A 57,671-nucleotide genomic window follows, 5' to 3' on the forward strand; every position below is an offset into this window, starting at 1 on the left:
GGGATGCCGAGCAGTGCGGCGCCGTGCTGCGTGCGCAGCGAGACGACGCGCGTCGATGCATCGGACCGGGTGAGGGGTGGGGTGGCCGCCATGGCGTCGTTCCTTCCACGGTGCGCATCCTCGCGCACGTCTCAATTCAGAATCGACCGTTGACTCTCGTCGCGGATCGTCGTACCTTACGGGAAGTTGAATGGTTTCAACGCGTCCCATTCAACAGCATGGCGGTCTCGACGTCGAGACCGCAACCACGAGTCAGCTTTTACATGGAGGTAGAAGGATGGACAGCACCCGTACCCGAAGGGTCCTCGTCGCCGCAGCCGGCGTCGCAGCCCTCGCAGTTCCACTCGCCGCCTGCAGCAGCGGAGGCGGTGACAGTGCCGACGGCAAGGTCGAGATCAGCTTCCTCACGCAGAACACCGGCACGAACATCGAGGTCGCCGAGGCGCTCATCGAAGCGTTCGAGGCCGAGAACCCCGACATCACCGTCACGCTCGAGTCCCAGCCGGCCGGCACCGAGGGCGACAACCTGATGAAGACGAAGCTCGCCACCGGCGAGATGGAGGACGTCTTCTACTACAACTCCGGCTCGCTCTTCCAGGCGCTCAACCCGGATCAGAACCTCGTCCCGCTCGACGACCAGCCCTGGGTCGGCGATCTCATCGACACCATGACAGCGGTCGTCTCGACCGAGAACGGCATCTACGGAGCGCCGTTCGGCGCGACGCAGGCCGGAGCCGTCGTCTACAACAAGAAGGTCTACGCGGACCTCGGCCTCGAGGTCCCGACCAGCTGGGACGAGTTCGCCGCGAACAACGAGGCCATCAAGGCCGCCGGCATCGCCCCGGTCATCCAGACCTACGGCGACACGTGGACGAGCCAGCTGTTCATCCTCGGCGACTTCGGCAACGTGCTCGCGCAGGATCCGGACTGGGCCGACGAGTACACCGCCGGTGAGCGGAAGTACGCCGACGAACCGGCGCTGCAGGGCTTCGCGAACCAGCAGGCCGGCTTCGAGGCCGGCTGGTGGAACGAGGACTACGCCTCGGCACTGTACGACGACGGCGCACGCATGGTCGCCACCGGCGAGGGCGCGCACTACCCGATCCTCACCGGCATCGTGTCGACGTTCCAGCAGAACTTCCCCGACGAGCTGGAGAACATCGGCGTCTTCCCGCTGCCCGCGCAGAACGCCGACGACACGAAGCTGACGGTCTGGCTGCCGAACGCGGTCTACATCCCGAAGACCACCGAGGGAGACAAGCTCGAGGCGGCGAAGACCTTCATCGCCTTCATCAACTCCCCCGGCGGCTGCGAGGTCCAGACCACCGTCATGGTGCCGAGCGGGCCGTTCGCCACGAGCGCGTGCGAACTCCCGGACGATGTGCCTGGCCTCCTCAAGGACATGCAGCCCTACTTCGACGAGGGCAACACCAACCCGGCACTCGAGTTCCTGTCTCCGATCAAGGGCCCGAACCTCGAGAACATCACGGTCGAGGTTGGCAGCGGCATCCGCCCGGCCGCCGACGGCGCAGCCCTCTACGACGAGGACGTGAAGAAGCAGGCTCAGCAGCTCGGACTCGACGGCTGGTGATCAGCGCCTGACCCCGGTGCGGGCCCGCTGCGCGGGCCCGCACCGCCACCCCTTCGACGGAGACACCATGACCGCTGCTGTTGCCGCACCCCCCGGGAAGCGGAAGGGCATCAAGAGCTCCTACCCGACGTGGTTCTACATCCCGTCCGCGGTGCTCTACATCGTCCTGTTCGCGATCCCCACTTTCGCCTCGTTCTACTTCAGCCTGACCCGATGGTCGCTCTTCGACATCGAGTTCATCGGCTTCGACAACTACGTGCAGTTCTTCACGGAGCCCATGCTCGTGCAGGGCTTCATCAACACGTTCGTCTACGGGTTCGTGACCAGCGCGCTCAAGGTCGTGCTCGGGCTCGCGCTCGCCCTGCTGCTGACCGGTTCGATCCTCGGCCGCGGCTACCTGCGGTCGACCATCTTCTTTCCCGTGCTCGTGTCGACCGTGGGCATCGGCATCACCTTCAAGGTGCTGATGGACCCGTTCGACGGGCTCATCAACCAGACGCTGGCGCTCATCGGCATCGAGGGGCCCGGATGGCTCACCGACCCCGCATGGGCGCTGATCTCGGTCGCGCTCGTGGACGTCTGGAAAGGCGTCGGCATCGCGACCCTCATCTTCATCGCCGGTCTCGTCGCTATCCCGCAGGAGTACTTCGAAGCCGCCAAGGTCGACGGGGCGAGCGCCTGGCAGCGGTTCAGGAACATCACGCTGCCGCTCGTGCAGCCGGCCACGGCGACCGTCATCCTGCTCTCGCTCATCGGCGGGCTGCGATCGTTCGAGCTCATCTGGGCGATGACGCGCGGCGGCCCCGGCTTCACCAGTGACGTGATCGCGTCCGTCATCTACAAGCAGTACCAGGCCGGCTTCTACGGCTTGTCGACCGCGGGCAACGTCGTGCTGTTCATCGTCGTGACCGCGATCATCGTGCCCATCCAGTACATCCTCAACAAGAGGCAGGTGGAGTCATGACCCTCACCCGCGCCATCACGACGGCCGGGTCGTCCAAGGCGAAGATCGCCCGCTCCGACCGGCGCCCGATGACCCCTCGGCTGTTCTTCACCCGCTACGTGATCGGCATCATCGCGATCCTCGCGTCGATTGTCGTGTTCATCGTGCCCTTCGCGTTCATCTTCCTGACGGCCGTGAAGAATCCGCAGGAGGCGTCGCTGTTCGAGTTCTCGCTTCCGGCACAGGGCTGGTTCCTGTGGGAGAACATCGTCACGGTGCTGCAGGCACGCGATTGGATGCTGGTGACGGCGTTCATCAACTCCACCGTCCTCACCGTGGCGAGCGTCGCGATCATGGTCGTGTTCGCCGCGATGGTCGGCTACATCCTGCAGCGGCGGAAGTCGAAGTGGAACGCCGTCATCAACATCTTCGTCCTCGCCGGGCTCATCGTCCCGCCGGCTGTGGTCCCGACGATCTGGGTGCTGCAGGGCATCGGCCTGTTCAAGACCATGCCGGGCATGATCCTCATCGAGGCGACGTTCGGGCTGAGCTTCTGCATCCTTCTGTTCCGCGCCTTCGTGTCGACCATCCCGCGCGAGCTGGACGAGGCCGCGGTGATCGACGGGGCAGGACCCCTTCGGCTGTTCTTCCAGGTGGTCATGCCTCTGCTCAAGCCCGTTGCCGTGACGGTGATCGTCGTGCAGTCGGTCGCAGTCTTCAACGACTTCACCGGCCCGTTGTACTTCCTCCCCGGTGATGCGAACGCCACGGTGCAGCTGACGCTGTACAACTTCCAGAGCCAGAGCCTCAGTCAGTGGAATCTGCTGTTCATGAACATCCTGCTGATCACGATCCCTCCGCTCGTGATGTACGTCTTCTTCCAACGCCAGATCGTCGCCGGCATGACCAGCGGCGCCGTCAAGGGCTAGAAGTACTCGGCCGGGATCGTGCCCCGCAACCAGGCGAGCTCGTTGTCGCGGATGAACACCGACAGCGACTCGTCGCGGGTCTGGTCCCGGCCGAGCCACTCGTCGAGGATGCCGATGAGCGCGTTCGCCGTGGCGATCGATGGAGCGGCGACCACGGCATCCCACGCCACGACGAAGCCATCGGGACTCGGGATCTCGCGCACGAGTCCGTGGATGTACTTCGGCCCCGGCATCAGCCGGTGCGCGCTCGCGAGCGCGGCGCGCGCCGCGGCGAGCGAGAGGTGCACCGCGGCGTGCTGCAGCAGGAACGGATCGCCGTGCTCCTCGGCCTGACGCAGGAAGTAGCCGCCGTGCAGATGCGCCTGCGCGATGTGCGATCGGATCCGGCTGGCCCACACCTCGTCGTCGAGGGCGCTGATCCGCTCGACCAGCGCGGCCAGGTCATCGGATCGGCTGAACGCCACCCTGGCACCGGCGAACGACGCGCGCGTCGGATCGTCGGCGCGCTTGACGGCGGTGCGCAGGTAGTCGAGGGACGCGAGCTTCACGTCGATGTACGACCCCGGGTAGTCGAGCCCATGGCGATCGATCCACGCCCAGCGATCCCCCGCCGTCGACCGCGCGAAGGCCTCCGGCGTGACGACGAGATAGACGTCGACGTCAGAATCCTCGCGCTCGGTTCCCCGCGCCACCGATCCGATCACGACGACGCCGACCGTCTCGGGGTCTTCGGCGACCTGCGCGAGGTAGGCGTCCAGCGCCCGTTGCTGATGCTCCATAACGAGACACCGTAGCGGAAGGGCGGATGTTGCGGATCTCGGCCGCTGACCCTATTCTTGAAACGATTCATCAACCGAACCAGGAGCCCGTCGACGATGACCTCCCCCACCCGAGTCTGCTTCCAGTTGCAGGTCCGCCCCGAACTGCTGGACGAGTACCTCGAGCGCCACTCTCCGGTCTGGCCCGAGATGCTCGCCGAGATCGCGGCATCGGGTCGGCGCAACTACTCGCTGTTCCTCGGCGACGGCGGCCGCCTGATCGGCTACTACGAGACCGACGACGACGAGGCCGCACAGGCCTATCTCGCCGCCTCCGAGGTCGCCGGCCGCTGGGAAGCCGAGATGGCGCGCTTCTTCGTCGGCCTGTCCGGACGCCCCGACCAGGCGGCAGCGCCCCTCACCGAAGTCTTCAACCTGGCGGATCAGCTGTCCGCCACAGCATCCTGAACCGCAGAAAGCGAGTGAACATGTCCGTCCTCTCCCCCGAGAACCTGGCCGCGCTGGAGCAGCAGGGGATCGAACTCCCCAGCTGGGCCTTCGGCAACTCCGGCACCCGATTCAAGGTGTTCGGCACCCCTGGGACGCCGCGCGACCCCTACGAGAAGATCGCCGACGCCGCGCAGGTGAACAAGTACACGGCGCTCGCGCCGTCTGTCGCGCTGCACATCCCGTGGGATCTCGTCGACTCCTACGACGACCTGCGCAAGCACGCCGAGGACCTCGGCGTGACGCTGGGCACGATCAACTCGAACACCTTCCAGGACGACGACTACAAGTTCGGCGCGCTGACGCACGAGGATGCCGCGGTGCGCCAGAAGGCGATCGACCACCACCTCGCCTGCATCGACGTCATGGACGCCACCGGCAGCCGCGACCTCAAGATCTGGCTCGCCGAGGGGTCCAACTACCCCGGCCAGGCCGATCTGCGCGGCCGCCAGGACCGCCTGCAGGAGTCGCTGCAGAAGATCTACGCGCGCCTGGGTGACGACCAGCGCCTCGTGCTCGAGTACAAGTTCTTCGAGCCGGCGTTCTACCACACCGATGTTCCCGACTGGGGAACGTCCTACGCGCAGGTCGCAGCGCTCGGCGACAAGGCGATGGTGTGCCTGGACACCGGCCACCACGCACCGGGGACGAACATCGAGTTCATCGTCATGCAGTTGCTGCGTCTCGGCAAGCTCGGCTCGTTCGACTTCAACTCGCGCTTCTACGCGGACGACGACCTCATTGTCGGCGCCGCCGACCCGTTCCAGCTGTTCCGCATCCTGTTCGAGGTCATCCGCGGCGGCGGGCTCAACAACCCGGACGTCGCCTTCATGCTCGACCAGTGCCACAACGTCGAGGACAAGATCCCTGGGCAGATCCGCTCGGTGCTGAACGTCCAGGAGATGACCGCCCGCGCGCTGATCGTCGACCGCGACGCGCTGGCCGCCGCGCAGAAGTCGGGCGACGTGCTCGCCGCGAACGCCGTCTTCATGGACGCGTTCTACACGGACGTGCGTCCGGCTCTGGCCGAGTGGCGCGAGAGCCGCGGCCTGGCCGCCGACCCGATGGCCGCCTACGCCGCATCGGGCTACCAGCAGCAGATCGCCGCCGACCGCGTCGGTGGCGTTCAGGCCGGCTGGGGCGCCTGACCCGATAGACCCGCCGGGATGCGGGAAGCCGATCCCCGCATCCCGGCGTCTTCCTCGAGAGGATCCGAATGACCACGCCCTACGCCGCCGCAGACGGACTCGTGCGCGTGTACCCCGCCGAGGCGCCGAACGGCACCGGACTCGTCTGGGCGCACGGCGGCGGCTTCCTGTTCGGCGACATCGACATGCCGGAGTCGGACTGGGTCGCCAGGCAGCTCGCCGCTCGGGGAACGACCGTCGTCTCGGTCGACTACCGCCTCGCACCGAAGCCTGCGGAGTTCCACGCCGGCGTGGAGGAAGCGCCGGGGCACATCTACCCGGCCGGATCCGACGACATGGTCGCGGCGCTCCAGTGGACGCGCGAGCACGCCGCGGAGCTCGGCATCTCGCTCGACGCTCTCGCGATCGGCGGGACCAGTGCCGGCGGCAACCTCGCCGCGGGCGCTGCGCTCCGCCTCGCCGGCACCGCCGACGCGCCGGTGCTCGCTCTGCTCGCGTACCCGACGCTGCTCGCGGTCCAGCCCGCTCCGGATGCCGAGCTGCGCGCCGCTCTGGATGCCGAGCCGGATGCCGATCGATTCGCGCCGGACGCCGTGCTCCGCATGTACGAGAACTACCTCGGCGGCCCGGTCGACGATGCACCGCTGCCTGCTGTGCCTGGTAACGCCACGGCATCCGATCTCGCCCACTACCCGACGACGTTCATCGTCAACGGCGACGCCGATGAACTGCGCGTCTCTGGCGAGTTCTTCGCCGCGACGCTCGCGGCAGCAGGCCGCGACGTCGAGGTCCTCACCGAGCCCGGCACTCAGCACGGGCATCTCAACCGGCCGGAGGAGCCGGCCGCGACGCGCACGATCGAGCGGTTCGCCGCGCGGCTCTCCCAGCTTTCCCGCACTCACCACGAAGGAATCACGTCATGACCAATCCCGCTGCAGAAGCCCTCATCGCCCGCTCGAACCGACTCGGCGCCGACCCGAAGAACACGAACTACGCCGGTGGCAACACCTCGGCGAAGGGCACGGAGACCGACCCCGTGACCGGACAGCCGGTCGAGCTGCTCTGGGTGAAAGGCTCCGGCGGAGACCTGGGCACGCTGAAGGAGTCCGGCCTCGCCGTCCTCCGCCTGGACCGCATGCGTGCGCTCGTCGATGTCTACCCCGGTCTTGACCGCGAGGACGAGATGGTCGCCGCGTTCGACTACTGCCTGCACGGAAAGGGCGGTGCGGCTCCGTCGATCGACACCGCGATGCACGGTCTCGTCGACGCGGCGCACGTCGATCACCTGCACCCCGACAGCGGCATCGCGATCGCCACCGCGGCGGACGGCGAGGCATTGACCTCGACCATCTTCGGCGACAAGGTCGTGTGGGTGCCCTGGCGTCGCCCCGGCTTCCAGCTGGGCCTGGACATCGCCGAGATCAAGAAGGCGAACCCGCAGGCCATCGGCTGCATCCTCGGCGGCCACGGCATCACCGCCTGGGGCGACACATCCGAGGAGTCCGAGACGAACTCCCTCTGGATCATCGACACCGCGGCCGCGTACATCGCCGAGAACGGCAAGGCCGAGCCCTTCGGCGGCCTGCGCACCGGATACGAGGCACTCGCTGATGCCGAGCGACGCGAGCGCGCGGCATCCCTCGCGGCCACGATCCGCGGCATCGCCTCGCACGACAAGCCCATGGTCGGTCACTTCACCGACGCCGATGTCGTGCTCGACTTCCTCGCCTCGGAGCGCGCGCCCGAGCTGGCGGCGCTCGGCACGAGCTGCCCCGACCACTTCCTGCGCACCAAGGTCAAGCCGCTGATCCTCGACCTGCCGGCGACCGCTCCCCTCGAGGAGCAGATCGCCCGTCTGCACGAGCTGCACGCCGAGTACCGCGCCGACTACCAGGCCTACTACGACGCCCACGCCGATGAGAACAGCCCCGCGATCCGCGGCGCGGACCCCCTCATCGTGCTGATCCCCGGCATCGGCATGTTCTCGTACGGCGCGAACAAGCAGACCGCCCGCGTCGCCGGCGAGTTCTACATCAACGCGATCAACGTCATGCGCGGCGCGGAGTCGCTGTCGACCTACTCCCCCATCTCGGATGCCGAGAAGTTCCGCATCGAGTACTGGGCGCTCGAGGAGGCCAAGCTGCAGCGGATGCCCAAGCCCAAGACGCACCAGGGACGCATCGCGTTCGTCACGGGCGCCGCCAGCGGCATCGGCAAGGCCATCGCCACCCGTCTCGCCGCCGAGGGCGCGTGCGTCATCGTCGCAGACCTCGACCTCGAGAAGGCTCAGGCCGCCGCCGCCGAACTCGGCAGCACGGATGTCGCGATCGGCGTCGCTGCCAACGTGGCGGATGCCGACGCGATCCAGGCCGCGCTGAACGAGGCAGTGCTCGCGTTCGGCGGTGTGGATCTCGTCGTGAACAACGCCGGCCTGTCGCTGTCGAAGCCCCTGCTCGAGACCACCGAGAAGGACTGGGACCTCCAGCACGACGTCATGGCGAAGGGCTCGTTCCTCGTCTCGAAGGCCGCGGCGAAGATCCTCATCGAGCAGAAGCTCGGCGGCGACATCATCTACATCTCGTCGAAGAACTCCGTCTTCGCCGGCCCGAACAACATCGCCTACTCCGCGACCAAGGCCGACCAGGCGCACCAGGTGCGTCTGCTCGCAGTCGAGCTCGGCGAGTTCGGCATCCGCGTCAACGGCATCAACCCCGACGGCGTCGTGCGCGGCTCGGGCATCTTCGCCTCGGGCTGGGGCGCCAACCGCGCCGCGACCTACGGCGTGGCGGAGGAGGACCTCGGCCAGTACTACGCGAACCGCACGATCCTCAAGCGCGAGGTCGTTCCCGAGAACGTCGCGGATGCCGTCTTCGTGCTGACCGGGCCCGAGCTGTCGCGCACCACCGGCCTGCACATCCCGGTCGACTCCGGCGTCGCCGCCGCGTTCCTGCGATGACCCTTCGACGGGCTCAGGGACCGGTGCGTGCGGTCGCGGCCGTCGATCTCGGCGCGACCTCCGGGCGCGTCGTGATCGGTCGGATCGGCCCTGACGCGCTCGAACTCGAACTCGTGACCCGGTTCCCCAACGGACCGATCGAGCGCGAGGACGGGCTGCACTGGGACTTCGACGCGCTCTACGATCACATCGTCGACGGGCTCGCCGAAGCCGTGCGTCGCGAACCCGCGATCGAGAGCATCGGCATCGACTCCTGGGCTGTCGACTACGGCCTGCTGCGCGACGGCGCACTGGTCGTCGAGCCGTTCCACTACCGCGACGAGCGCAATGACCGGGGCGTGGCCGAAGTCCACGAGGTCGTCCCGTTCGCCGAGCTCTACCTGCGCAACGGCCTGCAGTTCCTGCCGTTCAACACGCTGTACCAGTACCGCGTGGACGCCGCCGTCGCGACCGCGGATGCCGCGCTGCTCATCCCCGACCTGGTCGCGTACCTGCTCACCGGGGCCCGGGTCGCGGAACGCACGAACGCCTCGACGACCGGGCTGCTGGGCGTCGAGTCGTCGGAGTGGGACGTGGAGCTGGCCGAGCGGCTCGGCATCCCTTCCCGCGTCCTGCCTGCGCTCGTCGACCCCGGCACGGTGATCGGCACGCTCCGTCCGGAGCTCGCCGAGCGCATCGGTAAGGATCTCCCCGTGGTCGCGGTCGGCTCGCACGACACGGCATCCGCTGTCGTGGCCGTGCCGCTGTCGACCGCCGACTCGGCGTACATCTCGTGCGGCACGTGGGGCCTGGTCGGCGTCGAGCTCGCAGAGCCGGTGCTGACCGATGCCGCGCGCGAGGCGAACTTCACGCACGAACTCGGCGTGGACGGCCGGTTCCGGTTCCTGCACAATGTCACCGGCCTCTGGCTGCTGAGCGAGACGGTGCGGGCCTGGGAGGCGGAGGAAGCCTCCTCGATCGACCTGTCAGAGCTGCTGGATGCCGCGGCGGCGGTCTCCGGAGACATCCCCCTTTTCGATGCGAACGACCCATCGCTGAGCGCACCGGGCGACATGCCGGCGCGCATCGCCGCCGTGCTGACGTCCGGTGGTTCGGCAGTGCCGGCCGACCGCGCGGCCTTCGCGCGCACGATCGTCGAGTCGATCGCGCAGGCCTTCGCGGATGCCGTGCAGACGGCCGGAGATCTCTCCGGCCGTGAGATCGACGCCATCCACCTGGTGGGCGGCGGATCGCTGAACCGGCTGCTGTGTCAGGCGACCGCCGATCGTTCAGGCGTGCCGGTGCTCGCCGGCCCCGTCGAGGCGACCGCGCTCGGCAACGTGCTCGTGCAGGCGCGCGCCCTCGGCGCTGCTCCGGCGACCCTCGAAGAGCTGCGCACGCTGGTCGCGCGCACACATCAACCGGTCCGGTACGACCCGCGCTGAGCACTCCTCTTCTCGTTCGTTGAACGAGCCCCGCCTCCTCGCTCAACGAACGAGGGGAACGGCGCCGTCCTCGCTCAACGAGCGAGGGACACCGGGCGAGCAGAGAGGACGACCTCCGCCGGCGCGAAACTCTCAGCCGACGCCGTGACGCGCACCTCGGCATCCGGATCGCGACGCACGATCGCCAGCAGACGCCCGTCATACGTCGTCGCCGACGGACCGGCGAACGACTCCTCGGTGCGGGCGCGGCCGGATCCGATCCCCGCCAGTTCACCGTCCGAGACCGACACGGTCACGCGTGCGTCCTGGTCGGCGACGACGGTGCCAGCGGCATCCTCGAGAGTGATCGCGATGTAGGCGAGCTCGGCGTCGCCGCCGTCCTCCACGCGTGCGACGAGCGCGGCGGAGCCGGCCGTGACGAGCGCCGACCGGCCGATCTCGGCCCCCGACCGATACGCGACCGCGGACAGTTCTCCCGGTTCGTACGACGTCTCGAATCGCGCGATGAGAGGACGCGGCGCCCCCACCGGGATGCGCGCGACCGGCACGCCGTTGCGGCGCAGTTCGACCTCGTCGGCATCCGCGTAGACGTCGACAGAGACGGGTGATCCGGCCGGGACGCTCCAGCTCCAACTCGAGACCACGTCGTCCCAGGACCAGGGCGTCTTCGTCGTCGGTCGCCCGTGGTGCTGCGGCCGATGCACGGCGATCACCGGTTCGGTGCGCATTCCGAACGCGATCTCGCGGTAGTACGATGCCGGCAGCCTGTACCCGGTGATGTCGATGTCGCCGCACTGGGCGAGCAGATACGGGTAGGGGCCTGCGGTTCCGGTCGGCTCGTACCCGTCGACGTCGGTGTAGTCGACGCGACCGATCCCCGCCTCGCCGATGTAGTCCCAGCCCGTCCACGTGAAGTCGCCGATCACGTGCGGGAGCCGTGTCACGGCTTCCCAGAGCGAGGCGATCCGGTCGGGGAACGTCTCGGACCCGACGATCACCCGGTTCGGGAAGAGCTCGGCATCCAGCTCGTAGCGTGAATCCGCATAGTTGAACCCGACGACATCGAGCACGGCGGCGGATTCCTCGATCGAGTCGGTCACGAGCGCTGACGCGTTCATGCGCGCCATCTGCTCTCCCATGTCGGCCATCATGGTATTCGCATCGGATGCCTCGGCCGACGCCATCGCGGCCTGCAGCTGCTCGAGGTTCGCGATGATCCCGTTGATGCCGTTGGTCACGAAACGACTCGGGTCGAGCCGGCGGAACTCCTCGGCGAGGCGCCTGCTCCAGGTCGCCCCGTGCGGCGTAGCGAGCTCGAGGATCTCGTTGCCGATCGAGTACAGGATGACGCTGGGGTGGCCGATGTCCTTCGCCACCAGAGCCGCGACATCTCTCCGCCAGCGCTCTTCGAACCCGAGCGACGAGTCGAACGCGGTCTTCGACTTCGTCCACACGTCAGTCAGCTCGTCCATCACGAGCATGCCGTGCCGGTCGCACGCCTCGAGCAGCGCGCGACTGGCGGGGTTGTGGGCGCTGCGGATCGCGTTGAACCCTGCTTCCTTGAGGATCCGCACGCGACGGTCCTCCGCCGCTGCGACCGAGACCGCTCCGAGCGGACCGTTGTCGTGGTGGATGCAGGCGCCGCGGAGATCGACGGTCTCGCCGTTGATCCGCAGGCCGTGCGCCGTGTCGAGCTGCATGCGGCGGATGCCGAGCACCGTCTCGTCCTGATCGACGGGATGTCCGTCGAGCGTCGCGAGGATCGTGCGCACCCGGTACAGGTGCGGGGCATCAGGGCTCCACAGCCGAGGGGCGCTGACCGGAACGCGGACGCGGCCCACGGCATCCGTGCCCGGCAGGATCGTCACCGGAGAGGTGCCCGATGCGACCTCGATGTCGCCGTCGTCGACGACCGTCCAGCTCAGGCGCCGGGTCGCCGTGTGCCGGGTGCCGTTCTCGACGCGTGTCGAGATCTCGACGATCGCCCGTTCCACATCGATGTCGGATGCCGCAGCCCTCGTGCCGTCGAGCGCGATGTGCACCGGATCGCCGACGATGAGGTGGACGGGCCGGTAGATGCCGCCGCCGGTGTACCAGCGGCTGTCCCGGTGCACGCGCGCCTCGACGACGATCGTATTCGGCTCGCCGTGCCTCAGGAACGGATCGGCATCCACGACGAAGGCGGCGTAGCCGTTCGCCTCGTGCGCGGCGAAGTCGCCGTTGATGTAGACGGTCGCATCGCGGTAGACGCCCTCGAACTCGATGCGGACGGTCCGGTCGCGCCACTCGTCGGGGACGTCGAACGTCGTGCGGTACTCGAAGACGCCGTCGGGGATGTAGCCGGCGTGCACGCCCTGCACACTGTCGGCGGAGCGCGGCAGGTCCCGGAGCGCGTCATGGGGAATGGTCACGGCGACGGCGGCCGTCGCCGCATCCCGCGATTCGAAGGCGCCCAGCTTGGGGCCGACCGTCCAGCCGTCGACGAAGGGGATGCGGATCATTCTGACTCCTCCTCTTCCGAGGCGAGGGGCACAGGCGCATCCCAGTCGATGTCGACGAATACGGAGAACAGGTCTCGCAGTTCCTGGGCCATGTCCACCACGCTGCGGTCGAGCAGCCACTGCACCTGCAGTCCGTCCATCATCGCGATCATCGTGACAGCGCCGCGGTGCGGCGTCATGCCGGCACGGAGACGACCCTCGGATTCGAGCGCCGTGAAAGCCCGTTCGATGTTGCCCCGGGTGTATTCGTAGCGGCGCACGAAATAGCCATGTGCCGGATGGTCCGGTGAGGTGCCCTCGGCCGAGAGCGTGCAGTACAGCTCGACGACACCGGGGATGGACGCGTTATGGGCGGCGAGTTCCACGAGACCGCGAAGCACGGCCGCACCGTCGTTCGATTCGATCGGGACGAGCAGCCGCGAATTGTCGTCACGGTGCTCGAGGACCGCCTCGAGCAGGGCGACCTTGCTGCGGAAGTGGTGAAGCACCCCGGCCTCGCTCATCCCGACGCGCGCTGCGATCTCCCTCAACGACCCGGATCGGTAGCCCGCCTCGGCGAACACCTCGAGCGCGGCATCGAGGATCGCCTCGCGCTTCTCCCGCGATTTGGCGTACTCGCCACGGCGCCCCCGCGCGGGCGTCGTGGTCGGTCTGGTGTTCGTCATCGTTGTCACCGTATCTCAGCCGGATTCACCTTCGTCGGCGCCGGGCAGTCGGACCCCTCGAGACAGTTCTATAACGAATTCCGAGCAATCGCTAGCTTTTTGATTCAAAAACCTAGTGCCTGCTCGCTTTTCCTGCTAGCTTCACTCCGCAAGAGGTGATCCACAGGGGTATCACCGCATCGAAGGGACCAAGGATGTTCCGTTGGAAGGCCACAGCAGCCACCATCGCCATCGCGGCTCTCGCTCTCACCGGCTGCGCCGCGGGGACCGAGGACACCGGCGACGGCGCACAGGGTGGAGGCACTCTCACCCTCGGCGCGATCACGCCACCCACGACGTTCGACCCCGCAGGGGCCGAGTGGGGCAACCGCGCACCGTTCTACCAAGCCGTGTTCGACACCCTCCTGCTCGCCACTCCCGAGGGAACGATCGAACCGTGGCTCGCGACCGAGTGGTCGTACAACGACGACAGCACCGAACTCACGCTGACACTGCGCGACGACGTCACCTTCACGGACGACTCCGAGCTCACCGCTCAGGTCGTCGTCGACAACCTGCAGCGGTTCAAGGACGGCACGTCTCCCGACGCCAACTACTTCGCCGGCGTCTCGAACCTGGCCGCTCCTGATGACACGACGGTGGTGATCACTCTCGCGGCACCCGACCCCGCGTTCCTGAACTACCTCACCCGTGACCCCGGGCTCGTCGCGAGCGGCGAGTCGCTGGCGAACGACGACCTCGCCACCAACCCGATCGGCTCCGGACCGTACGTCCTCGACACCGCCGCGACGGTCACCGGCACCAGTTACACGTACACGAAGAACCCCGACTACTGGAACCCGGATGTCCAGCACTACGACGGCCTCGTCATCAACGTCCTGGCGGACGCCACGGCATCCGTCAACGCGATCAAGGCCGGCGAGGCGAACGGCGTCAAGCTCGCGAGCAACGACAATCTCACCGAAGTCGAAGCCGCCGGCTGGACGATCAACGCGAACGAGCTCGACTTCCAGGGCCTGCTGCTGCTGGATCGAGCCGGCACGATGAACCCCGCGCTCGCCGACGTGAAGGTGCGCCAGGCGCTGAACTACGCCTTCGATCGCGAGGGTCTGCTGCAGGCGCTGCAGCTGGGCAACGGCACCGTGACTACGCAGGTGTTCCCCGAGGGATCCGAGGCGTACGACGAGTCGCTGGACGACTACTACACCTATGACCCCGAGAAGGCGAAGGAGCTTCTCGCCGAGGCGGGCTACGCGGACGGGTTCACGCTCGAGATGCCGAGCTCCACGCTGCTGGGTGCTGCGACCTACACGCTCATCGAGCAGCAGCTGGCCGACATCGGCGTCACCGCCTCGTACACCGACCCCGGCAACAACTTCATCGCGGACCTCCTCGCGCCGAAGTACCCCGCGTCGTTCATGGCGCTCGAACAGAACCCCGACTGGCAGCTGATCCAGTTCATGATCGCCCCGACCGCGATCTTCAACCCGTTCGGCTACTCCGACCCGCAGGTGGACGAGTACATCCAGCAGATCCAGTTCGGCGACGAGGCGACGCAGGCCTCGGTGGCGAAGGAACTGAACGCGTACCTCGTCGAACAGGCCTGGTTCGCTCCGTTCTACCGGGTACAGGGCAGCTTCGCAACCGACGCGAACACGACGGTCGAGATGCTCCCGACCAACGCGTACCCAGCGATCTACGACTTCGTCCCGAAGCCGTAGCACCGAATTCCGGCCCGCCCGCGTCCGCGGGCGGGCCGGTCCAGACTCCCTCCACGACACAGGAGCGCAGCATGCTCATGTTCATCATCCGGCGGGTCCTCGCCGGCATCGCCCTGCTCTTCGTCATATCCATCGTGACGTTCGGGCTCCTCTTCCTCGACAGCGCGAACATCGCGCGACGCATCCTCGGCCAGAACGCGACCGAGGAGCTGGTCGCCCAGAAGTCGGCCGAGCTGGGTCTCGACCGCCCGCTCATCGTGCAGTACTGGGACTGGCTCACCTCCGCTCTCACCGGCGACCTCGGTCGCTCGTGGTTCAACGGTCAGCTCGTCTCGGTCAGCCTCTCCGGTCGGCTCAGCGTCAGCCTGTCGCTCGTGATCGGCGCCACGGTCATCTCCGCCATCATCGCCGTGGTGCTCGGCGTCCTCGCGGCCCGTCGCGGCGGCTGGGTCGACGCCCTGGTGCAGCTGGTCTCGGTCCTGGGCTTCGCGATCCCCGGGTTCCTGATCGCGCTGTATCTCGTCCTGTTCTTCGCGATCAACCTCGGCTGGTTCAAGGCCACGGGGTACATTCCGATCACGACGTCCTTCACAGGCTGGATGTCCTCGGTGACCCTGCCGATCATCGCACTCTCGGTCGGCGCCATCGCCGCGGTCGCGCAGCAGGTGCGCGGGTCCGTCACCGATGCGATGTCGCGCGACTACGTGCGCACGCTCCGCTCCCGCGGCCTCTCCAGCGGCAGCGTCGTGTACAAGCACGTCCTCCGAAACGCCGGAGGCCCTGCCCTCGCCGTTCTCGCCGTGCAGTTCATCGGGCTCCTCGGCGGCGCCGTCATCGTCGAGCAGGTCTTCGCGCTCCCCGGCATGGGCCAGCTCACCGTCGCCGCCACGACCCAGGGCGACATCCCCGTCGTCATGGGCGTCGTGATCGCGTTCGCCGTGATCGTGATCATCGTGAACCTCGTCATCGACCTCGCCCAGGCAGCCCTCAACCCGAAGGTGCGACTCTCATGACCGCTATCGAAGTGCCCACGGCCGTGCCGACGCCGGCCGTGAAGACCTCACTGTTCCGCCGGCTCGTCCGGCGCCCCGTGGCCGTGTCCGCACTGATCTTCCTCGTGATCGTCGTGATCATCGCGGTCGTCGGTCGGTGGCTGGCCCCGTTCGACCCGAATCTCGCGTCGCTGCAGCTCGTGCTGGCCTCGCCGAGCGCCGAGCACCCGCTCGGCGCTGACAGCGCCGGACGGGATGTGCTGTCCCGCCTGCTCGTGGCGACCCAGATCACGCTCGCCGCGGCTCTCGTCGCGGTCGTCACCGCGCTGGTCATCGGCGTCGTCTCCGGCCTGATCGCCGGCTACTACCGCGGCTGGTTCGACTCGGTGGCGTCCTGGGTGACGTCGTTGGTGATGGCCCTGCCGGGCATGGTCGTGCTGCTCGCGGCACGCGCCGTGCTCGGCCCGAGCGTGTGGCTGGCGATGTTCATCTTCGGCATCCTGCTCGCCCCCGCGTACTACCGCCTGGTGTACGCGGCCGTCACGGGCGTGCGCGGCGAGCTCTACGTCGATGCGGCCAGGGTGGCCGGCCTGTCCGACATGCGCATCATCGGCCGTCACATCCTGTCGGTCGTCCGCGCTCCGATCATCATCCAGTCCGCGATCGTCGCCGGCATCGCCGTGGCGATCCAGTCCGGTCTGGAGTTCCTGGGGCTCGGCGACATGAGCGTGCCGACCTGGGGCGGGATGCTCAACGACGGCTTCGCGAACATCTACAAGCAGCCGCTGCTGATGCTCTGGCCCTCGCTCGCGATCGCGCTCACCTCGATCGCGCTGACGCTGCTCGCCAACGGCATGCGCGACGTGCTGGAGCGCACCGCCGTGGTGCGCCGCCGACGCCGCCGCGCCGTGACCACGGCCACCGGATCGATCGTCGCCGTCACGACGTCGATCAGCACCTCGGGACGCGATCTCGAGGAGCTGGAGGACTCGGCGGCGATCCCGGTCATCGGGGACACGATCACGCACGCCGACGATGCGCGCACGGCCGCGCTGCCTGCGACGCCGATCCTCACGGTCTCGGACCTGCGCGTGGCATACGAGCAGATCGAGGGCGAGGACATCGAGGTGGTGCACGGCGTCTCGCTGCAGATCCGCAAGGGCGAGGTGCACGGGCTGATCGGCGAGTCCGGTTCGGGCAAGACCCAGACCGCGTTCGCCGTGCTCGGCCTGCTGCCCCGCGGTGGTCGGGTCACGGCCGGATCGATCGATTTCGAGGGCACAGAGCTGGCGGATGCCGCGGAGAAGGCGTACGCCGGCATCCGGGGCAGGCGCATCGGCTACATCCCTCAGGAGCCGATGAGCAACCTCGACCCGTCGTTCACGATCGGATCACAGCTCGTGGAGCCGCTGCGCAAGAACCTGGGGATGTCGAAGAAGGACGCCACCGAGAAGGCACTGGCTCTGCTCGATCGCGTCGGCATCCCGAATCCGAAGCGCACGTTCGACGCGTATCCGTTCGAGGTCTCCGGCGGCATGGCGCAGCGCGTCCTGATCGCCGGCGCCGTCTCGACGGACCCGGATCTGATCATCGCCGACGAGCCGACCACCGCGCTGGACGTCACGGTGCAGGCCGAGGTGCTGGACCTGCTGCGCGATCTGCAGCGAGAACGCCAGATGGCGATGCTGCTGGTCACGCACAACTTCGGCGTCGTCGCCGATCTGTGCGACCGCGTCACGGTCATGCAGCAGGGTCTGTTCGTCGAACAGGGCCCCGTCCGCACGATCCTCGGCGCCCCCGCCCACCCCTACACGCAGTCGCTGCTGGACGCGATCCTCGACGAGGGTCCGGCCCGTGGCGCGCTCAAGACCGCCGCAGAAGGAGCACAGTCGTGAACGCACTCCTCGAGGTCGAGAACCTCCACGTCACGTACCCGGGCAAGGGCTTCCGCGCCGAGCCGTTCCACGCGCTCAAGGGCGTCTCGCTCGACATCCGGGCCGGCGAGACGATGGGGCTCGTCGGAGAGTCAGGGTCCGGCAAGACGACGCTCGGCCGTGCCGTGCTGGGCCTCGCTCCGGTCACAGACGGCTCGGTCCGCTACGACGGTCAGGAGATCGCGCACCTGAACCGCCGCGAGCGCCGGGCGCTGTCCAGCGAGATCCAGGTCGTCTTCCAGGACCCCTATTCGTCGCTGAACCCTTCGATGACGATCGCGCAGATCCTCGCCGAGCCGCTCACCGCCCGCGGCGTCTCGTCCAAGGAGGCGAACGCGCGGGTCTCGGACCTGCTCGACCGCGTCGGTCTGCCGGCGGATGCTGCCCGCCGGCTGCCCCGTGAGTTCTCGGGCGGGCAGCGCCAGCGCGTGGCGATCGCCCGCGCGCTGGCGCTGGATCCCAAGCTCATCGTCTGCGACGAGCCGGTCTCGGCTCTCGACCTGTCCACACAGGCGCGCGTGCTCGACCTGTTCATCGAGATCCAGGAGCGCACCGGGGTCGCATATCTGTTCATCTCGCACGACCTCGCCGTCGTCCGCCACATCAGCCACCGCGTCGCGGTGATGTACCGGGGCGAGCTGGTCGAGACGGGCGACGGCGATCAGGTCACGGCTCACCCGTCGCACCCCTACACCCAGCGGCTGTTCCTGGCCGCCCCCGTCCCGAACCCCGACGCGCAGCAGCAGCGACGCGTCGAACGACGCGCACTCATCGACGCGCAGCTCAGCACCGAAGGAGCCGCATGACCGCCGCGAACCCCGAGACGACCACGCATCTCGTCCCGCTGCTCGACCGCCTCACCCTCGAGCAGAAGGCGTCGCTCGTGCAGGGCGCGGACTTCTGGACCACGGTGCCGATCCCCGAGATCGGCCTGCGGGCGATGACGCTCTCCGACGGGCCGGCCGGCGTCCGCGGTCCGCGGTGGGACGAGCGCGACCCGTCGCTCAACCTCCCCTCCGGTTCCGCGCTGGCCGCATCCTGGGATGCGGACCTCGCCTACCGCTTCGCGGCTGCCGCGGCATCCGAAGCGCGCCGCAAGGGCGTAGACGTCGTCCTCGGCCCGACGATCAACCTGCACCGGTCGCCGCTCGGCGGTCGGCACTTCGAGTGCTTCAGCGAGGACCCGGAGCTGACCGCCGAACTGGCGAGCGCGTACGTCCGCGGCCTCCAGGACAACGGGGTCGCCGCGACCCCCAAGCACTACGTCGCGAACGACTCGGAGACCGACCGGTTCACGGTCGACATCGAGGTCGACGATCGGGCGTTGCGCGAGCTGTACCTCGCACCGTTCGAGCGCGCCGTCGAAGCCGGCGCGTGGTCGATCATGAGCGCGTACAACTCGGTCGACGGCGTCACCATGACCGAGAATGCGCTCCTGGAGACTCCGCTCAACAGCGAGTGGTGCTTCGACGGCGTCGTCATCAGCGATTGGACCGCCGTCCGCTCTCTGGATGCCGTCCCCGCCGCCCAGGATCTCGCGATGCCCGGCCCGGCACCGGCGTGGGCGGATCTCGTCGACGCCGTGCGCGACGGCCGCGTGCAGGAGTCGGATCTCGACCGCAAGGTGCTGCGCATCCTGCTGCTCGCCGAGCGCGTCGGCGCGCTGGAGGGGTCACCCGCGATCGCGCCGACCGCCGTCGACGGCCCCGCGTTCGCCCGGGAGGCCGCGATCGAGGGCTCCGTCCTGCTGCAAAATACCGGCATCCTTCCGTTGGCCGCGCAGGCCCTCGGCCAGGTCGCCGTCATCGGGCAGAACGCCCGCGATGCGCGCACGCAGGGCGGCGGGTCCGCCACGGTCATCCCCGAGAACGTCGTGTCCCCGCTCGACGCGATCCGCGCGGCGCTGCCGCGTACGGAGGTGCGCTACGAGCTCGGCGCCGTCGTGCAGGAGGGCGTCGCCGAGATCCCGCTCGCGCACATCGCCAACCCCGCAACCGGCGAGCCCGGCCTGCGCGTCACGTTCCTCGACGCCGACGGGCAGGAGCTGTTCGCCGAGGATCGCCGTGCGACCGGCCTGGTCTGGTTCGGCGGCGATGCCCCGATCGCCGCGAGCCGCACCATCGTACTCACGACGCGGTACACCCCGACCGAATCCGGCGAGATCCAGCTCGGATTCGCCGGAGCGAACCCCGGCAGGCTCTTCGTCGACGGAGAGCTCGTGCTCGACGACTCCCCCGTGATCGAGGGCACCGATCTCGGTGCCGCCTTCCTGAACCCGCCGTCGCTCACCGTCGGCGTCCAGGTCGACGCTGGGCGTGCCATCGAGCTCCGTGCGGAGTTCACGCGCACCGGCACCGGTGCTCTGAGCGGCGCCTTCAGCGCCACCCTCGGAATCGCCCCGGAGCGCACGGATGCGGACCTGCTCATCGCCCGGGCCGTGGAAGCGGCGGCATCCGCCGACGTCGCCATCGTCGTCGTCGGCACGAACTCGAAGGTCGAATCGGAGGGGTACGACCGCGTCGACCTGGATCTGCCCGGTCATCAGGACGACCTCGTGCGCGCCGTCGCCGCCACCGGCACGCCGACCGTCGTCGTCGTCAACGCGGGGTCGCCCGTCGTGCTGCCGTGGGCGGGTGGCGTCGGCGCGATCGTGCAGGGCTACTTCGGCGGCCAGGAGTTCGGCCACGCGATCGCCGACGTACTCACCGGCGCCGCCGAACCAGGCGGACGCCTGCCCACCACCTGGCCGGCCGCGCTCGCGGACGTGCCGGTGACCGAGGTCGCCCCCACCGGCGGACGACTCACCTACGGGGAGGGCCTGCACATCGGGTACCGCGCCTGGTTGAAGGATGCCGCGGAGCCGGCATTCCCGTTCGGTCACGGGCTCGGGTACACGTCATGGTCGTGGGGTTCCGCACGGCGCCACGAGGACGCGGTTGAGGTGGCGCTCACGAACTCCGGCGAGCGCGCCGGCAAGCAGGTCGTCCAGGTCTACGCCGAGCGCAGCGACTCCTCCGTCGATCGGCCGGTGCGCTGGCTCGTCGGGTTCGCGGTCGTCCGCGTCGAGCCGGGCGAGACGGTCACCGCCACCGTACCCGTCCCCGCGCGCCGTCTCGCCCACTGGGCGAGCGACTGGGTCGTGGAGCCGGGCACCTACACGCTCCGGATCGGACCGTCGGTCGCCGATCTGCCCCTCTCGGTCGACTGGGACATCGCGTGAGCCTCAGCACTCCCGACGGACCTCTCCAGGGGCGCGCCGACCCACGGCTCGGCGAGATCGTCGACACGCTCGACGGCTATCTGGCGGCCGACCCGGATCTGTCGTTCCAGGTCGCGGCGTTTCACGAGGGCCTCCCGGTGCTGGACGCCTGGGGAGGTCCCCACCTCGGCGAGGAGTCGATGATCGTGCCGTACTCCGTCACGAAGAACACGATCGGCCTGTCGATCGGCCTGCTCCTCGAGCGCGGCGAGATCGATCTGGACGAGCGCGTGGCGCACTACTGGCCGGAGTTCGCCGTGGCGGGCAAGCACGGCGTCACGGTGCGCCAGTTGCTCTCCCACCAGGCGGGTCTGCCGCAGGCGACGCCGGCGCTGTCCTGGGCGGAGCTCCTCGATCATCACGCCGCAGCGGAGCGCCTCGCCGCGAGCCGTCCTTTCTGGCATCCGGGAAGCGCGTTCGGCTACCACGCCATCACGATCGGCAACCTCGCCTCGGAGCTTGTGTTCCGCGTCACGGGACGCACCCTGCACGAGTACTACGAGCAGGAGATCCGGGCACCGCACGGGATCGACTTCCACCTCGGCCTCCCGGACGAGCACCGGGACCGCCGCGTCGACGTGCTGCCGATGATCCGCCCGGTCTCGGAGGTCACCGCGCCCGCCTTCTCCGCGCTCGGCCCCGTCGTCTTCGCCACCCCCGGACCGGCCGTCGATCTCGCGAACGATGAGGCGAGCTGGAGCTTCGGCCATCCCGCCGGCTCGGGAACCGGATCGGCGCGCGGGATCGCTCGCCTGCTCGCCGCCGCCGTCACCGGCGTCGATGGACAGCAGTCGTTCCTGAGCGCGGACACGGTCGAGCAGATCGGGCAGCAGCAGATCCGCGGCTACGACGAGGTGCTCCATCAGCACGATCGCGCCCACGCGATCGTCTTCCAGAAACCTTCTCAGCAGCTCGCCTTCGGCGGACCGCGCTCGTTCGGCCATGACGGAGCGATGGGCGCTCTCGCGTGCGTCGACCCGGACTCCGGGCTGGCCTTCGCCTGGACGATCGCCCGCGGCCCGTGGCCGGGCGGCGCCGATCCCCGCGCGGTCGCGCTCGCCCGCGAGCTCGGCCGCGTCCTCTCCGCCTGACCCCTCGACCTCAAGGACCGCGCGAATGACCACGCTGTACAATCCACTGATCAACGGCTTCCATCCCGACCCCTCGGTCGTCCGGGTGGAGACCACGGACGGACCCGAGTGGTTCCTCGCCACATCGACTTTCGAGTACCTGCCCGGCATCCCGATCCATCGGTCCCGTGACTTCGAGACGTGGGAGCTCATCGGCCACGTCGCCGTGCGCCCCGGACAGCTCGCCGTCGAGGACGTCGCGACGGCGGGGGGAGCGTGGGCGCCGACGCTCCGGCACCGGGACGGCATCTTCCACCTGGTCATCACGGACGCGATGGGCCGAGGGATGCTGCACTTCACCGCGACGGATGCCGCAGGCCCGTGGAGCGACGGCGACGTGATCCTGAAGCAGGACGGATCGGCATCCCTCGACGGCATCGATCCGGACATCGCCTGGGACCGTGACGGGAACGTCTACGTCACGTTCTCGGGGCTCATCCTCGGCGGCGACGACATCGGTCAGCATCTCGGTATCCAGCAGGTGAAGGTCGACCTGGACCGGCGCATCGCCCTGGAGGCGCCGCGGTCCGTGTGGTCAGGCACCGGAGGGCAGTTCCCCGAGGCCCCGCATCTCTACGAGGTCGACGACCGCTGGTACCTGATGATCGCCGAGGGAGGAACCGAGCGCGGTCACGGCGTCTCGATCGCACGGGGAACGTCGCCGGAGGGGCCGTTCGAGACCGCACCGCAGAATCCGCTCGTGTCCGCACGATCGACGACCCGACCGGTGCAGAACACCGGTCACGGCGACCTCGTGGTCGGCCCGGGCGGCGACTGGCTGTGCGTACTGCTCGGAGTGCGCCCGCGCAGCATGACGCGCGCTTTCTCGGCGCTGGGACGCGAGACGTTCGTGACCCCGGTGCGCTGGGAGGAGGACGGCTGGCCGGCGATCGACCCGGTGCTGCTGAACCCGCGCGCGGGCACCAGAGTAGAGATCTCGTTCGCGGACGCTCCCCAGCTCGATCACGAATGGATCGCGGTCCGTGCCCTGCCGGGCTCGCTCGCGGAGCTGCGCGACGGCGCCCTCGTGCTGCACGGCGACGGCCGTACGCTGGACGATCCGCGCCCGGTCTTCGTCGGCCGTCGCCAGGAGCACCTCACGAACGCCGCCACCGTCCGCATCGACGTCAGTGCCGGGATCGGTGGTCTCGCCGTGCGCTACGACGAGCGGTTCCACGTCGAGATCGAGGCCGGAGACGGTGCGCTCATGGCCCGCGCCGTGGTCGGCGACCTCGTTCAGGAGTGGACCGCCCCTCTGACATCCACGACGCTGGACCTGCATCTCGATTCCCGTCGCCCGGATGGCGATCGCGGCCTGCCGCGCACGAGCGACGTGCTCCACCTCGGCGCGACGGTCGACGGCGAGCGCATCGATCTCGCGCAGGTCGACGGCCGCTTCCTCTCCTCCGAGACGTGCGAGTCGTTCACCGGCAGGGTCATCGGCGTCTATGCTCGCTCCGGCGACGTCGCCGTCCGAAGCTGGGTCGCCGAGGGAGACGACGAATGACGGATGCCGCGGTCACCGCCCCTCGCATCGCGACGCTGCGCGCCGAGCTCCGCGACGACACGTCGTTCGTCGCGACGTCGCGTCCGCGCCTAAGCTGGACCGTCGCCTCCGACGCCGATTGGCAGCAGGCCGCCGTCGATCTCGCCGACGGCACGACAGAAGTCACCCTCGACGGTCGTGAGAGCGTCCTGGTGGCATGGCCGTTCGCAGCGTTGGATCCCGGCGAGACCCGAGAGGTCCGCGTGCGGGCACGCGCGCTCTCGGGCGCCGTCACCGCGTGGAGCGAACCGCTGCGCATCGCGGCGGGCTTCCTCGCCAGGGACGAGTGGGTCGCCCGGCCGATCGGTCTGGCCGACCCCGACCGTGAGGCGCAGCCGGCCGTCGTCCGCACGGCGTTCCATATCGACCGGCCGGTCACCCGCGCACTGTTGTTCTGGACCGCGCTCGGCGTCGCCGAACCCGAGGTCAACAGCATCCCGGCATCCGAGGACGTGCTGTCCCCCGGATGGACCGCGTACCGCGACCGGCTCGTGCACGAGACCGTCGACGTCACGGCGCACGTGCGCACCGGCGAGAACGAGTTGTCGGCGACGATCGCCGGCGCCTGGTACACCGAGAAGTACGGCTTCTTCACCTTCACGAACCGGTTGTACGGCACGCAGCCGTCGTTCCTGGCGCAACTGCGGGTGACCTACGCCGACGGCGCGAGCGAGACCGTCGCCGCCACAGGCACAGGGTGGGAGGCCGCCGGCGACGGGCCGATCGTCGACAGCGGCATCTACGCCGGCGAGCACCAGGACCTGCGACGCACGGCATCCGTCTGGGCGCCAGCGCGGGTCGGGGCCGCAGCGCTCCCGGGCTACGAGAACGTCCCCGTGCCGGAGGCGCGCATCGCACCTCCGGTGCGTCGCATCGAGAGCCTCCCGGTCGCGGCGGTGATCGAGACGCCCTCGGGTGGACGGATTCTCGACTTCGGTCAGAACCTCGTCGGGCGTCTGCGGATCCGGACGCGCGGGCAGGAGGACGCCCGGCTGGTCGCCCGGCACGCCGAGGTTCTGGAGAACGGCGAACTCAGCATCCGTCCGCTGCGCAATGCGACGGCCACGGCGACGTTCGACCTGTCGGGCGCCGACGACGTGCTCGAGTCGCGCTTCTCGTTCTACGGCTTCCGCTATGCGGAGCTGTCCGGCGTCGACGTGGACCCGGCGGATGTCGAAGCGGTTGTGCTGCACACCGACATGGTGCGGACCGGTTCGTTCGCGTCCTCCGATCCGCTCATCGACCGCCTGCACGAGAACGTCGTGTGGGGCATGCGCGGCAACTTCCTGTCGATCCCGACCGACTGCCCGCAGCGCGACGAACGCCTCGGCTGGACGGGTGACATCCAGGTGTTCACTCCGACCGCGAGCTTCCTCTACGACTGCGACGGGTTCCTGACCTCCTGGCTGCGCGACCTCGCCCACGAGCAGCGGCGCTCCGACGGCTCTGTGCCGCTGGTCATCCCGGCGGCGCTTCCCGCGTTCGGCGGCGGCGGACCGACCGCCGCATGGGGCGATGCCGCGACGGTCGTGCCGACGGTGCTGTTCGAGCGATTCGGCGACCTCGGCGTGCTCGCCGACCAGTATCCGAGCATGCGCACGTGGGCGGATGCCGTGCTCGCCGTCGCCGGCGACTCGGGCCTCTGGGCCGGGCAGATGCAGCTGGGCGACTGGCTGGACCCGTCCGCCCCGCCGGACAAGCCCGGTGCGGCGAAGGTCGACGGCGACATCGTCGCCTCGGCGTACCTCGCGCGCTCGCTGCGGCAGGTCGCCGATGCCGCAGCGCTGCTCGGACACGACGCGGATGCCGCGGAGTACGGTGCACGCGCCGAACGCAGCCGTGCGGCCTTCGTCTCGGAATATGTGACGCCGTCCGGCCGCATGATGAGCGACGCGCCCACCGCGTACGCGCTGGCGCTCGAGTTCGGTCTCGTCACCGACGCGGCCCTGCGCCAGGCGCTGTCCGACCGGCTCGCCGACCTCGTGCGGGAGGGCGGGTACCGCATCGGCACCGGATTCGTCGGGACTCCGATCGTCACGGACGCCCTCACGGTGGGCGGGCATTTCGCGGAAGCCGAACGTCTGCTCACCCAGACCGAGTGCCCGTCCTGGCTGTATCCGGTCACCATGGGGGCGACGACCGTGTGGGAGCGGTGGGACAGTCTGCTGCCCGACGGCTCGGTGAACCCTGGCGAGATGACCTCGTTCAATCATTACGCGCTCGGCGCCGTGGCCGACTGGCTGCACCGCGTCGTCGCCGGCATCGCTCCGGCGGCGCCCGGATACCGCGCCCTGCGGATCGCACCGCAGCCGCTCTCGACGCTCGATCACGCAGCTGCGCGGCATGTCACGCCATACGGCGAAGCCTCGGTGGCGTGGCGACGGGAGGGCGCCGAGATCGTCGTGTCGGCGCTCGTGCCCGCCAATACGACGGCGGCTGTCGCTCTGCCAGGGAGCGACGAGTTCATCATCGGCTCCGGTCGGTTCGAATGGCGGTTCGCCGCGGCATCCACGCCGGAGACAGCCCCGCTCCCGGGACTGGAGGCCGCGCTTGCGGACGTCATCGACGACCCGCGCGCTTACCGTGCGCTGATCGACACCGTCGCGGCCTTCGACCCGGAGCGCGCCGAGGCCGTGCGCCGCGACACCCTCTGGGGGCGGGGGCGCACGGTCAGCGGTGCCCTCCTATTCACTCCCCCTCACGTCCTCGCGGACGTCGACGCGGCGATCCGCGCCGCGACATCCGCCTGACGCCCTTCCCATCCCACGAGACGGAGACACCATGTTCGACCGCCGTTCCACCTTCGGTGAAGCCCTCGACCACCAGGACGCGCGCGCCATCCTCGAGAAGCTGATGCCCGGCATCGCCGCCTCCCCGATGGCGACGCAGTACCGGGACGGACGTCTGGGCTCGCTCGTCGCGTTCGTCCCCGTCCTGGAGGACCCGGACGAGCAGCAGAAGCTGTGGTCCGCCCTCGCCGAGGTCGGCGACGGCGTTCAGCGCGCACCGTACGCGACGGCGATCGCCCCCGATCCGGCCTACGAGGACGACACCATCACTCCGGCATCCGCGTCGGTGCGCCTGCCGGAGCCGACCCCGCGCTGGGACGTGCTCGAGGTGCGCCTGGACGGCCCCTCGCACGGCAACCCGTTCGTCGACGTGGAGCTGGATGCCGTGTTCACACGTCCCGACGGCACCGAGGTGCGCGTCGGCGGCTTCTACGACGGCGACGGCGTGTACCTCGTCCGAGCGCTGGCGGATGCCGAGGGTGCTTGGTCCTTCGTCACCCGATCGACCGCACGGTCGTTGGACGGCGTGACCGGCATCGCAGAGGTGATCGCACCCCGCGAGGGCGTGCACGGCCCCGTCAGCGTGGACGGATTCCACTTCCGGCATGCCGACGGCACCCGGCACCGTCCACTCGGCACGACCGCCTACGCGTGGACGCATCAGCCGGAGGACCTGCAGGAGCAGACTCTGGCGACGCTCGCCGAGGCGCCGTTCACGAAGATCCGCATGTGCGTGTTCCCGAAGTCATACCTGTACAACGCGAACGAGCCTGCCGATTTCCCATTCGTCGGTTCGCTTGCGGACGGGTTCGATCTGGAGCGGTTCGATCCGGCGCACTTCCGGCGGCTCGAGCAGCGCATCGCCGATCTCGGTGCGCTCGGGATCGAAGCGGACCTCATCCTGTTCCACGCCTACGACCGTTGGGGCTTCGCCGATCTCGGGCCGGCCGTCGATGAACGCTACCTGCGCTACGTCGTTCGACGCCTCTCGGCTTTCGCGAACGTGTGGTGGTCGATGGCCAACGAGTACGACCTGCTCTGGGCCAAAGACACCGCCGATTGGGAGCGGCTGGCCGAGATCGTGGGCGAGGAGGATGCGTTCGGGCACCTGAACTCGATCCACAACTGCCGCCCGTTCTACGACTACTCGAAGCCGTGGATCACGCACGTGAGCGTGCAGCGCGTCGACGTCTACCGCACGGCCGAGAACACGGACGAGTGGCGCGAGCGCTGGGGCAAGCCGGTCGTCATCGACGAGTGCGCCTACGAGGGCGACATCGATCAGGGCTGGGGCAACATCACCGGGGAGGAGATGGTGCGCCGCTTCTGGGAGGGCGCGGTCCGCGGCGGCTATGTCGGCCACGGCGAGACGTACCTGCCGGAGGCGCTCGGCCTGGAGGACGAGACCCTGTGGTGGTCGAAGGGCGGCGTGCTGCACGGCACCTCCCCCGACCGGATCGCGTTCCTCGAGAAGCTGCTGGCCGAGGCGCCGGACGGCGTCTGGGACCCGCTTCCCGGCGACTGGGACGTGCCGTGGGGCGGCGTCGACGGCCGGGTCAGAGTCGGCTATTTCGGGTTCAACCGGCCCCGGTTCCGCAGCCTGCTGCTGGCCGAGGGTCAATGGGCCGTGGACGTGATCGATACGTGGAACATGACGGTCGATCGTCTTCCCGGAGTCCACTCCGGGTCCCTGCGCGTCGACCTGCCTGGACGGCAGTTCATGGCGGTGCGGCTGACCCGCGTCTGAGCCGGCTCGCCGCCCATGCTCGCTCCCCCTCGCTCGTTGAGCGAGGGGGAGCGAGCAGGTGCGACTCAGAAGTCGAAGTCGCCGATGTTGTCCGCGTCGAACACGAACGGGTCGCCGAGCAGCACGACGCCGTCGGCGCCGACCTCGTACTCACCGAGCTCGCCGGCCTCGAAGGTGTCGCCCTCTTCGCCGGTGATGTCGCCCTGGATCAGCGCCGCAGCCGCGTACGCGGACAGGTAGCCGAGGTCCTCCGGGTTCCACAGCGCGAACGCCGTGACGGTGCCGTCCTCGACGTACTCGCGCATCTGGTTCGGAGTGCCGAGTCCGGTCAGCGCGACCGCGCCCTTGTAGTCCGACGTCGACAGGTAGCGCGCGGCCGCCGCGATGCCGACCGTGGTGGGCGAGATGATGCCCTTCAGGTTCGGGTGCGTCTGCAGCAGTGCCGCCGTCTTGTCGAACGACGTCTGGTCGTCGTCATCGCCGTAGACGGTCTCGACGAGCGTGATCTCCGGGTACTCGCTCGCGACGTACTCCTCCATCAGGTCGATCCAGGCGTTCTGGTTGGTCGCGTTGGCGGATGCCGAGAGGATCGCGACCTCGCCGGCTCCGCCGATCTGGTCGGCGATCAGGTCGACCTGCACCTTGGCGATGCCCTCGGCATCCGCCTGGTTGATGAACAGGTCGCGGCAGTCCGCGTTCGTGTCGGAGTCGAAGGTCACGACCTTCACCCCGGCATCCCGAGCCTCGTTGAGCGCGTCGCAGATCGCCTTCGGGTCGTTGGCCGAGACGACCAGCGCGCCGACGCCCTGCTGCGTCGCGGTGTTGATGTAGCTGACCTGTGCATCCGGCGTCGCCTCCGCGGGGCCGACCTCGGCGAACGTGCCGCCGAGTTCGTCGACCGCCGCCTTGCCACCCGTGCTCGAGGTGTCGAAGTACGGGTTTCCGAGGTTCTTGGGCAGGAACGTGATCGTCAGGTTGTCCGAGCTGCCGCCGGATCCGCCGCCGTCACCCTCGGAGCCGCCTCCGCCGGTGTCGGCGCACCCGGACAGCACCAGGGCTGCGGCGACTGCCACGGCAGCGATGGCCGTGACGCGCTTGCGTGCAAACTTCATTGTTCTTCCTAACTGTTGTTCGGTTGATTTCAGGACGTGGCTGCGATGCGTGGCGGTCCGACCCGTGCGCGCACGCGTTCGGCCCAGGCGAGGATGCTGGCGGCGACGACCGAGAAGATCAGCAGTCCGCCCGTGATGATGTTGATGACGTCGCTGGTGACCCCGGCCAGTCGCAGGCTGCTGCCGAGCACACCGATCAGGAGCACGGCCGCGACGACGCCGTGCAGGTGCCCGCGTCCGCCGAAGACGGAGACGCCGCCGAGCACGACCGCCGCGATCACCTGCAGTTCGAGGCCGGTCGCGTTATCGCCTCTGGCGCTGCCGAATCGCAGCGTGTAGAAGATCCCGGCGAACGCGGCGACGACGCCGGCCAGCACGAACAGGAGGAACTTCGTCCGCTCGACGTGCACTCCCGAGAAGCGCGCGGCGTCCTTCGACAGGCCGATCGCGTAGATCCCGCGGCCGAACGGCGTGAAATGCAGCAGCACCACGAAGATCGCGAGCAGGATCAGGAACGGGATGACGATGTACGGGATCGTGGTGCCGGCGATCTTGGCCTTCGCGAGATCGGTCCACAGCTCGGGGAAGTCCGTGACCGCTGTGGTGCCGAGCAGCCCGACCGCGAGCCCGCGGAACAGCGCCAGAGTGCCGATCGTGACCGCGAGCGACGGTAGCCCGACCACCGTGACGAGGAAGCCGTTGAACGCACCGCCGACGACTCCGACCGCCAGCGCGGCGAGTGCGGCGATCTCGAACGGCGCCCCGGCCTGGGTGAGCACGCCGGTCACCACGCTGGCAAGGCCGACCATCGAGCCGACGGACAGGTCGATCTCTCCGGTCACCATCACCAGCGTCATCGGCAGCGCGACGAGCAGGATCGGCGCGACGTCGAGCAGCAGATAGTTGTACGTGATCGGCTGTCCGAACCCGCGGATCGTCGTGGATGCGACGACGATCACGAGGGCGAGCAACCCGATGATGGCGAACTCGCGCGTGAGGAGCACGCGCCGCCAGAGTGGACGGTCGTAGTCGCGGATGACGCGCGGCGTCGAAGTGGTCGCGGTCATGATTCGTCCCTCGCCTCGATGAGCCGGCGTTTCTGTCTCACCGCGAGCACCCGGTCCAGCACGATCGCTCCGATGATGAGCACGCCGACGACGGCCCGCTGCCAGAAGTCTGGGATGCCGAGGATCGGCAGCGCCCTGTTGATGGTCATGAGGAGCATGGCGCCAATGGCCGCGCACCACACGGAGCCGACACCGCCGGTGATCGCGATGCCGCCGATCACGGCCGCGCCCACGGCATCCAGTTCCCATCCGGAGCCCGCCTGCGAACTGATCGATCCGTACCGGGCGGCGTAGAACACGCCGGCGAGGCCGGCCAGCGCGCCGGACAGGATGAATGCCGTCAGCACGCGGCGTGTGACCCGCAGACCGTAGAGTTCGGCCGCGGCCGGCTCCGAGCCGATCGCGTAGTACTCCCGGCCACTGCGCGTGTTGCGCATGTACCAGGCGGCACCCGCCAGCACGATGACCGCGACGATCGTGAGCACCGGGACGGTGAGGATCTGCTGGGTGCCGAGCGCGAGGAAGTCCTTCGGCATGTCAGACGGATTCACCCGGTCGCTGCCGGTCCAGAGGACATTGATGCCGCGATAGGCATACAGCGTGCCGAGCGTGATCACCATCGCCGGCACCTTCGCGAAGGCGACGAGCGCTCCGTTGATGAGACCGAGCACGGCGCCGAACAGGACGGCTGCGAGCACGACGAGGATGATCGGGATGCCGGGGATGTCGATGAACAGTCGCCCGGTGAGGTACGCCGTCAGGCCCATCACCGAGCCGACGGACAGGTCCACGTTGCGCGTGATGATGACAATGGCCTGGCCGACCGCCACGAGCACGAGGATCGACGGTGTCAGCAGCAGATCGCGCCAGCCGTCGCTGGAGAACAGGAAGTTCGGGTTCTTGATGGTCGCGGCTGCGACGACGAGCACGAGGGCGGCGAGGATGCCGAGTTCGCGCGCGCGGCCGACGCCGCCGAAGCTCTTGCGCACCGCGAAGTCAGGTGCCGGGGCGATCGCGGTCACGAGTTCACCTCCGCGGCGTGCGTCGCGGCGAACATGACGTTCTCGCTGGTGGCCTCGGCGCGGTCGATCTCGGCCGTGATCCGGCCCTCGCGCATCACGAGGACGCGGTCGGCCATGCCCAGCACCTCCGGCAGCTCGGACGAGATCATCAGGATTCCGCGCCCCTCACCGGCGAGCTGCGACAGCAGCCGGTGCACTTCGGACTTGGTGCCGACGTCGATTCCTCTGGTCGGCTCGTCGATGATCAGCACCTTCGGGTCGGTGGCCAGCCATTTGGCGAGGACCACCTTCTGCTGGTTGCCGCCGGACAGGGTCGCTGCGACCGTGTCGAGCGCGTGGGTCTTGACCTCGAGCCGGGATGCCCATTCGCGGGCGGCCCTGTTCTCGATGCCCGTGGTGATGAGCCCCCATCGCGCGAGGCGCCTGCGGATCGCGAGGGTGATGTTTCCGCCGACCGCTGCGTCGATCACGAGTCCCTGCTTGCGACGGTCCTCCGGGACGAGCGCGAGTCCTGCCCGCATCGCCTCGGTGGGGTTGCGCTGCGGGACCGCTCTGCCCTGCATTCGCACCGTCCCCTCCCGGTAGCCGTCGACGCCGAAGACGGCTCTGGCCACCTCACTGCGTCCGGCGCCGACGAGACCGGCGAGCGCGACGATCTCCCCGGCGCGCACGGCGAACGAGATGTCATGGAAGAGGCCGGGGCTCGTGAGCCCCTCGACCTCGAGCAGCGGGTCGCCGACGACGGCATCCTGCTTCGGGAAGAGCTCGGTGATGTCGCGGCCGACCATCTGGCGCACGAGCTCGTCGACGGTCGTGTCCGCGATCGGCGTGGTCGCGATATAGGCGCCGTCGCGCATCACGGTGACGGTGTCGCACAGGGCGAAGACCTCGTCGAACCGGTGCGAGATGAACAGCACCGCGCGGCCCTCATCGCGCAGGCTCCGCGCGACGGCGAAGAGCCGGTCCACCTCGACACCGCTCAACGCCGCTGTCGGCTCGTCCATGATGAGCACGCTGGCATCGAGCGAGATGGCCTTCGCGATCTCGATGATCTGCTGATCGGCGATCGACAGGCCGTCGGTGACGCGGTCGGGGTCGAGCGCGACCCCGAGACGGTGGAAGATCTGCTCGACCTCGGCGCGCATGGCCTTGCGGTCGATGCGCCCGAAGCGGTTCACCGGCTGGCGGCCCATGAAGATGTTCTCGGTGACGGACAGATCCGGGAAGAGAGTCGGCTCCTGGTAGATCACCGCGATACCAGCAGCCTTCGACTGCGCGGTGCTGGAGAAGTCTACCGGTTCGCCGTGCAGACGGAAATCGCCCGAGTCCCGGCGGTACAGCCCGGCCATGATCTTGACCAGTGTGGACTTGCCCGCGCCGTTCTCGCCGATCAGTGCATGGATCGAGTGCGGCTGCATCGTGAGGCTGCCGGAGCGGAGGGCGATCACCGGCCCGAAGGACTTCACGACGCGATGCAGCTCCAGCGCGGCGCCGGGTGGGACTTCTGCGGTCACAGGCGTGTCCTCTCCTTCGAGGTCGAACGATTCGTACGAGATGAACCATACATGAATCGATTCAGGCTCGTTTCAGCTAGTGTATGGGAGACCGGTCGAAGAGCAATACCTTCGCGACCGAACTGTGACCCACCCGATGGCGAGAGGAGACCAGATGCCGATCAGCATCCGCGATGTCGCCCAGCGCGCCGGAGTGTCGGTCGGCACGGTCTCGAACGTCCTGAACCGTCCGGACGAGGTCTCAGCCGATTCGGTCGAACGCGTGACCAGAGCCGTCGAGGAGCTCGGCTATGTGCGCAACGACGCAGCGCGAAAGCTGCGGGCCGGCGTCAGCACGACGGTCGGATTCGTCGTGCTCGACGGACAGAACCCGTTCTACAGCGACGTCGTGCGCGGCGCGGAGGACGAGGCGTCCAGCCACGGCATCGCGATCCTGTACGGCAACACCGACGAGGACCCCTCCCGCGAGAAGGTCTACCTCGATCTCTTCCGCGAGCAGCAGGTGCGCGGTCTGCTCATCGCCCCGTACGGCGATGTGATGACGCAGCTGCGCCGATTCCGCTCCAGCGGGATCGCGACCGTGCTCGTCGACCGGTTCAGCGCCGACAGCGGCTTCTCCTCGGTGTCGGTGGACAGCGTGGCGGGCGGGCGCCTCGCGATCGATCACCTCATCGACGCGGGGCGACGACGGATCGCGTTCGTCGGAGGACCGTTCGACATGCGCCAGGTCACCGACCGCCTGGCCGGAGCGAGAGCCGCGGCCGAGAACGCCGCGGTCCGCGTCGACCTCGAAGTGATCGCCACGGCGGCCATGACGGTCGAAGAGGGAGCCGCCGCCGGCGCACGGCTGCTGACTCGGCCTCGGCGGGAGTGGCCGGACGCCCTGTTCGCCGCCAACGATCTCGTGGCACTCGGGCTGCTGCAGTCGCTGGTCTCCGGAGGCCGGATGCTGGTGCCGGACGAGATCGCCCTCATCGGGTTCGACGACATCCCGTTCGCGGCCGCAGCCGCCGTCCCGCTGTCGTCGATCCGTCAGCCGAGTCGCATGATCGGGCGCACGGCGCTGCGGATCGTTCTGGAGGAAGCGGCGGATCCCGCCAGCATCCCTCGGCAGACCGTCTTCCCGCCGGAGCTCGTGGTGCGCCGCTCGACCACCGGCTGAGCATTCTCGAACCGCGACGGGCTACTCCCGGACGTTGCCGTTCGAGCAGGTCGTCTGAGCGGCGGAGTTTCCCTTGATCGTATTGGGAAGCGCGGCCACCGTCTCGGAAGGCACGGGGGTCTCGGTCGTTCCCGGGTCTGCCGTCTCGGTCGGAGTCGCAGGATCCGTCGGCGCCGGCGTCTCGACGATGACACCGTCGTTCTCCGTGTTCTCGTGCGTCACCTGCAGCTGCTGGTTCGCGTTGACCGCGTCCCACATGACCTGAGCGGTGTCCCGATCGGGGACGACCCGATTCGCATTGTTCGGGTCCTCCACAGTCGGGTACTGCAGGAAGACGATGTCCTCGAACGGCACGTCCTTCACGGCGAGCGCGATCTGCGCGAGCATCATCGGGTTCTGCAGCGAGGTGCTCGGAGTGACATTGCTCAATGCGGTGTCGGCGAGCTTCAGCATCGTCGGCACGTCGCCCAGCACCTCGGAGCTGATGAGCTTGCGGGCGAGCGACGACATGTACTGCTGCTGGTTGCCGATGCGCCCCAGGTCGCTGCCGTCGCCGACGCCGTGGCGCGTGCGCAGGAACTGCAGGGCCTGCAGGCCCTGGACCGTATGCGTGCCGGCCTCCAGATCCAGGCCTGTGTACTTGTCCTTGATGCCGCTCGCGAGGCACACATCGACCCCGCCGATGGCGTCGGTGATCTCGATCACGCCGCCGAAGGTCACTGAGGCCGCGAACTGGATCTCCTGACCGGTGAGCTCGGTGATCGTCTGCGCGACGCAGTTCAGGCCGCCGTACGAGAAGGCGGTATTGAGCTGCTGCTTGCTCATCGCGGAGGTCTCGTTGCCGTTCTCATCCGTGCAGGACGGGATCGGCAGCATCGTGTCGCGGGGGAAGCTCACCGCGGTGATGCGGCGCGGCTCGTCCGAGACGTGCAGGAGCAGGTTGACGTCGTTGAGCGTCCCCTCGGAATCCGAGCCCTCGCACCGCTCTCCGAACAGGTGCGCGTACTTCTCCTCGCACGTGTCCACGCCGGTGAGCAGCAGGTTGAACCCGCCCTCGAACTCGGCGATGTCCGGCGGGATCGACTCCTGGCCCTCGAGCTCCACGGCGTTCGCGGTGAAGCTCGAGAACAGCGTGGTGCCGACGTAGGCGGCGACGCCCAGGCCGCTGACGAGCACGACGGCCATCGCGACGCCGATGATCTTCAGCAGCTGGGACGCGGCGCTGGGGCTGCGCAGCTGACCGTGACGGGCGACGGTGCGACGACGGGGGGTCTTATCGCTCACTCGGGGCCTTTCGGGAATCTGCGGAGGGTGTGGGATTCGAACCCACGAGACATCTCTGCCCACTGGTTTTCAAGACCAGCTCCATCGGCCGCTCGGACAACCCTCCATCGTGCAGGAACTCACCTGCCCGATCAGGCGTCGAGTCTAGCCGAGTTCGGGATGAACACCGGCCAGGCCGAGTGTCATTCTCCCGCGATGACCTGGGGAGACCCTGTAAGCAGGGTGTCCAGGGCGAGCGCGAGCCCGCCGTTCACGACATGCTCGGTGATCTCGCCGGCGGCATCCTTGACCTCATCCGGAGCCTGCCCCATCGCAACCGCGCGTCCGCCCACGCGCAGCGCCCAGCCGAACATGCCGATGTCGTTGCGGCCGTCGCCGGCGACGAGGACCTGCCCGCCGTTCATGCCGAGTTCGGCATGAACGCGCGCAAGCGCTGTCCCCTTGTCGACGCCCTGCGGAGCGATGTCGAGCCAGGCGGTCCAGCCGATCGCGTACGAGACCTCATTCAGCCCGGCATCCGACACGAGTCGGTGGAAGTCGTCCTCGTCGTGCCCCGGCGAGACGACGACGACGCGCGACACCGGGTGCTCACCCAGCTCCTCGAACGAGACCTGCCGACCGCCGTCGAGCGTCCAGTCATCCAGCTGCGCCGTGAACAGGCGCTGACCGGAAGCCAGTTCGACCATGTACCTGGCCTCGGGGAGGCGATCGCCGAGCAGCCCGAGCACCGTGCGCGGGTCGAACGTCTCGACGTGCCAGCGCGTCCATTCCCCGTCGACACGGCGCATCGTGACGGCACCGTTCGAGCACACCACGAACTCCGGCGTGATCTCGAGCGCGTCGACGTAGCGGAGCGTGGCCATCCAGCTGCGGCCGGTCGCGATCGTGACGACGTGTCCGGCATCCCGCAGCCGCGCGACGGCCTCGGGCACCCCGGGGCTCATCGATTCGTCCTGCAGCAGGATCGTGCCGTCGACGTCGAGTCCGACGAGCCAGCGCGCGTCCGCTGCGACGATGCTCACGCCTCCGGCTCCAGCACGGCGAGCCCACCGAGGTAGGGCCGCAGCACTTCAGGGACGATCACGGAGCCATCCGGCTGCTGGTGCGTCTCGAGGATGGCGACGATCCAGCGCGTGGTCGCCAGCGTGCCGTTGAGCGTGGCGACGTGCTGAGTCTTCGCCTGCCCCTCGACCGTCTCTGGGCCGTCGGACTTGGCCGGGCGGTAGCGGACGTCGAGCCGGCGCGCCTGGAAGCTGGTGCAGTTCGAGGTCGAGGTGAGCTCGCGGAACGCATCCTGCGTCGGAACCCACGCCTCGATGTCGTACTTGCGTGCGGCGCTGGATCCGAGATCCCCCGCGGCCACATCGATCACGCGGTACGACAGACCGAGGGACGTCAGCATCTCCTCCTGGAGCGCGACGAGGCGCAGGTGCTCGGCCTCGGCATCCTCCGGCGTCGTGTAGACGAACATCTCGAGCTTGTTGAACTGGTGCACGCGGATGATGCCGCGCGTGTCCTTGCCGTACGAACCGGCCTCACGGCGGTAGCAGGTCGACCAGCCCGCGTAGCGCAGCGCCCCCTTGGACAGATCGACGATCTCGTCCTTGTGGTAGCCCGCGAGCGCGACCTCGCTGGTGCCGACCAGGTACAGGTCGTCGTCCTTGTCGAGGTGGTAGACCTCGTCGGCGTGCGCGCCGAGGAAGCCAGTGCCCTGCATGATCTCGGGACGCACGAGCGTCGGCGTGATGAGCGGCACGAACCCGTGCTGCAGCGCCTTGTCGAGCGCGAGGTTCATGAGGGCGATCTCGAGCCGCGCGCCGACGCCGCGCAGGAAGTAGAAGCGGGAGCCCGAGACCTTGACGCCGCGCTCCATGTCGATCGCCCCGAGGATCTCGCCGATCTCGAGGTGGTCGCGCGGCCCGTTCGGGTACTCGGCGGCATCGAACGTCGGCACCTGGCCGACCCGGCGCAGCTCGACGAAATCCTGTTCGCCGCCGGCGGGGACGCCGTCGATCACGACGTTCTCGATGCGCGCCAGCGCGTATGCCGCGGCATCCGCCGCCTCGCCCGCAGCGTGCTGGGCGAGCTTGACCCGTTCGGCGAGCTCCTTCGCCTGTGCGACGAGCCCGGCCTTCTCCTCCTTGGGCGCCTTGGCGACCTGCTTGCCGAACGCGTTCTGCTCGGCGCGCAGCTCCTCGAACGAGGTCAGCGCGGCCCGGCGCGATCGGTCGGCCTCGATCGCTGCGTCGACGGTGGACGCATCGTGGCCGCGCGCGATCTGCGAGCGGCGGACGAGGTCTGGATTGTCGCGGAGAAGAGCGAGGTCGATCATTCGTCAAGTCTATGGCGTGGCGCGGATGCCTCCGCGAGACGTCCTGGCGACGGAAGGCCTTAGAGTATGGCCATGATGACGACCGCGGCCGCCCTGCATCGGGTCGCCCTCGTCTACAACCCGATCAAGGTGAACGAGACGCAGCTGAAGGCGCTCGTGGCCTCCAGCGCGGAGGAGGCCGGCTGGTCGCCTCCGCTGTGGCTGCCGACCACGATCGAGGATGCCGGGCAGGGCGTCGCGCGCCACGCGGTGGACGAAGGAGTGTCCGCGGTGCTCGTCGCCGGCGGCGACGGCACCGTGCGCGCGGTTGCCGAGGCCGTCGCGGACACCGGGGTGACGCTCGGGATCCTCCCCAGCGGCACCGGCAACCTGTTCGCCCGCAACCTCGGTCTGCCGCTGACGGATCCGACGGCGATCATCCGTGCGGCGCTGGCCGGTCGCACCCTTCCCGTTGATCTCGGCTGGGCGACGCTGACCCGCGAGGACGGCTCGTCCGAGACGCACGCCTTCGTCGTGCTGGCCGGCATGGGGCTGGATGCCGACATGATCGCGAACACCCGGCCCGATCTGAAGAAGTCCGTCGGTTGGGTCGCGTACGTCGACGGCGCCGCCCGTTCCCTCGTCGCGGCGAAGCCGTTCCGCATCGTCTACCAGTTGGACGAGTCGCGCCTGCACTCGACCAAGGTCTACAGCGCATTGTTCGCGAACTGCGGCATGCTCCCCGCCGGCATCGCGCTCATCCCGACCGCATCGATCACCGACGGCACGCTCGACATCGCGATCATCCAGCCCTCCGGCCCGTTCGGCTGGCTCGGCGTGTGGCGCAAGATCTGGTGGGACAACTCGGTGCTGCGGCGCTTCCGCGCCGGACGGCTCGTGCTCGAGCGCCGCGGCCGCGATGCATCGGTCCGCTATCTGAGCGGCGTATCGGCGGAGGCCGCCAGCACGCACCCGACTCCGATCGAGCTGGACGGCGACGAGTTCGGCACCGCCGTCCGCCTGCACTGCCGCGCCGACCCCGGCGCGCTGATCCTGGCGATCCCCGATTCGGTGTCGACCGACGGGCTGTGACCGCCGTCAGCCGCGAACCGGGATCGTGGTGTCGAGGTTCGCACCGACCAGCGTGAGCTGGAAGTCGTCGTCCTCGACCTCGTCTTCACCGAACGCGATGATCACCGCCCGCGGGGCCATGTCCATCGTGCACTGCGCGCCCTCTTCTTCGGCCGCGAACGTGACGGTGCCGGTGGCACCGGCGCCCTCCACAGACTCGATGACCGGCGGGCAGGACGACGAGCCCCACGTCAGCAGCACGAGGCTCTCATCGTCGAACCAGCCGGCGCTCGGTGTGTACTCGCTCGGCGTTCCCGGAACGCCGGTCAGAGCGGAGTCCCCGTCGAGGTCGATATCGTCCGTCACTCCGTCGTAGGTGACGAGCAGTTCGACCTCCTGGGCCGGATCGACGCCCTCGGGGAACGCGCCGACGCTCGCGCGCGGCGCGAGGTCCATCGTGCATATGGCGTCAGGATCCGGATCGACGAGCGTCACGGTGACCTGCTGTCCTGATGCCGTGACCTCGTCGACCTGCGGGATGCACGTGGACGACCCCAGCGTGATGACCGCGAACATGCGCCCTTCGTCGAGCCATGCGCCTTCGAAGTCGTCCTCCTTCAGCGGCGTGGGCGCCGCGCTCTGCTCCGGAGCGCTCGAACTGGTCGGGCTGGTGTCCGCGGGCGTCGTCGCGCAACCGGCGGCGAGCGCAGCGACGGCGGCGAGGCCGGCGAACGAGAGGGCGGCACGCGAGATCGTGGTCATGGCACCCACCGTAGCCGTGATCACTGCAGAGCGGAGGTGAGCCTCGCCAGATTGTCGAGGACGGTCGAGCGCAGCGGCTGCTGCATCCACTCCTCCAGCGTCAGCTCCCGGCTCAGTCGGCGATACTCGTCCTCGACGACGCGCATCTCCTGGACGAACTCCTCGCCGCGCACGAGCAGCGAGATCTCGAGGTTCAGACCGAACGAGCGCATGTCCATGTTGCTCGAGCCGATCACCGCCACCTGATCGTCGATCGTCAGGCTCTTCGTGTGCAGGATGTACGGCTTGCGGTACATCCAGATCCGCACGCCGCCGCGCAGCAGCGCCTCGTAGTAGCTGCGCTGAGCGTGGTAGACCATGGCCTGGTCGCCCTCTTCGGACACGAACAGTTCGATCTCGACGCCCCGATCGGATGCCGCGGTGACCGCGAGCAGCAGCGCCTCGTCCGGGACGAAGTACGGGCTCACGATCATGATCTTGCGCTTGGCCGAATACAGCAGGCTGAGGAAGAGCCGGAGATTGTTCTCGACCTCGAAGCCCGGCCCTGACGGGACGACCTGGCAGTCGAGATCCCCGGTGCCCTGGGTCGCGTGCGCGATGTCGATGTCCGAGAGCACCTGATCGGTCTCGCTGTACCAATCGCTGAGGAAGATCGCGTTGACACTGGCCACGATGGGGCCGTCGAGTCTGACCATGAGGTCGACCCAGTGCAGGCCGCGCTTGATGTTCTTCGGCAGGTTGTACGTGGAGTCGGTGACGTTCTGCGATCCCATGAACGCGACGTTGCCGTCCACCACGAGGAGCTTGCGGTGGTTGCGCAGGTCGGGACGCTGCATGTGCCCCTTGAGCGGCCGCACCGGCAGCATGACGTGCCAATCGGCGCCCATGCGGTTGAGTCGGTCGACGGTGCGGCGGAAACGCGGCTTGAACCGGTTCGCCCAGTGGTCGAGCAGCACCCTGACCGAGACGCCGCGCGCCGCGGCCTCCTCCATCGCCCGGAAGAAGTTGTCGGTCGCGGCATCCGACTGCAGGATGTAGAACTCGACGTGCACGTAGAGCTCCGCGCTGCGCACGGCATCCGCCATCGCGTCGAGCGACTCCTGGTAGTCGGAGATCAGGTGCGCGCCGTTGTCGCCGGAGAGCGGCATCGCGCCCATCTGCTGATTCATCCGGACGAGCGGGGGGAACCAGCCGGGCGCATCAGGACGCAGGGTGCCGAAATGCAGGTGCTCGCTCGTCTCGGCGATGTAGTCGTTGATCTGCTGCTGCTTGCGGCGACGAGCCCGCGGCAGCCGCGGATTTCCGATCAGCAGGAAGAGGAACACCCCGAAGAACGGGATGAAGAAGATCGCCAGAAGCCAGGCCATCGCGGCCGTCGGCCTGCGGTTGCGCGGCACGACGATGATCGCGGTGATGCGGATGGCGATGTCGATGACGGCGAGACCGACGACCACCCACCACGGCCAGGCGTCCATGCACGTCACCCCCTGGCTGTCCGCACCGCGTATCTCGCATCGGCGCTGGATTCAGCGTAGTGGGTGGGTCGGACGCCGCCCGGTCAGGAGGCTCTGGGCGGCAGACCGCGCGCCGCGCGCTCCTCGGCTTCGATCTGCGCGTGCACCTTGCGCTCGGTGCGATCGAAGCGCAGGATGCCGCGGAGCACGAAGAAGAACACCACGCAGACGGCGAGGGTCGGAATGATCGACCAGGCGACCGCCGTCCAGAAGTTCTCCATGCCTCCATCGTACGCCGCGCTGCTGGACGCACGATCCGCCACTTGCTCTGCACAGACCCGACTTTCCGGCGAATCCATCCCCAGCGGCCGATCCGCCCCTGCAGAGCGGCCCGGATTGCCACACTCTCGGGATGACAACCGTGATGAAAGCCTCCGGCTCCGCCGAGTTCCTCGGCCTCGTCCCCGCACTCGCCGGTTTCACTCCGACGCAGAGCATCGTCCTCACGCCCTTCGAGGGCAAACGCACGTACGGCGCACTGCGCATCGATCTGCCCGATGAGGAACCGGCCGCGTTCGCGGAGCGCGCCATCGCCCTGGCGAACCGGGTCGAACGCTCCGACGCCGTCGCGGTCGTCGTCTACTGCGACGAGAGCGCGCAGCCCACCGGAGACGGGCTCGTCCTTCCGCACCGAATCGTCGTGGAGGAGGTCCTCGCCGCGGCCGAGGCGCAACGGCTCGGCATCGTCGACGCGCTCTGCGTCACGCCGGAGGGATGGGCGAGCTACCTCGACGAAGACCCAGAGCTGCACCCGCTGGACACGATCCGTCCCGCCGCGAGTCCGCCGGCCGCGCACGACGTCGAGGGCGACCAGCACGCCGGCACCGACCTGCCGGTGTACGGGCTGCTGCTCACCGAGAAGGTCGGTCGAGTGCTGCTCGCGCTCGACGACATCGTGCAGAGCGCGGACGACGAGCGCGAGGACGAGGTGGAAGGCGAGCGGCTGGAGGCCTTCGCGGCCGCGCTGCTCCTTGAGCACATCCCAGAGCTGTTCGAGGCCGCGGTGGACTTCCCGGACGACCCGCCGCCGTTCGTGTGCGCCGCCCTGATCTGGCTGCTCGACAAGCCGGTGTACCGCGACGTCGCCCTCGCGCAGTGGGCCGGTGACCTGGCGGCCGGGCACGACGCACTCGTGTCTCAGCGCGCTCACCAGCGCACGCGGGCGCTGCCGTCGGCGCAGAGCTGTCAGGTCATGGTCGGCGAGGGTCCTCGTCCGGACATCTCACGGCTGCATGCCGCATTGCGCACAGCGCGGGCTCTGGCGGCACTCGCCCCGCAGGCACGACGGATCGGCCCGCTCGCGCTGGCCGCCTGGCTGTCGTGGGCGCTCGGGCGCACGTCGCACTCCGAGAAGTACCTCGACGAGGTGCGCCGGATCGCGCCGGACTACAGCTTCGGTCAGCTGCTGAGCGACCTGTTCCGCACCCGACCGCTGCCGGAATGGGCATTCGACCGTCGGATGGACGAGGCGGCATGACGCCGCCTCGTCGTCACTTCACGAGCGGGAAGAGGATGGTCTCGCGGATGCCGAGGCCCGTGATCGCCATGAGCAGACGGTCGATCCCCATGCCCATGCCGCCCGTCGGCGGCATGCCGTGTTCGAGCGCGCGGAGGAACTCCTCGTCGACGCGCATGGCCTCGACATCGCCGCGTGCGGCGAGCTTCGCCTGCTCGATGAAGCGTTCGCGCTGGATCACGGGATCGACGAGCTCGGAGTACCCGGTGGCCAGTTCGAACCCGCGAATGTACAGGTCCCACTTCTCGACCACGCCGGCGATCGAGCGGTGCTCGCGCACCAGCGGCGACGTGTCGAGCGGGAAGTCCATCACGAACGTGGGGCGCACGAGGTCGCCCTTCACGAAGTGCTCCCAGAGCTCTTCGACGAGCTTTCCGTGGGTCGCCTGCGGCGGGACGTCGACGTCGTTCGCCTCGGCGAACGCGATGAGGTCCTCGACCGAGTCGTCAGGGGTCACGGTGCGTCCGGATGCCGCGGAGAGCGACTCGTACATCGAGATGCGGTCCCACTCGCCGCCGAGGTCGTACTCCGTGCCATCGGCCCAGGTGACGGTCGTGGAGCCGGAGACGGCGATCGCCGCCTGCTGCACGAGCTCCTGCGTGAGCTGTGCCATCTGGTTGTAGTCGCCGTAGGCCTGGTAGGCCTCGAGCATCGCGAACTCGGGGCTGTGCGTGGAGTCTGCGCCCTCGTTGCGGAAGTTCCGGTTGATCTCGAACACGCGCTCGATGCCGCCGACGACGGCGCGCTTCAGGTAGAGCTCCGGCGCGATGCGCAGGTACAGCTCGGTGTCGAAGGCGTTGGAGCGGGTGATGAACGGGCGAGCGGAGGCGCCGCCGTGCTGCACCTGCAGCATGGGCGTCTCGACCTCGAGGTAATCGTGGCTCGTGAAGGTCGCGCGCAGGCTGGCGTTCACCGCCGCACGAGCGCGAACGGTCGTGCGCGCCTGCTCGCGGACGATCAGATCGAGGTAGCGGCTGCGCACGCGCCCCTCCTCGCTGAGTTCGGAGTACGCGTTCGGCAGCGGCAGGATCGCCTTGGAGGCGATGCTCCAAGCGTCCGCCATGATCGACAGCTCGCCGCGGCGGCTGGAGATCACCTCGCCGTGCACGAAGACGTGGTCGCCCAGGTCGACGTGCTCCTTCCAGTCCGCCAGCGATTCCTCGCCGACGTTCGCGAGCGAGATCATCGCCTGGATGCGCGAGCCGTCGCCGGCCTGCAGCGTCGCGAAGCAGAGCTTGCCGGTGTTCCGGCTGAACACGACGCGTCCGGCCACGCCGACGACGACACCGGTCTCGGCGTCGGCTTCGAGCTCGCCGTATTCGGCACGGAGCGCCGGGATGCTGTGCGTGACCGGCACGGCGACGGGGAACGCCCCGCCCGCAGCATCCGCACGCTGGGAGATCAGGCGCTCGCGCTTGGCGAGACGAACGGCCTTCTGCTCGTGCACTTCGGCAAGCTCGGCACGGCGAGCTTCTTCATCGTCGCCGGAGGGGACGGGGGCAGGCGCGTCAGGCGCGTTCGTCATGCGGGGCTCCTTGGAAGTCAGGGGCCAGTTTATCGCGGGCGGGTAGCGTGGAAACCATGAGCGCACGCCGACGACTTCACGCACTCGCCGCCCTCGCCGTCGCCGTCGCGGCATCCGCTCTGCCGGCGGCAGCCGCCTCGGCATCCGTCCCCACGGATGTGAACGACTTCTCCTACTCCTCGTGGGATGCGGACTACGAGCTGGGCACCGATGGCGACGGTCGCGCGACCATGCGGGTCACCGAGACCCTGACGGCCGCGTTCCCCGATTTCGATCAGAATCGCGGCATCGTACGCGGGCTCCCCGTGCGGTACGAGGGCGCATCGACCGAGGTCCAGGTGGTCTCGGTCGAGGATGCCGACGGCACCGCTGTCCCGTACGAAACGGAGGAGGACGACGACGTCCTCTACATCCTCACCGGCACGGACGAGTACGTGCACGGGGCGACGACGTACGTCATCACGTACGAGATGCGCGACACGATCCTGGCCGCGCGCGACGGCGTCGACGAGTTCTACTGGGATCTCCTGCCGCTGGACAGCACGCAGTCGATCGACGACTTCACCGCCGACATCGTGTTCGCTCCCGAGCTGAGCCGACAGCTGACCGGCGCCTCCGCGTGCTACGTCGGCAGGGAGGGATCGACGGATCGCTGCGACCTGTCCGTCGACGGCGACACGGCCACGGTCGCCGAGACCGGCCTCTCCGCCGGCGAGGGCGTGACGGTCGCGATCGCGTTCGAGCCGGGAACCGTCGTGCAGCCCGGCCCTCGACTGCCGAACCCGACGACCGATGTGGTCCCGCTCGTGACGAGCGGCGCGGCGGCCGTGCTCGCCGCCGGCGGATGGATCGCGACATCGGCGATGGTCCGCTCGCGGCGTCGTGCGTCCGGTGTGATCATCGCTCAGTACGACGTGCCGGTCTCGATGCCGCCGCTACTCGCGAACGCGATCGTTCCTGGTGCGCGGAACCCGATCACCGCGCAGATCCTCCATCTCGCCGTGCGAGGGATGCTGCGTCTGGAGGAGCTGCCGGCGGACACGAAGGACCAGACCCGGCCGCGGCTGAGTCGGCAGAACGCGCCGATCCCTGATCCGCTCGATCACCGTGCGCTGAAGGCCGTCTTCAACAACGACGAACCGGACGTGGTGATGACGATCCCGAAGGAGAGCACCTCGTTCGCTCAGCGGATGCAGGGTCTGGTGGCCGCGGGGAAGAAGGAGTCCACGGCGCGCGGGCTCACCACGAAGGCGCGCAGCCGCACGGCCGCAGTGCTCAGCGGCATCGCGCTCGCCGTCGCCGCGACCGGTCTCGGTCTGGGGATCTGGGGTGCGGTGCAGGGCCGCGAGAGCGCGGTGCCCGGCATCCTGCTGTCGGCTCTCCTGCTCGCCGCGGCCGTGGTGTCGCTCATCGCCGCACTGTCCCCCCGTACCGTGCTGACGCCCGAAGGCGCCGCGGCCCTGGAGCATCTCGAGGGCGTCCGGGAGTTCATCCGCGTCGCCGAGGCCGACCGCCTGCGGATGCTGCAGTCGTACACCGGCGCCGAGCGCCGTACGGACGGCACGATCGACGTGATCCACCTGTACGAGCTGCTGCTTCCGTACGCCGTCCTGTTCGGGCAGGAACGCGAATGGGGCCTGGTGCTCGAGACCGCGTACGCCCAGGATCAGCAGTCGCCGATCTGGGTGAACGGCGCCGTGATCGGACTGTCGGCGCGTCTGTCCGGTTTCTCGACCGTGACCGCCGGGTCGTCGACGTACACGTCGCCGAGCAGCGGAAGCTCGTCCAGCTTCGGCGGGTCGAGCGGTGGCGGGTTCTCCGGCGGCGGCGGAGGCGGCGGCTTCTCCGGAGGGCGCTGACCTCAGGGCAGCAGCGGGTCCGACGCGTCGCGCAAGGCGCGCTCGACTGTCGACTGCACCAGCGCCGAGAGATAGCTCCCGGCGTTCTCGACACCGATCCCCCGCAGCAGGCCGGTCGCCTGGGAGATGATCGATCGGGAGAATTCGGATGCCGTAGCGATCGCCTCGGCGTACGCCGGGCGGTCCTCCTCGGCGATGACGACGGGCTCGCAGCCGAGCTCGACGGCGAGCGCCTGCGCGATGGGCAGCACCGGCGCGGGAGCGGTCACGGCGGCGAACGACGCCTGCAGCTGGCGCAGGTCGATCGTGGTCCCGGTGAACGTGATCGCGGGATGCACCGCGAGCGGGATGACACCGGAGCGCTGCGCCGGCTCGAGCACGCCGATGCCGTAGGCCGGATCCGTGTGCAGCACGAGCTGCCCCGGCTGCCACGCGCCGATCTGCGCGAGACCGTCGACGAGCCCTGGCAGGTCGTCGTGCGGCACCGCGAGGATGACGAGCTCGCTGCGGCGCAGCACCTCCGCCGCGTCGAGCACGGGAACGTCGGGCAGGACCGCTGAGGCGCGCTCCTCATCGGAGGAGGCGGTGATGCCGACGACCGCGTGCCCTGCTCCGGCGAGCGCTGCGCCGATCACCGGACCGACGCGACCCGCGCCGATGATTCCGACGCCGAGGCGTCCCTCACGATTCACGCGGGGGCTCCGTCCGTGGGGGAACCGGAGGCGCGGCGGGCGGGGCGGGAGGAGCGGCGGGCGGGGCGGGAGGCGCTCCCGGCACGATACGCGGCCCACCCACCGGCGGAGGCGGAGGGACGGCGGCCGGCGGCGCGGGCGGCCCGACCGGCGGCGTGGTTCCCCCGCCGACGAGCGGCGCGCCGAAGGCGGGCACCGTGAACACGGGCACGGGGGCCGACCACACCGGCTGCTCGGCATCCGATGGGGTGATCTCCACGGCCCAGCGATGTCCGCGATCGCGCTCGAGAGAGGCCGACGTGCGGCGGGACATGTCGTCGAACGCCGCCATGAGCTGCGCACTGTCGATGCCGACGATCTCGCCGAGGATCGGGCCCGTGACGCTGTGCGCCTTCATCCAGGCGACGCGCTGCGCGCGGTCGATCGGCCCCTGCGAGACCGAAGCGCCCTGCATGCGCGCGAGCGGGAACACCGCGAGCTTTCGCCACAGCACGCCGCGGCGCAGGATCAGCCCGAAATCGGTGAGCGCGAAGCCGTGCCTCTTCCACGACACGGGGCGCCGCCACCAGGCGCGCGGCTGCATCCGCACGTACGGGTCGTCCTGCTGCGGGCCGAGGATGCCGTGCTGCCACACCAGTGGCGCGTCGGCGCCCGGCAGATCCGGCAGGATGAGCCCGAGTACGCGCTCGACGTCCGCGCGCTTGCCGACGGGGAGCACGATGTTGAACTGCTGCGCGCTGCCGGACGACTGCTGAGCCGCGCTCTTGCCGCTCATGCGGTTGATCTTGATCGTCCACCAGCCGAACGGCCGCCACAGCAGCGACTGCGTGACCTCGACCGCGAAGATGCGGCCAGGGGGGATCGTCTCGGTCACGGTCGTGAACAGGCCGTACGTGATGCGCACCCCGTCGGGGGTCGGTGCGATCGAATACCGGAGCGACTTCGAGATCTGCGCCCAGGTGATCGCCACGGTCGCGATCACCAGCGGGACTCCGATGCCGATGCCGACGCCCAGGATGGCGAAGCCTGCCGCTGGTCCCTCGTCGGCCAGGATCGCGGGCATCGCGATCCCCATCACGATGCCGAAGATCACCGCGAAGAAGACGAACCACAGCACACCGCTGAGCAATTGCGAGCCCACCAGGCGCCCGGTCGGGATCTTGACGACGCTCTCGGGTGCGACATCCTGCAGATCGACGCCGCCGATCAGGTCGTTGATGCCGTGGCTCACGGCGCCTGTCACCTGCTGACGCCTGTTCGCGGCGGCGACCGGCTGTCCGGTCCTGGCGGCTTCTCGTGCTGCTCTGGCGCCGGACGCGAGGCGCAGGATGTCGGTCCGCACGACCTCGGCCTTGGGCGTCGAGAGGTACTCGAGCGGCACGTTGGCGTCGGTGCCGGCGCCGACCACCTCGAGCTTCGCCATGCCGATCAGGCGCGCTGGGAAAGGACGGGTGAGGTTCACACCCTGCACGCGGTCCAGCGGAGCACGCCGGTGCGAGCGGAAGACGATGCCCTTGCGCACTTCGACATGGTCGTCGGTGATGCGGAACTGATGGAACCGCCACACGACCCAGAACGCCGCGCACAGCAGGAGCACGACGCCGAGGGCGATGAGCAGGGCGATCAGCAGCAGGTTGTTGTCCATCACCCAGTCGACCGGGTCTCCGCCGGTGTACTCGTCGACGTGGACCTCATCAGGGGTGAACAGGTTGACGAACCAGTAGATGAAGCGGTCGCGGAAGTTGCTGATGATGATGCCGGCGAGCACGATGAGCACCAGACCGCCCTTGAAGAGGGGCGTCAGCGGGTGCAGCCGATGCCATTCGCCGTCGGCGAGGCTGTCGTCGGACAGCGGCGTCTGCCCCATCATCGGCTGCGCAACCGGCGCCCCCGGCTGGCCCGGCTCCCCCGGCCCCTGCTGGCCGAACGACGGAACGCTCACAGCCCGGTCCGACGGGTCTCGGCGACTTCGATCAGCGTGTCCCGCAGCGCCTCGGCCGCCGCCTGCGCGAGACCGGGGATCTGCACGCCCGTGGTCGCCGCGGCCGTGACCATCTTGAGCTGCGAGACCCCGAACGCGCGGTCCAGCGGTCCGTGCGTGATGTCGACCAGCTGCATGCGCCCGTAGGGCACGGCGATCATCCGCTGCCACAGGATGCCCTTGCGGAACACGATGTCGTCGGTGCGCAGCATGTACCCGATCGCGCGGGCCTGACGAGGCAGGATCGCGAGGGTGATGAGCGTGATCAGGATCACGACGCCCGCGGGGATCCACACCCACGTCTCGCCGATGATCGCGCTCAGCACGCCGGCGGCCACGGCGACGATCGCGATGAACACCAGGTTCTGCACGAGCTGCGAGACGACATAGCGCGGCGAGATCTGATGCCACTGCCCGTCGAGCGCGAGCCGCCCCGCTCCCCGCGGCTCACGGATGCCGGTGTAGGTGCCGGCATCCAGCACCGGGTTCTGCGCAGGATCGGGCTCAATGCCCGGCGTCGGCTCCTGAGGAGGGGTCATCTGGCTGTCGGTCATCAGAATCCTTCGGCAGAGTGCAGAACTGTTCGGCGACGAGCGCGGCCGCCACGAGGACGATGCCGCTCGCGACGAGTGCGGCCATCGCCACCATCGACCCTACCGGCGGCCCGACCGGACGGGACAGCAGGAAGACCAGGATGCCGGCGCCGAAGCCCGCCAGCAGTGCACCGAGCAGGCTGGATGCGCGCGCGAGTGTCGCCGCGCGCAGCGCGCGGAATGGATCGATCCGCTTCCCCGAGAGGCCCCTGACGCTGCGACGCACCGGCCAGGCGAGTCCGAGGCATGCCGCAGCGAGCAGGAGCAGCAGCACGGGCAGCCACGCGGACGGCGTGAACGTCGCCCGCCCGCCGACGGTCAGCAGATGATCGAGGCCGAATCCGGCCGCCGCGCCGATGAGCGCGAGCACGACCAGCACGAGAGGGGAGGTGCGCCTCATCGGCTGCTCTGCCCGTCGCCGGCGGCATCCGATCGCAGTCCGGCCGCCAGGTCGGCGACACGGCCGGCCCCGGGGATCTCGGCATCCGGATCCAGGTCGAGCCAGGGCTCGAGGACGAAGAGGCGCTCGGCGGCGCGCGGGTGCGGCAGCAGCAGGTGGTCCGCGTGCGAGGTGACGTCGCCGTAGACGATGAGGTCGAGGTCGAGCGTCCGGTCCCCCCAGCGCTCGCGGCGCTCTCGGCCGTGCTCGTCCTCGATCGCGTGCAGCATGCCGAGCAGCACCTGTGGGGCGAGCCGCGTCGTCACGAGCGCGACCGCATTGACGTAGGTCGGCGCGTCCGGATCGGGTCCGTCCGGACGGACGGCGACAGTCTCGTGCAGCGGCGACAGCCGCACGTCGTCGACCAGCGGCAGTCGCGCGATGCGCGCTGCCGCATGCTCGATCGTCTCTCGCCGATCGCCGAGATTCGCCCCGAGCGCGACGACCGCGACGCTGGCCTCACGCGCCGGCCGCGGATCGATGGGCGGCAGCGGCGGCATCCGCACCATCATCGTGCGCCCTCACGCGAGCGGCGCACCGTCACGGAGACATCCGAGAAGGTGTGCGCGATCGGCGCGTGCGGCTTGTGCACGGTGACCGTGACGAAGAGCACGCGCGCGTCGGCGAGTGCGGCGTCGGCGATCCGCTCGGCGAGCGTCTCGATGAGGTTGACCGGCTCGCCCTGGATGATCTCGACGACCTTGTCGGCCAGCTCGCCGTAGTGCACGGTGTCGGTCACGTCGTCGGATGCCGCGGCATCCGCGAGGCTCAGACTCAGGCGGAGGTCGACCGTGAACTCCTGGCCGTTCTCGCGCTCGTGGTCGTACACACCGTGCCGGCCGAACGCCGTGAGCCCGGCGAGGCAGATCTCATCCATGGGGTTCATGCTCCGCCCTCCCACGCGCGGGCGATGGCGAGGGCGTCGCGGGTCGCTGCGACGTCGTGGACACGCACGGCCCAGGCGCCGGCGCCGGCGGCGAGCGCGCTGGTGACGGCGGTGGCGAGATCGCGACGTGCGAGCGGAATCTCGTCCTCTCCCGGCACCCGTCGCAGGGTGTCCGCGAGGAAACGCTTGCGCGAGGTGCCGATGAGGACGCGGTGACCGAGGGCAGTGATCTCGTCCAACCCGCGGAGCACCTCCCAGTTCGTCTCCCCCGCCTTCGCGAACCCGATGCCCGGGTCGAGGATGAGGCGCGACGGCGCGATTCCGGCGGCGGCGGCCCTGCTGATTCCGGCGCGCAGCTCACCGGCGACCTCGCGGGCGGCACGGCGGTAGTCCGCGTGGGAGTACATGTCGGCGGATGGTCCTCGCCAGTGCCCGAGCGCGTAGTCCGCGTCGGTCGCGGCGACCGCGGCGAGCATGCGCTCGTCGGCGAGCCCTCCGGCGACGTCGTTGACGATCCGGGCACCGGCTTCGACAGCGGCGACCGCCGTCGAAGCGTTGAGGGTGTCGATGCTGATCGTCGCGCCCTCCGCCGCGAGAGCGGCGATGACGGGAAGAACGCGCTCCTGCTCGACGGACGGGTCGACGCGCTCGGCTCCGGGTCGAGTCGATTCCCCGCCGATGTCCAGCACATCCGCGCCCTCGGCCATCAGCCGCAGGCCGTGCTCGATGGCGGTGGTCGAGTCGAGGAAGCGCCCGCCGTCGCTGAACGAATCGGGCGTCACGTTGACGATGCCCCAGATCCTCGTCATCAGAACCCGGTCCGCGAGCTCGTCGGAGGGCCTGCGGATGCCGAGATCAGTGCGATGATCTCGGCACGAGCGGCCGGGTCGGTGTAGGCGCCGCGGGCTGCGATCGTGAGGGTGGATGCCTCCGGCTGGCGACCGCCGCGCATCGTGACGCAGCCGTGCACGGCATCCAGGACAACGAGCACACCGCGGGTGTCGAGGTGCGCATCGATCGTGTCGGCGATCTGCTCGCCGAGGCGCTCCTGCACCTGCGGGCGCGTCGCGAGGGTCTCGACGACCTTCACGAGCGCACCGAGGCCGACGACCTGCTCTCCGGGGAGGTAGGCCAGGTGCGCGCGTCCGGCGAACGGCAGCAGATGGTGCTCGCACACCGAACGGAACCGGATGTCCCGCAGCACGACCGCGCTGCTGGGCATCGTCTCCGGTGCCGGACCGCGCGAGACGCTGATGGTGTGGGCGAGGGGAGCCGCGGCATCCTCACCGACGCCGGCGAAGAACTCGGTGTACAGATCGGCGACGCGCTGAGGGGTCTGCTTGAGCCCCGGGCGCTCCGGGTCCTCCCCGATCGCCTCGAGCAGCTCACGGGTGAGAGCTGCGACCCGCTCCCTGTCGACGGTCACGATCAGGCGGTGGCCGGACGGGTGTGCCCGGTGGACGGCGCGGAGTCGGCCGCACCCTGCGGTGCAGCGGCGTCCGCCGGTGCCGTTTCGGATGCCGCGGCATCCGCGGGGATCAGCCGCTTGGGCACTTCGATCGGGGGTCGCGTCGACACGGGACGCTCGTCGCTGGACAGCCACAGCGGGCGCTCAGGGAGCTTGCGCACGTCGTGGAAGATCTCGGCGATCTGGTTGTGGTCGAGGGTCTCCTCCTCGAGCAGCGCGTGCGCGAGCCGATCGAGCACGTCGCGGTTGTCGCTGATCACCTGGTAGGCCTCGTTGTGCGCCTGCTCGATGAGCGCGCGCACCTCGACGTCGACCCGCTCGGCGACGGTCTCGGAGTAGTCGCGGCCGCGACCCATGTCGCGACCGGCGAAGGGCTCGCCGCCCTCGGAGCCGAGCTTCACGGGGCCGAGCTCTGTCGTCATGCCGTACTCGATGACCATCTTGCGGGCGATGCCGGTCGCCTTCTCGATGTCGTTGGATGCGCCGGTGGTCGGGTCGTGGAAGACGATCTCCTCGGCGACGCGACCGCCCATGGCGTACGTGAGCTGGTCCTGCAGTTCGTTGCGGGTGACGGAGTACTTGTCGTCCAGCGGCAGCACCATCGTGTAGCCCAGCGCCCGACCGCGCGGCAGGATCGTGATCTTCGTCACGGGGTCGGTGTAGTTCATCGCAGCGGCCGCAAGCGCGTGACCGCCCTCGTGGTACGCCGTGATCAGACGCTCACGGTCCTTCATCACACGCGTGCGACGCTGTGGACCGGCGATCACGCGGTCGATGGCCTCGTCGAGGGCGCGGTTGTCGATGAGCTGCGCGTTCGAGCGCGCGGTGAGCAGAGCCGCCTCATTGAGGACGTTCGCGAGGTCGGCGCCCGTGAAGCCGGGGGTCTTGCGCGCGACGACCTCGAGGTCGACGGACTTCGACAGGGGCTTGCCCTTGGCGTGTACGTTGAGGATGTGCTGGCGGCCTTTGAGGTCGGGGGCGTCCACGCCGATCTGGCGGTCGAAGCGGCCGGGGCGCAGCAGTGCGGGGTCGAGGATGTCAGGACGGTTGGTCGCGGCGATCACGATGACGTTCGCGTTCGGGTCGAAGCCGTCCATCTCGACGAGCATCTGGTTGAGCGTCTGCTCGCGCTCATCGTTGCCGCCGCCCATGCCGGCGCCGCGGTGGCGCCCCACGGCGTCGATCTCGTCGATGAAGATGATCGCGGGCGAGTTCTCCTTGGCCTGGTTGAACAGGTCGCGTACGCGCGAAGCGCCGACGCCCACGAACATCTCGACGAAGTCGGAACCGGAGATGGAGTAGAACGGAGCGCCAGCCTCGCCGGCGACGGCCCTGGCGAGCAGCGTCTTTCCGGTGCCGGGAGGGCCGTACAGCAGCACGCCCTTCGGGATGCGGGCGCCGATGGCCTGGAACTTCGCGGGGTCCTGCAGGAACTCCTTGATCTCCTGGAGCTCTTCGATGGCCTCGTCCGCGCCGGCGACGTCGGCGAAGGTGACCGTCGGGGTCTCCTTGCTGACGAGCTTCGCCTTGGACTTGCCGAACTGCATGACCTTGCCGCCACCGCCCTGCATCGAGCTCAGCAGCCACCAGAACAGCAGGCCGAGCAGGACGAGCGGAATGAGCAGGGAGAGGAAGCTGTCGAACCAGGTCGCCCGCGGAACGACATCGGTGAAGCCGTCCTTCGGGTCGGCCGCATCGATCGCCTCGACGATCTGATCGCCGCGCGCGTCGACGTAGTAGAACTGCACGTCCTTGGCGCCCTCGAACTCCTTCGAGAGCGTCATGTCCACACGCTGGTCCCCGTCGGTGTTCGTGACCTCGGTGACCGTGTCGCCGGCCAGCAGCTCGAGACCCTGCTGCACCGTGATCTGCTTCGGCGCTCCGAGGTTCGAGATCAGCAGGAATCCGCCGAACAGGAGCACACCGATCAGCGCCACGTAGATCAGGGGATTCCGGGTGATCTTCTTCACATCCATGATGGGTTCAGCGTACCGCCCGCCCGCTTGGCGGCCGCTGTGATTCGCCCACGGCGGACAGGTCAGCTGTAGACGTGCGGAGCGAGCACCGCGACGTCGCGCAGGTTGCGGTAGCGCTCGTCGTAGTCGAGGCCGTAGCCGACGACGAAATCAGTGGGGATGTCGAAGCCGACGTACTTGCAGTCGATCTCGACCTTGGCGGCATCCGGCTTGCGCAGCAGCGCGAGGACCTCGATCGATGCGGGGCTGCGCGAGGCGAAGTTGTCGAGCAGCCAGCTCAGGGTGAGGCCGGAGTCGATGATGTCCTCGACGATGAGCACGTGCTTGCCGTTCAGGTCGGTGTCGAGGTCCTTGCGGATCTGGACCACACCGCTGGATTTCGTGCTGGAGCCATAGCTGGACACGGCCATCCAGTCCATCGGCGCGTGGAAGGGCAGTGCTCGGGCGAAGTCGGCCATCACCATGACGGCGCCCTTCAGCACGCCGACGAGCAGCAGGTCCTTGCCCGCGTAATCGTCGGCGACCTGGGCGGCGAGCTCCGCGAGCTTGGTCTGGATCTCCTCCTCTGTCACGAGGATCTGTGCAAGGTCGTCCTGGATCTCAGCGGCGCGCATGGATCGATTTTAGGTGACGGATGCCTGGGCATCCGCACTAACGTGAGCGATGACCAGGGCGAATGCCCCGACGGAAGGATTTGGCATGGCCATCGAAGACATCCTCAGGCAGGTTCCGATCGACGACATCGCCGCGAAGCTGGGGGTCTCCCCCGCTGAAGCGAAGAAGGCCGTGGAAGAGGGCGGAGCGGTTCTGCTGGGCGGCCTGGCGAAGAACGCCCAGAGCTCAGAGGGCTCCGCCGCGATCGAGAACGCCCTGCGCAAGCACGAAGGCGCGACGCCGGCGAAGGTCGACGACATCGACCAGGCCGACGGCGACAAGATCGTGAAGCACGTGCTCGGCGACAAGCAGGCGGAGGTGACGGCGAAGCTCACCGAGTCGAAGGAGACCGCGGGCATCGACTTCGGCAAGCTCCTGCCGATGCTCGCCCCGATCGTGATGAACCTGCTCGCGAACGCCAGCAAGGGCAAGGCCGAGAAGACCGCGGCCGGCGAGGAGTCGGGCGGCGGCATCGGCGACCTCATCGGCGGGCTCGTCGGCGGCGGTTCTTCCTCGGGCGGCGGCGGTCTCGGCGACATGCTGGGTGGCCTGCTCGGCGGCGGTTCGCAGGCCGGCACCGGCGGCGGGATCGACCTGGGCGGGATCCTCGGCGGCTTGTTCGGCGGAAAGAAGTAGGACGCAGCGCACGTATGCGGCGATCGGTGTTCCGGTCGTCGCATACGCGCGTCCGGCGTCACCGAGGCACTCCGGCGCGAACTGCGACCGGAAGCGGAGAACCGCTCAGCGGGCGGTGAAGACGATCCGTCCCCCGCGGCGCACGGCCGCGCAGCCGGGCAGGTCGATCGGGCCCTGACCAGCCCAGTCCGTCGCCAGGCGCGCGACCTCGAGCGTCTGCGTGCGGGTCAGGCTCACGCCGAACTCGCTGTCGACCACGAGACGGATGATCCGGTTGCGGAGCGCGGCAGGGTTCGCCGCGAGGGCCGCGGCACTGACCGAGATGCCGGCTTCGGCGTGCTCGACGATGTCCTCGATGGTCTCATGAATCATCTCGTCGAAGGCCTCGGCATCCTCACGGAGCTGTTCGGCCGTGCGGGCGAGCGCCTGCGCGATGCCGGGGCCGAGTTCGGATTCGAGCACCGGCAGGACGTTCTCGCGGACGCGCACCCGCGCGAATCGGTCATCAAGGTTGTGCGGGTCGTCCCAGAATTCGAGATCGGATGCCGTGCAGAACGCCCTGGTCGTCGCGCGGCGCACGCCGAGCAGCGGCCGGATCCAGCGCAAGCCGTCCTCGTCCTCGCGGACCGGGGCCATGCCCTGCAGACTCGTGGCGCCCGAGCCGCGGGCGAGGCCGAGCAGCACGGTCTCGGCCTGATCGTCGAGCGTGTGCCCGACCAGCACAGCGGCCGCGCGCTCGGCCGTGGCGATCCCGCGGAGTGCGGCGTATCGGGCGGCGCGTGCAGCGGCTTCGGTGCCCTCGCCACGATCCGACACCTCGACCTTGGTCTGCAGCGCGTCCGCGACGCCGAGGGACTCCGCAGCGACGGCAGCGGTCGCCGCGACGAGGTCGGAGCCCTCCTGCAGCTGGTGGTCGACGGTGAGGCTGAGGACGTTCATACCGCGCGAACGCGCCTCGAACACGCTGGCCGCCGTGAGCGCGAGCGAATCAGCGCCGCCGGAGAGCGCGACGATGACCGTCGCTCCGTCCGGCAGTTCGGCGAGGGCGGTGCGGACGGCGAGGCGGATCTCGGCCACGGCAGGATTCAACGAGGGCACAGCTCAACGCTAGGGCACGGCGCCCCTCGGCATCCGGCCCTGCCCCGAGGAGTGTTGGCGCCCCGGGTAGGCTTGTCCGCGGCATCCAACCGTCTTTTCTGAGGAGCACACGCATGGGCGCACACGACGCCGTCATCGAGATCCCGCGCGGCAGCCGCGTGAAGTACGAGGTCGACCACGAGACCGGGCGAGTGCACCTCGACCGCGTCCTCTACACGACGTTCGGCTACCCGGCCGACTACGGCTACTTCGACAACACCCTGGGCGAGGACGGCGACCCGCTGGACGTGCTCGTCCTGCTGGATCACGCCATCTACCCCGGCGTCGTCGTCGAGGTCCGCCCCGTCGCCGTCCTGAAGATGAGCGACGAGGCCGGCGGAGACGACAAGCTCGTCGCCGTCCTGTCGAAGGACCCGCGCTGGGCCCACATCCAGGACATCGGCGACCTCGCCGAGTACACGAAGAAGGAGATCGAGCACTTCTTCGAGCACTACAAGGACCTCGAGCCCAACAAGTGGGTCAAGGTCGACGCCTGGGGGGATGCCGCGGAAGCGCAGCGCATCCTCGACGAGGCGATCGTCCGCTTCGGCGAAGGCCACTGAGCGCTCCGATGCTCACACGCAGAACCCCCGGTCCGCTTCGGCGGGCCGGGGGTTCTCGCATGGGCGGGATCAGACGCTGACGCCGCGGTCCGCCATGAACGGGATGGGGTTCACCGGCGAGCCGCCGATGTAGACCTCGAAGTGCAGGTGGCAGCCGAGCGAGTTGCCCGTGTTGCCCGCGTACGCGATGACCTGGCCTGCCGAGACGCGCTGGCCGCGGCTCACCGCGAATCCGCCGGAGCGGATGTGCGCGTAGCCGGTGGCGCTGCCGCCGGCGTGCTGGATGCGGATGTAGTTGCCGTATCCGCCGTTGTAGAAGGCCGCGTCGACGACACCGGAGGTCGCCGCGTAGATCGGGGCGCCGCACCCGTTGGCGAGGTCGACACC

50 protein-coding genes and 1 tRNA gene (2 of these 51 running past the window's edge) are annotated in these 57,671 nt (G+C 69.0%); 23 read left to right on the forward strand and 28 right to left on the reverse strand.

The annotated features are described in order from the left end of the window. Positions 1–92, reverse strand: partial view of a family 78 glycoside hydrolase catalytic domain gene (locus ACWAT3_RS12545; RefSeq protein ID WP_460798889.1) — the beginning only. It extends 2,572 nt beyond the left edge of the window; only the first 92 of its 2,664 coding nucleotides appear in the window; it begins with the start codon at positions 90–92; the stop codon falls past the left edge of the window. A gap of 185 nt (positions 93–277) precedes the next feature. Here ACWAT3_RS12545 and ACWAT3_RS12550 point away from each other — a divergent pair, with 185 nt between their 5' ends. The 3 genes from ACWAT3_RS12550 to ACWAT3_RS12560 all read left to right on the forward strand — a co-directional run bounded on the left by ACWAT3_RS12550 (position 278) and on the right by ACWAT3_RS12560 (position 3,463). Continuing rightward, positions 278–1,591 (forward strand): ABC transporter substrate-binding protein, encoded by a 1,314-nt coding sequence (locus ACWAT3_RS12550; protein WP_460798890.1) that lies wholly within the window; start codon positions 278–280, stop codon positions 1,589–1,591. 67 nt (positions 1,592–1,658) lie between these two features. Next, a complete protein-coding gene (locus tag ACWAT3_RS12555; protein ID WP_460798891.1) occupies positions 1,659–2,555 on the forward strand; it encodes a carbohydrate ABC transporter permease in 897 nt (298 codons plus the stop codon). Positions 2,556–2,623: 68 nt separating this feature from the next. Next, positions 2,624–3,463: a carbohydrate ABC transporter permease gene (locus ACWAT3_RS12560; protein WP_460798985.1), complete on the forward strand. Its 840-nt coding sequence runs from the start codon at positions 2,624–2,626 to the stop codon at positions 3,461–3,463. Here ACWAT3_RS12560 and ACWAT3_RS12565 read toward each other — a convergent pair. After that, a complete protein-coding gene (locus ACWAT3_RS12565) occupies positions 3,460–4,242 on the reverse strand; it encodes a nucleotidyltransferase domain-containing protein (RefSeq protein WP_460798893.1) in 783 nt (260 codons plus the stop codon). The two genes, ACWAT3_RS12560 and ACWAT3_RS12565, sit on opposite strands and share 4 nt — an antisense overlap. 96 nt (positions 4,243–4,338) lie before the next feature. Between ACWAT3_RS12565 and ACWAT3_RS12570 the strand changes: the two genes are divergently transcribed. From ACWAT3_RS12570 to ACWAT3_RS12590, 5 genes are all read left to right on the forward strand, one after another. Continuing rightward, positions 4,339–4,689: an L-rhamnose mutarotase gene (locus ACWAT3_RS12570; RefSeq protein WP_460798894.1), complete on the forward strand. Its 351-nt coding sequence runs from the start codon at positions 4,339–4,341 to the stop codon at positions 4,687–4,689. Between the two features lie 20 nt (positions 4,690–4,709). Continuing rightward, entirely contained in the window at positions 4,710–5,876 is a 1,167-nt protein-coding gene (rhaI, locus tag ACWAT3_RS12575) for an L-rhamnose isomerase (RefSeq protein WP_460798895.1), read from the forward strand. A gap of 68 nt (positions 5,877–5,944) precedes the next feature. Continuing rightward, a complete protein-coding gene (locus tag ACWAT3_RS12580) occupies positions 5,945–6,799 on the forward strand; it encodes an alpha/beta hydrolase (protein WP_460798897.1) in 855 nt (284 codons plus the stop codon). Beyond that, complete coding sequence (locus tag ACWAT3_RS12585; protein ID WP_460798898.1) at positions 6,796–8,832, forward strand: bifunctional aldolase/short-chain dehydrogenase; 2,037 nt, start codon at positions 6,796–6,798, stop codon at positions 8,830–8,832. The genes ACWAT3_RS12580 and ACWAT3_RS12585 overlap by 4 nt, the downstream gene beginning before the upstream one ends. Next, a complete protein-coding gene (locus ACWAT3_RS12590) occupies positions 8,829–10,256 on the forward strand; it encodes a rhamnulokinase (protein WP_460798900.1) in 1,428 nt (475 codons plus the stop codon). Before ACWAT3_RS12585 ends, ACWAT3_RS12590 begins: the two co-directional genes overlap by 4 nt. Before the next feature lie 74 nt (positions 10,257–10,330). Here the strand turns inward: ACWAT3_RS12590 and ACWAT3_RS12595 are convergent, their stop codons facing one another. Next, positions 10,331–12,757, reverse strand: coding sequence for a glycoside hydrolase family 2 TIM barrel-domain containing protein (locus ACWAT3_RS12595; protein WP_460798902.1), 2,427 nt, complete (start codon positions 12,755–12,757; stop codon positions 10,331–10,333). Beyond that, the gene (locus ACWAT3_RS12600) at positions 12,754–13,422 is read right to left on the reverse strand and encodes a TetR/AcrR family transcriptional regulator (RefSeq protein ID WP_460798903.1); all 669 of its coding nucleotides are present in this window, start codon (positions 13,420–13,422) and stop codon (positions 12,754–12,756) included. The genes ACWAT3_RS12595 and ACWAT3_RS12600 overlap by 4 nt, the downstream gene beginning before the upstream one ends. A gap of 194 nt (positions 13,423–13,616) precedes the next feature. Here ACWAT3_RS12600 and ACWAT3_RS12605 point away from each other — a divergent pair, with 194 nt between their 5' ends. From ACWAT3_RS12605 to ACWAT3_RS12645, 9 genes are all read left to right on the forward strand, one after another. Next, entirely contained in the window at positions 13,617–15,143 is a 1,527-nt protein-coding gene (locus tag ACWAT3_RS12605) for an ABC transporter substrate-binding protein (protein WP_460798905.1), read from the forward strand. Positions 15,144–15,214: 71 nt separating this feature from the next. Then, positions 15,215–16,156 (forward strand): ABC transporter permease, encoded by a 942-nt coding sequence (locus ACWAT3_RS12610; protein WP_460798906.1) that lies wholly within the window; start codon positions 15,215–15,217, stop codon positions 16,154–16,156. Beyond that, the gene (locus ACWAT3_RS12615) at positions 16,153–18,030 is read left to right on the forward strand and encodes a dipeptide/oligopeptide/nickel ABC transporter permease/ATP-binding protein (protein WP_460798908.1); all 1,878 of its coding nucleotides are present in this window, start codon (positions 16,153–16,155) and stop codon (positions 18,028–18,030) included. The genes ACWAT3_RS12610 and ACWAT3_RS12615 overlap by 4 nt, the downstream gene beginning before the upstream one ends. Further along, positions 18,027–18,875 carry an ATP-binding cassette domain-containing protein gene (locus tag ACWAT3_RS12620; protein WP_406246903.1) on the forward strand — a complete coding sequence of 283 codons (849 nt, stop codon included), beginning with the start codon at positions 18,027–18,029 and terminating at the stop codon, positions 18,873–18,875. Before ACWAT3_RS12615 ends, ACWAT3_RS12620 begins: the two co-directional genes overlap by 4 nt. Continuing rightward, positions 18,872–21,289, forward strand: coding sequence for a beta-glucosidase (locus ACWAT3_RS12625; protein ID WP_460798909.1), 2,418 nt, complete (start codon positions 18,872–18,874; stop codon positions 21,287–21,289). Before ACWAT3_RS12620 ends, ACWAT3_RS12625 begins: the two co-directional genes overlap by 4 nt. Beyond that, entirely contained in the window at positions 21,286–22,419 is a 1,134-nt protein-coding gene (locus tag ACWAT3_RS12630) for a serine hydrolase domain-containing protein (RefSeq protein WP_460798911.1), read from the forward strand. Before ACWAT3_RS12625 ends, ACWAT3_RS12630 begins: the two co-directional genes overlap by 4 nt. A 25-nt stretch (positions 22,420–22,444) precedes the next feature. Continuing rightward, entirely contained in the window at positions 22,445–23,965 is a 1,521-nt protein-coding gene (locus ACWAT3_RS12635; RefSeq protein ID WP_460798912.1) for a glycoside hydrolase family 43 protein, read from the forward strand. After that, on the forward strand, positions 23,962–26,754 hold the full coding sequence (locus tag ACWAT3_RS12640; RefSeq protein WP_460798914.1) for an alpha-L-rhamnosidase: 2,793 nt from the start codon (positions 23,962–23,964) through the stop codon (positions 26,752–26,754). Before ACWAT3_RS12635 ends, ACWAT3_RS12640 begins: the two co-directional genes overlap by 4 nt. 31 nt (positions 26,755–26,785) lie before the next feature. Next, complete coding sequence (locus ACWAT3_RS12645) at positions 26,786–28,540, forward strand: DUF5605 domain-containing protein (RefSeq protein ID WP_460798915.1); 1,755 nt, start codon at positions 26,786–26,788, stop codon at positions 28,538–28,540. A 65-nt stretch (positions 28,541–28,605) separates the two neighbouring features. On the opposite strand, the gene rhaS is transcribed toward ACWAT3_RS12645, so the two are convergent. Genes rhaS through ACWAT3_RS12665 form a run of 4 tightly spaced genes read right to left on the reverse strand, consistent with a single transcriptional unit; the run spans position 28,606 to position 33,255 of the window. Further along, the gene (rhaS, locus tag ACWAT3_RS12650; RefSeq protein ID WP_460798917.1) at positions 28,606–29,652 is read right to left on the reverse strand and encodes a rhamnose ABC transporter substrate-binding protein; all 1,047 of its coding nucleotides are present in this window, start codon (positions 29,650–29,652) and stop codon (positions 28,606–28,608) included. Between the two features lie 29 nt (positions 29,653–29,681). Next, positions 29,682–30,719, reverse strand: a complete 1,038-nt coding sequence (locus tag ACWAT3_RS12655) for an ABC transporter permease (RefSeq protein ID WP_460798919.1) — start codon at positions 30,717–30,719, stop codon at positions 29,682–29,684. Then, the gene (locus ACWAT3_RS12660; RefSeq protein WP_460798921.1) at positions 30,716–31,741 is read right to left on the reverse strand and encodes an ABC transporter permease; all 1,026 of its coding nucleotides are present in this window, start codon (positions 31,739–31,741) and stop codon (positions 30,716–30,718) included. Before ACWAT3_RS12660 ends, ACWAT3_RS12655 begins: the two co-directional genes overlap by 4 nt. Next, on the reverse strand, positions 31,738–33,255 hold the full coding sequence (locus ACWAT3_RS12665) for a sugar ABC transporter ATP-binding protein (protein ID WP_460798923.1): 1,518 nt from the start codon (positions 33,253–33,255) through the stop codon (positions 31,738–31,740). Before ACWAT3_RS12665 ends, ACWAT3_RS12660 begins: the two co-directional genes overlap by 4 nt. A 154-nt stretch (positions 33,256–33,409) precedes the next feature. On the opposite strand from ACWAT3_RS12665, the gene ACWAT3_RS12670 reads away from it, so the two are divergent. Beyond that, positions 33,410–34,417, forward strand: coding sequence for a LacI family DNA-binding transcriptional regulator (locus ACWAT3_RS12670; RefSeq protein ID WP_460798925.1), 1,008 nt, complete (start codon positions 33,410–33,412; stop codon positions 34,415–34,417). Positions 34,418–34,438: 21 nt separating this feature from the next. On the opposite strand, the gene ACWAT3_RS12675 is transcribed toward ACWAT3_RS12670, so the two are convergent. From ACWAT3_RS12675 to serS, 4 genes are all read right to left on the reverse strand, one after another. Beyond that, entirely contained in the window at positions 34,439–35,701 is a 1,263-nt protein-coding gene (locus ACWAT3_RS12675; protein ID WP_460798927.1) for an LCP family protein, read from the reverse strand. 21 nt (positions 35,702–35,722) lie between these two features. Beyond that, positions 35,723–35,807: transfer RNA gene (locus tag ACWAT3_RS12680), tRNA-Ser, on the reverse strand. Between the two features lie 76 nt (positions 35,808–35,883). Beyond that, positions 35,884–36,723 carry an HAD family hydrolase gene (locus tag ACWAT3_RS12685; RefSeq protein ID WP_460798929.1) on the reverse strand — a complete coding sequence of 280 codons (840 nt, stop codon included), beginning with the start codon at positions 36,721–36,723 and terminating at the stop codon, positions 35,884–35,886. Next, complete coding sequence (gene serS / locus ACWAT3_RS12690) at positions 36,720–38,033, reverse strand: serine--tRNA ligase (RefSeq protein ID WP_460798931.1); 1,314 nt, start codon at positions 38,031–38,033, stop codon at positions 36,720–36,722. Before serS ends, ACWAT3_RS12685 begins: the two co-directional genes overlap by 4 nt. A gap of 72 nt (positions 38,034–38,105) precedes the next feature. Here serS and ACWAT3_RS12695 point away from each other — a divergent pair, with 72 nt between their 5' ends. Then, positions 38,106–39,104 carry a diacylglycerol/lipid kinase family protein gene (locus tag ACWAT3_RS12695; protein WP_460798933.1) on the forward strand — a complete coding sequence of 333 codons (999 nt, stop codon included), beginning with the start codon at positions 38,106–38,108 and terminating at the stop codon, positions 39,102–39,104. A 6-nt stretch (positions 39,105–39,110) separates the two neighbouring features. Here the strand turns inward: ACWAT3_RS12695 and ACWAT3_RS12700 are convergent, their stop codons facing one another. The 3 genes from ACWAT3_RS12700 to ACWAT3_RS12710 form a co-directional block, all read right to left on the reverse strand. After that, complete coding sequence (locus ACWAT3_RS12700; RefSeq protein ID WP_460798934.1) at positions 39,111–39,845, reverse strand: hypothetical protein; 735 nt, start codon at positions 39,843–39,845, stop codon at positions 39,111–39,113. Between the two features lie 20 nt (positions 39,846–39,865). Then, the gene (cls, locus tag ACWAT3_RS12705) at positions 39,866–41,320 is read right to left on the reverse strand and encodes a cardiolipin synthase (RefSeq protein WP_460798936.1); all 1,455 of its coding nucleotides are present in this window, start codon (positions 41,318–41,320) and stop codon (positions 39,866–39,868) included. An 83-nt stretch (positions 41,321–41,403) separates the two neighbouring features. Next, on the reverse strand, positions 41,404–41,580 hold the full coding sequence (locus ACWAT3_RS12710; protein ID WP_460798938.1) for a hypothetical protein: 177 nt from the start codon (positions 41,578–41,580) through the stop codon (positions 41,404–41,406). 131 nt (positions 41,581–41,711) lie between these two features. Here ACWAT3_RS12710 and ACWAT3_RS12715 point away from each other — a divergent pair, with 131 nt between their 5' ends. Next, a complete protein-coding gene (locus tag ACWAT3_RS12715) occupies positions 41,712–42,836 on the forward strand; it encodes a DUF4192 family protein (protein WP_460798939.1) in 1,125 nt (374 codons plus the stop codon). 13 nt (positions 42,837–42,849) lie between these two features. On the opposite strand, the gene lysS is transcribed toward ACWAT3_RS12715, so the two are convergent. Then, positions 42,850–44,400 carry a lysine--tRNA ligase gene (lysS, locus tag ACWAT3_RS12720; protein WP_460798941.1) on the reverse strand — a complete coding sequence of 517 codons (1,551 nt, stop codon included), beginning with the start codon at positions 44,398–44,400 and terminating at the stop codon, positions 42,850–42,852. A gap of 56 nt (positions 44,401–44,456) precedes the next feature. Between lysS and ACWAT3_RS12725 the strand changes: the two genes are divergently transcribed. Then, on the forward strand, positions 44,457–46,259 hold the full coding sequence (locus tag ACWAT3_RS12725; protein WP_460798944.1) for a DUF2207 domain-containing protein: 1,803 nt from the start codon (positions 44,457–44,459) through the stop codon (positions 46,257–46,259). A gap of 2 nt (positions 46,260–46,261) precedes the next feature. Here ACWAT3_RS12725 and ACWAT3_RS12730 read toward each other — a convergent pair whose 3' ends face one another. The 10 genes from ACWAT3_RS12730 to hpt all read right to left on the reverse strand — a co-directional run bounded on the left by ACWAT3_RS12730 (position 46,262) and on the right by hpt (position 54,908). After that, entirely contained in the window at positions 46,262–46,951 is a 690-nt protein-coding gene (locus ACWAT3_RS12730) for a Rossmann-like and DUF2520 domain-containing protein (protein WP_460798946.1), read from the reverse strand. Beyond that, positions 46,941–48,893 (reverse strand): PH domain-containing protein, encoded by a 1,953-nt coding sequence (locus ACWAT3_RS12735; RefSeq protein WP_460798948.1) that lies wholly within the window; start codon positions 48,891–48,893, stop codon positions 46,941–46,943. The genes ACWAT3_RS12730 and ACWAT3_RS12735 overlap by 11 nt, the downstream gene beginning before the upstream one ends. Continuing rightward, complete coding sequence (locus tag ACWAT3_RS12740) at positions 48,890–49,486, reverse strand: PH domain-containing protein (RefSeq protein ID WP_460798950.1); 597 nt, start codon at positions 49,484–49,486, stop codon at positions 48,890–48,892. Before ACWAT3_RS12740 ends, ACWAT3_RS12735 begins: the two co-directional genes overlap by 4 nt. Then, a complete protein-coding gene (locus ACWAT3_RS12745) occupies positions 49,437–49,925 on the reverse strand; it encodes a DUF3180 domain-containing protein (RefSeq protein ID WP_460798952.1) in 489 nt (162 codons plus the stop codon). The genes ACWAT3_RS12740 and ACWAT3_RS12745 overlap by 50 nt, the downstream gene beginning before the upstream one ends. Beyond that, positions 49,922–50,473: a 2-amino-4-hydroxy-6-hydroxymethyldihydropteridine diphosphokinase gene (folK, locus tag ACWAT3_RS12750; RefSeq protein ID WP_460798987.1), complete on the reverse strand. Its 552-nt coding sequence runs from the start codon at positions 50,471–50,473 to the stop codon at positions 49,922–49,924. The genes ACWAT3_RS12745 and folK overlap by 4 nt, the downstream gene beginning before the upstream one ends. Continuing rightward, positions 50,473–50,850 (reverse strand): dihydroneopterin aldolase, encoded by a 378-nt coding sequence (gene folB / locus ACWAT3_RS12755; RefSeq protein ID WP_460798953.1) that lies wholly within the window; start codon positions 50,848–50,850, stop codon positions 50,473–50,475. Before folB ends, folK begins: the two co-directional genes overlap by 1 nt. Continuing rightward, entirely contained in the window at positions 50,847–51,659 is an 813-nt protein-coding gene (gene folP / locus ACWAT3_RS12760; protein WP_460798955.1) for a dihydropteroate synthase, read from the reverse strand. The genes folB and folP overlap by 4 nt, the downstream gene beginning before the upstream one ends. Then, entirely contained in the window at positions 51,659–52,276 is a 618-nt protein-coding gene (gene folE / locus ACWAT3_RS12765; protein ID WP_460798957.1) for a GTP cyclohydrolase I, read from the reverse strand. The genes folP and folE overlap by 1 nt, the downstream gene beginning before the upstream one ends. 2 nt (positions 52,277–52,278) lie before the next feature. After that, entirely contained in the window at positions 52,279–54,294 is a 2,016-nt protein-coding gene (ftsH, locus tag ACWAT3_RS12770) for an ATP-dependent zinc metalloprotease FtsH (RefSeq protein WP_460798959.1), read from the reverse strand. Between the two features lie 62 nt (positions 54,295–54,356). Continuing rightward, entirely contained in the window at positions 54,357–54,908 is a 552-nt protein-coding gene (gene hpt, locus ACWAT3_RS12775; RefSeq protein WP_460798961.1) for a hypoxanthine phosphoribosyltransferase, read from the reverse strand. Between the two features lie 85 nt (positions 54,909–54,993). Here hpt and ACWAT3_RS12780 point away from each other — a divergent pair, with 85 nt between their 5' ends. After that, complete coding sequence (locus tag ACWAT3_RS12780) at positions 54,994–55,584, forward strand: DUF937 domain-containing protein (protein ID WP_460798962.1); 591 nt, start codon at positions 54,994–54,996, stop codon at positions 55,582–55,584. Positions 55,585–55,689: 105 nt separating this feature from the next. Here ACWAT3_RS12780 and tilS read toward each other — a convergent pair whose 3' ends face one another. After that, positions 55,690–56,682 carry a tRNA lysidine(34) synthetase TilS gene (gene tilS / locus ACWAT3_RS12785; RefSeq protein WP_460798964.1) on the reverse strand — a complete coding sequence of 331 codons (993 nt, stop codon included), beginning with the start codon at positions 56,680–56,682 and terminating at the stop codon, positions 55,690–55,692. A 113-nt stretch (positions 56,683–56,795) separates the two neighbouring features. On the opposite strand from tilS, the gene ACWAT3_RS12790 reads away from it, so the two are divergent. After that, positions 56,796–57,284, forward strand: coding sequence for an inorganic diphosphatase (locus tag ACWAT3_RS12790; protein ID WP_298040495.1), 489 nt, complete (start codon positions 56,796–56,798; stop codon positions 57,282–57,284). Positions 57,285–57,353: 69 nt separating this feature from the next. Here the strand turns inward: ACWAT3_RS12790 and ACWAT3_RS12795 are convergent, their stop codons facing one another. Continuing rightward, a protein-coding gene (locus ACWAT3_RS12795; protein ID WP_460798966.1) for a peptidoglycan DD-metalloendopeptidase family protein crosses the window boundary here: on the reverse strand, positions 57,354–57,671 show its 3' portion. Its footprint extends 996 nt past the window's final position; 318 of the gene's 1,314 nt are visible here — the last part of the coding sequence; the start codon falls outside the window, past its right edge; its stop codon occupies positions 57,354–57,356.

The organism is Microbacterium sp. GXF0217 (assembly GCF_054798195.1).

Coding starts and splice junctions, on each gene's coding strand:
- hpt (WP_460798961.1), bottom strand. CDS start 54,908: ATGCGCGCCGCTGAGATCCAGGACGACCTTGCACAGATCCTCGTGACA.
- ACWAT3_RS12605 (WP_460798905.1), top strand. CDS start 13,617: ATGTTCCGTTGGAAGGCCACAGCAGCCACCATCGCCATCGCGGCTCTC.
- ACWAT3_RS12615 (WP_460798908.1), top strand. CDS start 16,153: ATGACCGCTATCGAAGTGCCCACGGCCGTGCCGACGCCGGCCGTGAAG.
- lysS (WP_460798941.1), bottom strand. CDS start 44,400: ATGACGAACGCGCCTGACGCGCCTGCCCCCGTCCCCTCCGGCGACGAT.
- rhaS (WP_460798917.1), bottom strand. CDS start 29,652: ATGAAGTTTGCACGCAAGCGCGTCACGGCCATCGCTGCCGTGGCAGTC.
- ACWAT3_RS12780 (WP_460798962.1), top strand. CDS start 54,994: ATGGCCATCGAAGACATCCTCAGGCAGGTTCCGATCGACGACATCGCC.
- ACWAT3_RS12710 (WP_460798938.1), bottom strand. CDS start 41,580: ATGGAGAACTTCTGGACGGCGGTCGCCTGGTCGATCATTCCGACCCTC.
- ACWAT3_RS12645 (WP_460798915.1), top strand. CDS start 26,786: ATGTTCGACCGCCGTTCCACCTTCGGTGAAGCCCTCGACCACCAGGAC.
- ACWAT3_RS12635 (WP_460798912.1), top strand. CDS start 22,445: ATGACCACGCTGTACAATCCACTGATCAACGGCTTCCATCCCGACCCC.
- ACWAT3_RS12585 (WP_460798898.1), top strand. CDS start 6,796: ATGACCAATCCCGCTGCAGAAGCCCTCATCGCCCGCTCGAACCGACTC.
- ACWAT3_RS12595 (WP_460798902.1), bottom strand. CDS start 12,757: ATGATCCGCATCCCCTTCGTCGACGGCTGGACGGTCGGCCCCAAGCTG.
- ACWAT3_RS12700 (WP_460798934.1), bottom strand. CDS start 39,845: ATGACCACGATCTCGCGTGCCGCCCTCTCGTTCGCCGGCCTCGCCGCC.
- folK (WP_460798987.1), bottom strand. CDS start 50,473: ATGGTGCGGATGCCGCCGCTGCCGCCCATCGATCCGCGGCCGGCGCGT.
- ACWAT3_RS12745 (WP_460798952.1), bottom strand. CDS start 49,925: ATGAGGCGCACCTCCCCTCTCGTGCTGGTCGTGCTCGCGCTCATCGGC.
- ACWAT3_RS12715 (WP_460798939.1), top strand. CDS start 41,712: ATGACAACCGTGATGAAAGCCTCCGGCTCCGCCGAGTTCCTCGGCCTC.
- ACWAT3_RS12625 (WP_460798909.1), top strand. CDS start 18,872: ATGACCGCCGCGAACCCCGAGACGACCACGCATCTCGTCCCGCTGCTC.
- ACWAT3_RS12790 (WP_298040495.1), top strand. CDS start 56,796: ATGGGCGCACACGACGCCGTCATCGAGATCCCGCGCGGCAGCCGCGTG.
- serS (WP_460798931.1), bottom strand. CDS start 38,033: ATGATCGACCTCGCTCTTCTCCGCGACAATCCAGACCTCGTCCGCCGC.
- ftsH (WP_460798959.1), bottom strand. CDS start 54,294: ATGGATGTGAAGAAGATCACCCGGAATCCCCTGATCTACGTGGCGCTG.
- ACWAT3_RS12560 (WP_460798985.1), top strand. CDS start 2,624: ATGACCCCTCGGCTGTTCTTCACCCGCTACGTGATCGGCATCATCGCG.
- ACWAT3_RS12565 (WP_460798893.1), bottom strand. CDS start 4,242: ATGGAGCATCAGCAACGGGCGCTGGACGCCTACCTCGCGCAGGTCGCC.
- cls (WP_460798936.1), bottom strand. CDS start 41,320: ATGGACGCCTGGCCGTGGTGGGTGGTCGTCGGTCTCGCCGTCATCGAC.
- rhaI (WP_460798895.1), top strand. CDS start 4,710: ATGTCCGTCCTCTCCCCCGAGAACCTGGCCGCGCTGGAGCAGCAGGGG.
- ACWAT3_RS12670 (WP_460798925.1), top strand. CDS start 33,410: ATGCCGATCAGCATCCGCGATGTCGCCCAGCGCGCCGGAGTGTCGGTC.
- ACWAT3_RS12555 (WP_460798891.1), top strand. CDS start 1,659: ATGACCGCTGCTGTTGCCGCACCCCCCGGGAAGCGGAAGGGCATCAAG.
- ACWAT3_RS12590 (WP_460798900.1), top strand. CDS start 8,829: ATGACCCTTCGACGGGCTCAGGGACCGGTGCGTGCGGTCGCGGCCGTC.
- ACWAT3_RS12740 (WP_460798950.1), bottom strand. CDS start 49,486: ATGACCGACAGCCAGATGACCCCTCCTCAGGAGCCGACGCCGGGCATT.
- ACWAT3_RS12550 (WP_460798890.1), top strand. CDS start 278: ATGGACAGCACCCGTACCCGAAGGGTCCTCGTCGCCGCAGCCGGCGTC.
- ACWAT3_RS12580 (WP_460798897.1), top strand. CDS start 5,945: ATGACCACGCCCTACGCCGCCGCAGACGGACTCGTGCGCGTGTACCCC.
- folP (WP_460798955.1), bottom strand. CDS start 51,659: ATGACGAGGATCTGGGGCATCGTCAACGTGACGCCCGATTCGTTCAGC.
- ACWAT3_RS12610 (WP_460798906.1), top strand. CDS start 15,215: ATGCTCATGTTCATCATCCGGCGGGTCCTCGCCGGCATCGCCCTGCTC.
- folB (WP_460798953.1), bottom strand. CDS start 50,850: ATGAACCCCATGGATGAGATCTGCCTCGCCGGGCTCACGGCGTTCGGC.
- ACWAT3_RS12570 (WP_460798894.1), top strand. CDS start 4,339: ATGACCTCCCCCACCCGAGTCTGCTTCCAGTTGCAGGTCCGCCCCGAA.
- ACWAT3_RS12640 (WP_460798914.1), top strand. CDS start 23,962: ATGACGGATGCCGCGGTCACCGCCCCTCGCATCGCGACGCTGCGCGCC.
- ACWAT3_RS12600 (WP_460798903.1), bottom strand. CDS start 13,422: ATGACGAACACCAGACCGACCACGACGCCCGCGCGGGGGCGCCGTGGC.
- ACWAT3_RS12695 (WP_460798933.1), top strand. CDS start 38,106: ATGATGACGACCGCGGCCGCCCTGCATCGGGTCGCCCTCGTCTACAAC.
- ACWAT3_RS12725 (WP_460798944.1), top strand. CDS start 44,457: ATGAGCGCACGCCGACGACTTCACGCACTCGCCGCCCTCGCCGTCGCC.
- ACWAT3_RS12655 (WP_460798919.1), bottom strand. CDS start 30,719: ATGACCGCGACCACTTCGACGCCGCGCGTCATCCGCGACTACGACCGT.